The following is a 50343-nucleotide window of genomic DNA, read 5'->3' as shown; positions in this document are numbered from 1 at the left end:
AATATCGCGATCGACGGCAGCTTCGACGATGCGCAGGCGATGGTGAAGCGGCTGTTCGGCGACGAGGAGGCGCGCAGCCAAGTCACGCTGTCGGCGGTGAACAGCATCAACTGGGCGCGGCTGATGGCGCAGGTCGTCTATTATTTCTACGCTGCGGTCCGCCTTGGCGGTCCCGACCGTCCGGTCGCGTTCAGCGTGCCGACGGGCAATTTCGGCGATGTGTTCGCGGGCTATGTCGCGGCGCGGATGGGATTGCCCGTGGCGAAGCTGGTCGTCGCGACCAACGTCAACGACATCCTCCACCGTGCGCTCACCAGCGGCGATTACAGCGCCGGCACGGTGACGCCGACCGCGACGCCGAGCATGGATATCCAGGTCAGCAGCAATTTCGAGCGGCTGCTCTTCGACCTCGCGGGGCGCGACGGCGCCGCGATCGCCGGCATGATGGGCGAGTTCGACAAGAGCCGCGCGATGACGATCCCTGCCGATATGCTCGCGGGCGCGCGCGACCTGTTTTCGAGCGCGAGCATCGACGGCGACGCGATGGCGCTCGCGCTGCGCTGGGCGCAGGAGCGCGGCGGGCAGGTGATCGACCCGCACAGCGCGGTCGGCCTCGCAGCGGCGCGCCAACTCGAGATCGATGCCGACGTTCCGGTCGTGACGCTGGCGACGGCGCATCCGGCGAAGTTCCGCGAGGCGGTCGAGCGCGCGAGCGGCGTACGCCCCTCGCTGCCCGGGCGGCTGGGCAACCTCTTCGATCGCGAGGAACGCTATACGAAGCTTCCCGGCGACTATGACGCGGTGAAGGCCTTCATTCTGGCGGAAGCGGCGCGTGGCTGATCTGCTTCCCCTCGTCACGCTCGTCGGCGAGGCGTGGGAGGATTACGGGCTGGTCGACAGCGGGAACGGGCGCAAGCTCGAACGCTATGGCCGCTATCGCTTCATCCGCCCCGAACCGCAGGCGATGTGGGCGCCCGCGCTGCCCGCCGCTGAATGGGAAGCCGCCGACGGCGAATTCATCCCCGCGTCGGACGATGATGGCGGCGGCCGCTGGTATTATAACAAACCCGTGCCCGCCGAGGGGTGGCCGCTCGGCTGGCGCGAGACGCGCTTCACCGCGTCGTGCACGCCGTTTCGGCATCTCGGCTTCTTTCCCGACATGGCGCCGGTCTGGGACTGGCTGCGCGAACGCGTTGCCGACAAGCCCGACCCGGCGTTCCTGAACCTGTTCGGTTACACCGGCGTCGGCAGTCAGGCGCTCGCCGCGGCGGGCGCGTCGGTTACGCATGTCGATGCGTCGAAGAAGTCGGTGGGGCAGGCGCGCGAGAATGCGGCGCTCGCGGGCATGGCCGACAGGCCGGTGCGCTGGATCGTCGACGATGCCGGGAAATTCACCGCGCGCGAAGTGCGGCGCGAGCGGCGTTACGATGCGATCCTGCTCGACCCTCCGAAGTTCGGCCGCGGTCCGGGCGGCGAACGCTGGCAGATCGAGGAGGGGCTGGCGCCCTTGCTCGCCGATTGCCGCCAGATCCTCGACGAAGACAGTCGCGCGCTGTTCCTGACCGTCTATGCCGTGCGGATGTCGGCGCTCGCGATCGGCGAACTCCTCGCACAATTGTTCGCCGACCTGCCGGGCAAGATCGAGTGCGGCGAGCTTGCGGTGCGCGAAGAGGCGAGGGGACTCCTGCTCCCCACCGCGATTTTCGCGCGCTGGAGCCGCTGAAGCTTTTCTTCGCCCCGCCGTTTGCTGCATACGTTTGCCGCACAAAAAAGCGCAGCATTGTGACCCAAATGCAACGCTCGACGCGTTGACAATGAGAACGTTCCCATTTAGATAACGTTCACATAACGGATATGCCGCCAATAAAAGAGCGGCTGATTTGGGAGGAATGGGGATGCGGGCGTCTCAAAAACAGTGGCTTGCCAAATTTCTGGCCGGGACTTCGGCGCTGTCGATGATGGGCATGGCGCAGGTTGCGATGGCGCAGGAAGCGCCGGCCGACAGCGAAGTCGGCGGCGACGAGATCGTCGTGACCGGTATCCGCGCATCGCTCGCCGCATCCGCCGATATCAAGCGTGAGGCGCAGGGCGTCGTCGACGCGATTTCGGCCGAGGATATCGGCAAATTCCCCGACACCAACCTCGCCGAATCGTTGCAGCGCATTACCGGCGTCTCGATCGACCGTTCGAACGGCGAGGGCTCGCTCGTCACCGTCCGCGGCTTCGGCCCCGAGTTCAACCTGGTCACCGTCAACGGCCGCCAGATGCCGACCGCGCTGATCGGCGACGGCGGCAGCGCGCCGTCCTCGCGCTCGTTCGACTTCGCCAACCTCGCGTCCGAAGGCATCGCATCGGTCGAAGTGTACAAGAGCGGCCGTGCCACGATCGAATCGGGCGGTATCGGTTCGTCGATCAACATCCGCACGCCGCGCCCGCTCGACAACCCCGGCATGCGCGGCAGTCTGTCGGTCAAGGGCGTGTACGATTCGTCGCGCAACAAGGGCAATCCGATCACCCCCGAGGTGTCGGGCATCTTCAGCACAACCTTTGCCGACGACACGATCGGCATCATGGTCGCGGGTTCGTACCAGAAGCGCAAATCGAGCACGAACACCGCGAACGTCGGCTGGCGCGACGGCTATCTGGGCAGCGAAAACAATTGGGGTTCGCTCGCGCAGCCGACGCGGATCGTCGACGGGGTGGAGGAACCCGATCCCCGCTATCCCAATATTACCAACCGGCCCGAGGGGAATGACGTCTATCAGGTGCCGCAGAACGCGTCCTACGACCTCAACGACGTCAATCGCGAGCGCATCAATGGCCAGGCGGTGCTGCAATTCCGTCCGACCGACGCGTTCACGGCGACGATCGACTATATCTATTCGCGCAACACCGTCGAAACGCGGAACAGCAATGTCGGCGTGTGGTTCAATCATGAAGACACGTCGAGCGCATGGACCGATGGTCCGATCGCCGGCCCGCTCTTCTACACCGAGCGTTTCGGCGCACCGGCCGGTGTTCCGGGTCCGGACGCGCTCTATGGCGGCAAGGATCTGTCGTACAGCGGCGCGCTGACCGAGAACCGGGCCGAGAATAATTCGATCGGCGTCAATCTGGAATGGAAGGGCCCGGACGGCGTCACTTTCGAACTCGACGGGCATCATTCGACCGCCGAGGTCAATCCCGTCAACCGGTTCGGTTCGAGCATGTCGCTGGGGAACGCCGTCTTCGGCGTTCAGAGCCAGACGATCAATTTCGAGAACGACCTGCCGGTCATTTCCTACAACATGCACCCCGGGATCGATCCGCTGGATGCCGGGCTGGTCACGCCGACCGGCAACGCGTTCCGCAATGCCTATTTCCGGAACCGGATCAATCAGTTGCAGTTGCGCGGTCAATATGATCATGACGGCGGCTTCCTCGACAGCATCGATTTCGGCGTGTCGTTCGTCGACAGCAAGGTGCGTTCGGCCTTCGGTACGATCCAGAACGACGACACCTGGGGCGGCGCGGGCCCCGCATCGAGCATCCCCGACGACATTTTCTCGCTCGTGTCGCTGCCCGACAAGTTCCCGGGCCTCGCGCAGGACGGGATGATCCAGAGCTTCTATACGTTCGATTTCGAGCGCATGGCCGATCTGGTCGAGCAGAATTTCCAGTCGTGCAGCAATCCCGCGACGGGGTCGGCGCAGCCGGGCACCTGCCTTGCCAATTTCAACACCGACCGCCGCATTTCGGAAAAGACGCTGGCGCCTTATCTGCAGGTTGCGACGGTGTTCGACCTGTTCCAGAATCCGGCGCACTTCCGGGCGGGCCTCCGTTATGAAACGACCGATATCGCGTCGGCGGCGCTGGTGCCGGTACCGGTCACCACGCGCTGGATCGGCGACAATGAACTCAACGTCGTCTTTTCGAACGATAGCAGCTTCACGCGGTTCAAGGGCTCGTACGACAATTGGCTGCCGGCGTTCGACTTCGACATGTCGCCGATGGAGGATGTCAAGCTGCGCGCATCGTACAGCCACACGATCACGCGCCCCGACTATGCCAGCATGCAGGGCGGGCGCACGATCGATACGCTGTTCCGCGTCGGGGGCGGCACGGGTGCCCAGGGCAATCCGGGGCTGATTCCGTACAAGTCGAAGAATATCGATCTGTCGGCGGAGTGGTATTACGGGCGCGACAGCTATGTGTCGGTCGGATATTTCCACAAGGATGTGAGCAATTTCATATCGACGACGCGGATCGACACCACCGCCTTCGGACTGACGACCCCGATCGGCGGGCCGCGCTGGAACGCCGCGATCGCGGCGCTCGGACCGAACGCGACGGTGGCGGAAATTCGCCAGGAGATCATCAGGCAGTTCCCCGAAACGGTGACGGGGAACATCATCAACGCGGCCCCGGGCGATCCGCTGGTCAATTTCGAAATCACGACGCCGATCAACAGCGACCAGACGGCATCGCTCAACGGCTGGGAGTTCGCGCTCCAGCACAGCTTCTGGGACACGGGTTTCGGCGTGATCCTGAACTATACGATCGTCAATGGCGACGCCGTCTACGACAATACGCAGCCGTCGTCGGTGGCGCAGTTCGCGCTGACCGGGCTCAGCGACAGCGCCAATGCGGTCGCCTACTACGACAAGAACGGCCTCCAGGCGCGCGTCGCGTGGAACTGGCGCGACGAATTCCTCGCCGGGACGGGCCCCAATCCCTTCTATACCGAGGAATATTGGCAGATCGACGCGAGCGCGAGCTACGAGTTCATTCCGGGCTTCACCGCATTCGTCGAGGCGATCAACCTGACCGGCGAGGGGCGCCGCGGGCACCTTCGCCACAAGAACAACGTCACCTTCGTGCAGCCGGGTTTCGCCCGCTATGCGGCAGGGGTCAGGTTCAGCTTCTGAGGCGGGTGGGCAGCTTCTGCCGGTCGCAAGCAAAGGGTCGCGTCTTCCCCGGGGCGCGGCTCTTTTGCGTGACGGGGGCGGTTTCACGGCCTAGGATCGACGGCAATGGATAGCGCGATCGAGAGGGTTGTCATCGTGGGCGGCGGCACCGCCGGCTGGCTGACGGCAGCGCGGCTTGCGAGTTCGCCGCGCGCGGTCGCGGGCCGGCTGTCGGTCACGCTGATCGAAGCGCCCGATATCCCGACGATCGGCGTCGGCGAGGGGACCTGGCCGACGATGCGCGCGACGCTGACGGCGATCGGGATCGGCGAGGGCGAGTTTCTCTCCGCATGCGACGCGTCGTTCAAGCAGGGGTCGCGGTTCGACGGCTGGGTGACGGGTGCGGCCGGGGATCGCTACCTCCATCCTTTCACCTCGCCGCCCGCGGCGCCGGTGGAGGAGTTGCTCGCGGCCTGGCGGGCCGGCGCGGCCGATCAGCCCTTCGCCGCTGCGATGACCGCGCAGGCGCATGTCTGCGACCTCGACCTCGCACCGCGGCAGCGCGCGATGCCCGACTATCAGGGCGCGGTGAATTACGCCTATCATCTCGATGCGGGGAAGTTCGCGGCCTTGCTCGCGTCGCATGCGGTCCGGCGGCTCGGCGTCAGACATGTTTCGGACCATGTCGTCGCCGTCGCGCGCGATGGCGCGGGCGGCATCGCTTCGGTCGCGACGCGGCGAAACGGCGATATCGAGGGCGATCTCTTCATCGACTGCAGCGGCCATGCGTCGCTGCTGATGGGGGGGCATCTGGGCGTCGAATGGATCGACCGCGGCGACACGCTGTTCAACGATCGCGCGCTCGCGGCGCAGGTGCCGGTCGCGCCCGGCAGTCCGGTCGCGTCGCAGACGGTATCGACCGCGCATGAAGCGGGCTGGATCTGGGATATCGGGCTGCCCGGCCGCCGCGGCATCGGCTGCGTCTATGCGAGCCGTTTCATGGATGACGATGCGGCGGAGGCGACGCTGCGCGCCCATATCGCGCGCGTGCTGCCCGATGCGCCCGAGGTCCCGGCGCGCCGCCTGAGTTTCCCGACGGGGCACCGCGCGCGCTTCTGGGAAGGCAATTGCATCGCGATCGGCCTCTCGGCGGGCTTTATCGAGCCGCTCGAAGCGTCGGCGATCGTGATGATCGAATTGTCGCTGGGCGCCCTGATCGACAATTTTCCGGCGAGCCGCGCGGCGATGGAAATCCACGCGGGCCGCTTCAACGAGCTGTTCCGCTATCGCTGGGACCGCATCGTCGAATTTCTGAAGCTCCATTATGTGCTGAGCCGCCGCGACGAGCCCTATTGGCGCGCGCAGCGCGATGCGGCGCATGTCCCGCCCCGGCTGGCCGAAATGCTCCGCCTGTGGCGCGACCAGCCGCCGTCGGCGTGGGATTTCCCGCGCGTCGACGAAATATTTTCGGCCGCGAGCCACCAGTATATCCTGTACGGCATGGGGTATCCGGTCCCCCCGGGCCTTGTGCCGGGCGAGCGGGCGGCCGCGCTGCTCGCCGAGAACCGCCGCCGCGCGCGGTCGCTTGCCGCCGCGCTGCCCGGCAATCGCGATTATCTCGACGCGCCGCGACCCGGCATCGATGCCGTCGCGGCGCGATAGGAAAGGAATTTGATGACCCGCCACGCCGTCCTCGACAACAAGACCCACCGCGATTTGCGCATCCGGACCGATGCGGGGGCGGAACTGGGCGACGACATCATGGCGGCGCTGACGGTGCCGAGCGAGTTCCGCCGCGTGCAGGCGCATTTCCCGATCCTGTTTCGCCGCGAAACCGGGCGCGAGGAGTTTGCGGCGCTGGCGATGTTCGGGTTTCAGAGCGGCGAGAACCTGTTCCTCGACGGCGACAGGTGGGACGCGCGTTATCGCCCGCTGTCGGTTGCGATCCAGCCCTTCCTGATCGGCCGTCCGGCGAGCGGCGAGGGGCCGGGGCAGGTCCACGTCGACATGGACCATCCGCGCATCGCGGCGAGCGGCGAAGGCATCCGGCTGTTCGACGCCGACGGCATGGCGACGCCGTTTCTCGACGAGATCGCCGGGCGGCTGGGCGACCTCGACCAAGGCTATCGCGAGAGCGCGGCCTTTTACGACGCGCTGCTCGCCCACGACCTGCTCGAGCCGTTCAGCCTCGAGGTGACGCTCGACGACGGGTCGATCCACTCGCTCGTCGGATTCCACATCATCGACGAGGCGAAGCTCCGCGCGCTCGATGCCGAAGCACTCGGTGCGCTCCACGCGGCGGGGCACCTGATGCCGATGTTCATGGCGCTGGCATCGCTGTCGCAGCTCTCGGTGCTCGTCGCGCGCAAGAACATGAGGCTGGCCGGTGGCTGAGCGCGACCGCGCCATCTACGATCACTTCGCGCCGGTGCCCGAGCGCGAATGGGGCAAGGGGGCGGGGCCCGACGCGGTGCTGGAAGGCGCGCGCGAGCCCTTTGTCCTGCGCGGGCTCGTCGCCGACTGGCCGCTCGTCGAGGCGGGCAGGCGGTCGGCGCGCGACGCGCGGCGCTATCTTCTGGGCCATGCGCGCGACCGTCCGTTCAAGGTGTCGATCGGGGCGCCGGGCCATGACGGACGGCTATTCTACGACGCCGAAATGGAAATGAATTTCCGGATCGGGACGGGCAAGCTGGCCGACATTTTCGGCGGCATCGACCAGGCCGAGGAACAGGGCGAGCGCCGCACCGTCTATCTGGCGTCGATCGACATCCCGTCGCATTTCGACAGGCTCGACGAAGCCAATCCGATCGATCTCGGGACACGCGATCCGCTGAAAAGCATCTGGATCGGCACGCGGACGAAGATCGCGGCGCACAACGACTTTCCCGACAATCTCGCCTGCTGCGCGGTCGGGCGGCGCCGCTTCACGCTGTTCCCGCCGCACCAGTTCCGCAATCTGTATCTGGGTCCGATCGATCACACCCCGGCGGGCCGCGCGGTGAGCATGGTCGATTTCGATGCTCCCGACCTCGCGGCCTTCCCGCGCTTCGTCGATGCGATGGCCGAGGCGCAGACGGTCGAACTCGAACCCGGCGACGCGATCTTCATCCCGTCGATGTGGTGGCATCATGTCGAAGGGCTCGCCGACTTCAACGTGCTGGTCAATTACTGGTGGCGCCGCACGCCCGGCTGGCTGGGACAGCCGCAGGTCGCGCTCAACCACGCGATCCTCGCGATCCGCGACCTGCCGCCCGAGGACAAGGCGATCTGGCGCGACCTGTTCGACCATTATGTGTTCGAAAATGACGAGCAGGTCATCGCCCATATTCCCGAAAAGGCGCGCAGCATCCTCGCGCGGCTTACCCCCGAAAGCGCCGGACGCCTCCGCGCCTTCCTGTTGAGGACCCTCAGCCGATGAACGAGAACAAACGCGTCCAGCGCATCGTGATAGCGGGCGGCGGTACCGCGGGCTGGATGGCCGCCGCCGCGATCGCGCGCACGCTGGGCGCCGCCGTCGACCTGACGCTGGTCGAATCCGAAGCCATCGGGACGATCGGCGTCGGCGAGTCCACCATTCCGCCGCTGGTCAATTTCAACCGCGTGCTGCGCATCAACGAAGCCGATTTCATGCGCGCGACGCAGGCGACCTTCAAGCTTGGCATCCTGTTCGACGACTGGAAGGATGTGGGGACCCAATATTTCCACAGCTTCGGCCTGACCGGCAAGGATCACTGGTCGGCGGGCTTCCAGCATTTCTGGCTCTATGGCCGCGCCAAGGGGCATCAGCAGCCCTATGACGATTATTGCATGGAGCTGAAGGCGGCGATCGAGGGCAGGTTCGCGCACCTGCCCGAAGACCGCATGAACTATGCCTATCAGCTCGATTCCGGCCTTTATGCGCGCTTCCTGCGCGAAATGGCGGAGGCCGACGGGGCGAAGCGGATCGAGGGCAAGATCGCGCGCGTCGAGCTCGACGGCGAAAGCGGCGATATCGCCGCGCTGGTTCTCGACGGCGACCGGCGGATCGAGGGCGATCTGTTCATCGACTGCACGGGCTTTCGCGCGCTGCTGATGGAGGGGGCGCTCCACGCCGGGTTCGACGACTGGAGCAACTGGCTGCCGTGCGACAGCGCGATCGCGCTCCAGACGCCCAACGTCCATCCGCCGATGCCCTATACGCGCGTGATGGCGCATGACGCGGGGTGGCAATGGCGCATTCCGCTGCAGCACCGCACCGGCAACGGCATCGTCTATTGCAGCCGCTATCTCGATCGCGACGCGGCGCTCGACCGTCTGCTCGGCAATATCGAGGGCGAGGCGCTGACCCAACCCAATTTCCTGCGTTTCACGGCGGGTACGCGCCGCAGACAATGGTATCGCAACTGCGTTGCCGTCGGCCTGTCGGCGGGTTTCATGGAGCCGCTGGAATCGACCGCGATCCACCTGATCCAGCGGTCGGTGCTGCGCTTCATCCGCATGCTGCCGGCGGGACGGGTGAGTGAGCGCGATATCGCCGAGTTCAACGACCAGCAGATGCAGGACATGCTGCAGATCCGCGACTTCCTCGTGCTGCACTACAAGGTCACCAACCGCCGCGACAGCCCGTTCTGGCGTCACTGCGCGGCGATGCCGATCCCCGATTCACTGGCGCAGAAGATCGAGCTGTTCCGCGAAACCGGCCGCGTCTTCCGCAAGAATGAGGAATTGTTCGCCGAGAACAGCTGGGTGCAGGTGATGATGGGGCAGGGGATCGAGCCGCAAAGCTGGCACCCGATCGCCGAAAAGCTGCGCGACGACGAACTCGAGCGCCTGCTCGAAACGATCCGCAGCGACGTGCGGCAGACCGTCGCCAGCCTGCCCGTGCACCAGGATTATGTCGCCCGCTACTGCGGCGCGGCGGTCCCGCAGGCGGCTTGATGCGTCCACTCCTTTTCCATTTGACGGCGCTTGCCCTTGCGGGTGTCGCCGGCGCGCACGAGCCGGCAGAGGCCGGCTGGCGGCTCGTCTGGTCCGACGAGTTCGAGGGCAGCGCGATCGACCGCAGCAAATGGGATTTCGACGTCGATTGCTGGGGCGGCGGCAACAGCGAGCGCCAATGCTATACCGACCGCGCCGCCAATGCCGCGGTCGCGGACGGCAAGCTGGTCATCACCGCGCGCAAGGAAGCGATGACCGGGCCCGCCTTCCCGCTGTCGCAGCGCGGCGATCCGGAAAAGGCGAAGGCTGAGGCGAACAAGGCTTTCACCTCGGCGCGGCTCGTCACGCGCGGGAAGGCGGCGTGGACCTTTGGCCGGATCGAGGTGCGCGCGAAGCTGCCGCAGGGGCAGGGGACATGGCCCGCGATCTGGATGCTTCCCGAGACCAACGATTACGGCACCTGGGCGGCATCGGGCGAGATCGACATTCTGGAAGCGGTGAACCTCGGCGTGCGGTGCGATGAATGCGCGGGCGGGATCGAGAACCGGATCCTCGGCACACTGCATTTCGGCGGGCAATGGCCCGACAACAGGCACAAGGGCGACGAAACCGCGCTTCCGGCGCCGCTCGATGGTTTTCATGTCTTCGGCATCGTGTGGAAAAAGGGTCGGATCGTGTGGACGGTCGACGGGGAGCCCTATGCGACGCGCGTCGCGAGCGAGTGGACGACGAGCGGATCGAGCGATCCCGCGGCACCGTTCGACCGGCCCTTTCACCTGATCCTGAACCTCGCGGTCGGCGGCGGGCTCGCTGAAGGGCGCGGGATCAAGGGCGTCGATGAAGGCGGATATCCGAAAAATATGGAAATAGATTGGGTTCGCGTCTGGCAATGTGACAACGATGCCGTTAGCGCATGCGGCGAGGCAGGGGACCAAGAACAATAATGGGGCGTCGGCGGCAATCGGTAACGATCAAGCATGTGGCAGCCGACGCGGGAGTGTCGCTGCAGACGGTGAGCCGCGTCATCAACGACGAACCCAACGTCCGTCCCGAAATGAAGGAACGCGTCCAGGCGTCGATCGACAAGCTGGGCTATGTCCCGTCGATCGCGGCGCAGCGAATGAGTGGGTCACGCTCCTATCTGATCCTCGCGATCAACGACCGCGAACGCACGATCGCCGACTGGCAGGGGCGGCAGGGCGTCGACTGGGTCGACCAGATGCTGCTCGGCGGGATGCTGAAATGCGCCGAATATGGCTATCGCATGATCTTCGAGCTGGTCGACACGCATAACGACCATGTCGAGCGCGAGCTGCGCGCGGCGATCGCCGCGCTTCAGCCCGACGGCGTGATCCTGACCCCGCCGCACTCGGACAATCCGCTGATCGTCGGGCTGCTCGACCAGCAGAAAATCCCGTTCGCGCGCATCGGTTCGCGCGACGGCGCGGCGGGCATCGCACTCACGATGGACGACGAGGGGTCGGCGCGGCGCGCGACGCGGCATCTGGTCGACCTCGGGCACAAACGGATCGGCTTCATCGCCGGCTCGCCCGAATATAGCCTCAGCCGCTGGCGCATCGACGGATGGGAAGGCGAGATGGCGGTCGAGGGGCTACCGACCGCCGGGCTGCTCGTCGAGGGCGATTTCACCTATGCGTCGGGCGCGGTGGCGGCACGGCAACTTCTCGACGGTGCGAACCCGCCGACCGCGATCATCGCGAGCAGCGACCAGATGGCGCTCGCGACGCTCGAGGTCGCGCGCGAAAAGGGACTCGACGTGCCGGGGCAATTGTCGATCGTCAGTTTCGACAATACCCCCGTGGTGCGCTTCACCCAGCCGGCGCTGACCGCGGTCGACCAGCCGGTGGCCGAGACCGCATCGCGGGCGGTCGAACTGATCATCGCGGCGCAGCGCGGGGGACAGCGCCCGACCGAGCCGACGCGCGTGCAGGGCGGACTGGTGCCGCGCGGATCGACCGCCGCGCCGGCCGTCGTTCATGGCTGACACCGCCGCGGCGCGGCGCCAGTCGCCGGGTTTCCTGCTTCTCTACGCGCTCGCCTCGGCGGGCGGCGCGATCGCCTATGTTCCCTTCCTGACGATCTGGTTGCCCGGCCGGATGACCGAACTGGTCGGAACGGCCGACGTTCAGGCCCTCGGCTATACCACCTTTTTCGGGGCGATCGGCGCGAGCGCCGGCGGGATATTTTTCGGCTGGCTCAGCGATCGGACGCATAACCGCCGCGGCTGGGTGCTCGCCGGACTGGGACTGAGCCTGTTGCTCCTCCTCCTCGTGCCGCTCGCGCGCGATGTGTGGACGCTGGTCGGGGTCATCATCGCGTGGCAGCTCGCGCTCAACATGATGCTCGGGCCGCTTGCGGCCTGGGCGGGGGACCTCGTGCCCGACGAGCAGAAGGGACTGCTCGGCGGGCTGCTCGCCTTCTCGCCCGCGCTCGGCGCCTGGTCGGGGGCGCTCGTGACCTGGCCGGGGCTGGTATCGGGCGAAGGCCGGCTGGCGGTCATCGCGCTGCTCGTCGCGGGCGCGGTGCTGCCCGTCCTGCTGTTCGGCCGGCCGCGCACCTTTCCCGAACTCACCGCGCCGCCCGCGCACTTTCAGGACGCTTCGCCGCGGCGTCCGACGGGCCCCGCGATCCGGATGTGGCTGGCGCGCCTGCTGGTCCAGATCGCCGAGGCGGCGTTGTTCGCCTATCTCTATTTCTGGTTTCGATCGATCGATCCCGCGATGAACGACAATGAAAAAGCGCGTATTTTCGGGATTGCGCTTTCGCTCGCCATCCCGATCGCGCTGATCGGCGGTCGCTGGGCCGATCGCAACGACCGGCCGTTTCTGCCGCTCGTCGTCAGCGCCGCGGTTTCGGCGGCGGGGATGATCGGCATGGCCTTTTCGGCCGAAATCGACATGGCGAAGGCGAGCTATCTGGCCTTCGGCACCGCGACGACGGTGTTCCTCTCGCTCCACACCAGCCAGACGTTGCGCATCCTGCCGCGGTCGGACCGGCGCGGGCGCGACCTCGGCATCTTCAACCTCACCAATACCGTGCCGTCGCTGATCATGCCGTGGCTCACCATCTCGCTCGTGCCGGGCTTTGGATATGACGCGCTTTTCCTGTTGCTTGCGGGGCTGACCGCGATCGCGGTGCTGCTGCTCGCGACGATGCCGCGCCCGCGCTGAGCTCTCCCCGAACAGAGCGCTTGATTTCGTCCGCACCCTATGCGACATCAATTTTGATAACGTTCACATAAAAGGGATGGGAGAGACAATGCGCCGACAGGCAACGGGTATCGCGATCGCACTGCTCATGGCGGGAACCGCAATGGCCGCGCCGCAGGACGCGACCGTCCACCCCGAATTATGGCCGGCGGCAAAGAGCCCCGCCGCGATCTCCGATCCCGGAACCGAAGCGCGCATCGACGCGCTGATGAAGAAGATGACGATCGAGCAGAAGGTCGGCCAGCTGATCCAGGGCGACATCAGCACGATCACACCGAAGGACCTTGAAACCTATCCGCTGGGATCGATCCTCGCGGGCGGCAACAGCGGTCCCAACGGCAACGAACGGTCGAGCGCGGCCGACTGGGCCAGGCTTGTCGGCGAGTTCCGCGCCGTGTCGCTGCGTCCGCAGGCCAATGGCGTCGCGATCCCGATCATCTTCGGTGTCGACGCGGTCCACGGGCATAACAATATCCCCGGTGCGACGCTGTTCCCGCACAATATCGGCCTTGGCGCCGCGCGCGATCCCGAGCTGATCCAGCGCATCGGCGCGGTCACCGCCGCCGAAATCGCCGGGAGCGGGATCGAATGGACCTTCGCGCCGACGCTCGCGGTGCCGCAGGACCTGCGCTGGGGGCGCAGCTACGAAGGCTATGCATCCGATCCGGAGCTCGTCGCCGATTATGCGAAGGCGATGGTCATCGGGCTGCAGGGGCCGCTTGTCGCGGGCAAGACCGTGGGCGCCAGCCATGTCGCCGCGACCGCGAAGCATTTCCTCGCCGACGGCGGGACGTTCGAGGGCAAGGATCAGGGCGACGCGAAGATCGGCGAGAAGGAACTGATCGCGAAGCACGCCATGGGCTATCCCGCCGCGATCGACGCGGGCGCGCTGACCGTGATGGCCAGCTTCTCGAGCTGGAACGGCGTCAAGCATCACGGCAACAAGGGGCTGCTCACCGACGCGCTCAAGAAGAAGATGGGCTTCGAGGGTTTCGTGGTCGGCGACTGGAACGGCCACGGACAGGTCGCGGGGTGCAGCGTCACCGACTGCGCGCAGTCGATCAACGCCGGGCTCGACATGTTCATGGCGCCCGACAGCTGGAAGGGCCTCTATGAAACGACGCTGAGGCAGGCGAAGGACGGCACGATCCCCGCCGCCCGTCTCGACGATGCGGTGCGGCGTATCCTGCGCGTGAAATACAAGCTGGGTCTCTTTGCCGAGGGGCATGTGGATCGGGGCGATTTTGCCGCGGTCGGCGCCGCCGATCACCTCGCCGTGGCAAGAGAGGCGGTTGCCAAGTCGCTGGTCCTCCTGAAGAATAACGGCGGCGTCCTGCCGATCAGACCCGGCGCGCGCGTGCTCGTCACCGGCCCCGCAGCCGACAATATGGCGATCCAGTCGGGCGGCTGGACGATCAGCTGGCAGGGCACCGACGTCGTCCGCTCGGACTTCCCGAACGGCCAGACGATCTGGGAGGCGCTCGACAGGTCGGTGCGCGAGGCGGGCGGCGTTGCGACGCTGTCCGGGGACGGCGCGTTCAGGGAAAAGCCCGACGTCGCGATCGTGGTGTTCGGCGAGCCGCCGTACGCCGAATTCCAGGGCGATGTCGCCACGCTCGACTATCAGCCGACCGAGGCGACCGATCTCGCGACGCTCAGGAAGCTGAAGGCCGCGGGCATTCCGGTGGTGGCGCTTTTCCTGTCGGGACGGCCGATGTTCACCAATCCCGAGATCAACGCCGCCGACGCCTTCGTCGCGGGCTGGCTGCCGGGCTCGCAGGGCGCGGGCGTCGCCGACGTTCTCGTCGCGGGCAAGGACGGCAAGACGCCGCGCGCCTTTACCGGCACCTTGCCCTTCGCCTGGCCGTCCGACGCGCGATCGCCGGTCGAAAAGCCGCAGTTCGCGGTCGGCTATGGGCTGAAATATGGCGCGACGACGACGGTGCCGCAGCTTTCGGAAGAGCTGGGTGTCGACATTTCGGCGGCGCTCAACGTCGAGAATTTCTTCTCGGGCGGCCGCGCGCGGTCGCCGTGGGTGCTGACGGTGACCGACGCGGGCGGCGCGCGCCCGGTCGAATCCGTGCCGGTGACGAGCCCCGGCGGCCTGCTCGCGGCGCGATCGGTCGACGTGAAGGCGCAGGAGGACGGCAAGAGCCTCGTCTGGACCGGTCCCGCGTCATTCCACCTGTCGGGCCCCTATGCCGACCTGACGCGCCAGCTCAACAACAGCTTCGCGCTCCGCGTCGAATGGCGTATCGACGCGCCCGGCTCCGGCCCGGTGCAGCTCGCGCTCGGCGGGCAGGCGTTCGACATCACGGATATGGTCAGGGCGGCGCCGAAGGGCGAGGTGACGTCGATGCGTATCCCGCTGCGCTGTTTCGCCGACGCCGGCGCGAACCTGCAGAAACTCGATTATGCGCTCAGCGTCACCGCCGACAAGGGCTTCGCCGCGACGCTGCTGAATACGAATGTGCAGGCGGTCGGCGACAATCTTCCTTGTCCGCCGAAGGCAAAATGACCAGACCCGAAGACGGGTTGGCATAGACCGATATTGGGGAGAGGAAGATGGCTTTAGCGCCAGACGTGACGTCGAGCGGCGATCCGCACGCCGGCGAAGGGCAGGGGACGCATATCGACGCGCCCGAACTGCGCCTGTTCGTGATGGGACTGTTCTTCATTTTCGGCGGCATCACGTCGTTGAACGACGTCATCATGCCGAAGCTCAAGGAGCTGTTCACGCTCAGTTTCTTCGAAGTGTCGCTGGTCCAGGTGTGGTTCTTCATCGCCTATGCGATCGTCGGCATTCCCGGATCGCGGCTCGTCAAGCGGATCGGCTATATGCGCGGTGCGGTCGCGGGGCTGGTGACGATGATCGCCGGCTGCCTGCTCTTCATTCCGGCGAGCCAGACCGCGGTCTTCGGAGTCTTCCTCTTCGCCTATTTCATCCTCGCGAGCGGCGTCGTGCTGGTGCAGGTGGTCGCCAATCCGCTGATCAGCCTGCTCGGGCCCGCAGCGACGACGCACAGCCGGCTGACCTTTGCGCAGGCGTTCAATTCGCTCGGAACGACGCTCTTTCCCTATTTCGGGTCGATCCTGATCCTCGGCAGCCTCGCGGCGGTGACCGCCGACCAGTTGTCGGGCGTCGAACTCGATGCCTATCGCACCGCCGAAAGCCAGGCGATCGTCCACGGCTATCTCGGCATCGCCGCGGCGCTGGCAGTGGTCGCCGCGGTGGTCTGGATGTTCCGCAATCGCCTGCAGGGCGAACGGCACGAGGCGTCGAGCCTGTCCGACGGCATCGCGCTGCTGAAACGCCCCCGCTTCGGTTATGGCGCGCTCTGCATCTTCCTCTATGTCGGCGCCGAAGTCGCGATCGGCAGCTTCCTCGTCAATTATCTGGCGCAGGCGCATGTCCTGAACCTCAGCGATGCCGAGGCGGGCAAGCTGCTCGCCTTCTATTGGGGCGGCGCCCTCGTCGGGCGTTTCATCGGATCGGGGTTGTTGCGCGTCGTGAGCCCGGGGCTGCTGCTCGCCACCGTTGCGGCGGGCGCGATCACGCTCATCGCCATTTCGGCGAACAGCACCGGGACGACGGCGGGCTATTCGCTGCTCGCGGTGGGCCTGATGAATTCGATCATGTTTCCGACGATCTTCAGCCTCGCGTGCGAGAAGCTGGGGCCGCGCGCCGCCGACGGATCGGGCATCATCAACGTCGCGATTGCCGGCGGCGCGGTGATTCCCGCGCTTTACGGCCTGCTCGCCGACAATGTCGGTCTGGGGATGGCGCTCGTCCTTCCCGCGCTTTGCTATGCGGTCATCGCCGGTTTCGGCTATTATGCGCGGCGCCCGGCCGTCTGACGGGGTTCGCTGCGGGCGGCCGGTCTGGTGCCGGCCGCCCGCAACTCCCGCCCCCTCGCGGGAATTCGGTGATCAGGCCGGATCGGCGATCCGGATGCAGTTCCGTCCGTCGTCCTTGGCCCGGTACAGCGCTTCGTCGGCGGCCTTGAGCGCGGCGCGCGTGTCGCCATAGCCGAACACGTCGGCGACCCCGCCCGAGAAGGTGATCTGGCCGAAGGGCTCGTCGGTCTTGCGGTTGATAAGTCGCCGGTCGGCGAGCGCCTCGCGCGCGTCGTCGAGCTTTTCGGCCGCCTGCGTCGGGGTCAGGCCGCGGAACAGCATGACGAATTCCTCGCCGCCGTGACGTGCGACATGGCAATGATCGTTCGAGATGCGCGCCAGCGTGTCGGCGATCGCCTTGATCACGCGGTCGCCCGCCTCGTGGCCGTGGAGATCGTTGATCTTCTTGAACTCGTCGATGTCGCAGAAGGCGACGCTCAGCGGTTCGACCGCGGCGCGCGCTTCCTTGTAATGCCGGTCGAGCAACGCCTCGAAGGCGCGGCGGTTCGGCAGGCCGGTCAGATAATCGAGTTCGGCATCGCGCTTGGCGCGGTCGAGGCTGCGGCGAAGCGCCTTCGCCTCGTCCTCGCTCTTGCGCATATCGTCCTCGGCCTTGCGCGTGCGCTCGAGCATGACCTTGGCGAGGTCGGCGAGGCTCGAGACGATACGGCCCGTTTTCTGGAGCTGTTCGAGGTCGTCGACATGCTGTTCGAGTTCGGTCCCGTAATCGGTGGTGGCGGTTCGCGCTTCCTTCGTATTCGCCTGGAATGCCTCGATATTGGTTTCGAGGCGCGTCATCAGCCGGTCGAGTTCGACGCGGTCGGGCTGGTTGCTGTCCTGCTCGTCGAGATCGCTCAGCCATTTCTGGCTGATCCCTTCAGGCCTTTGCGCCTGCGCGATGATTTGCCGCGCCAGCCGCGGATTGCGGCCCGAAAAGGCGCTATGCGCGAGCAGCAGGTTGGCCGGCGAGACGTCGAGGTCGTTGTCGACGAGAAACGACGTGATCGAAGCGGCAAGCTCGTAGCGCGCCTCGCGAGCCAGATTGCGCAAGCCGTCGCTGCCCGGTGGCGCATGGCCCGCGTCGGGGCCGTCGCCACGCGTCTGGCGAAACCCCAGCCAACCCAGGAGCCGCCCTACCGGCTCGTTCGATGCTGTTGCTTTGGTGGTCATGCCAGCTTTAACGAGCGGAGGAATGCAGGTTTAAGGCCGATTCACCCCGTAACGGCGCGATTTTCCGTCCGGATCGGACCGGTCCGGTGGCAGCTGGCGCAATCGACGCGTCAAAACAGCGGCTTAGCGTGTCGATGCGCGGGAACGATTGCGCGAGCGGCCCATTTTCTGGCACTGAGCAGGGCCATTATCGAAGGAGCGACCTTTGCTCGGCTGGATTTTCTTCGCACGCGATCTCGACCCCGCCTTGCCGGAAGTCCCCGAAATCCTGCGCTTTCAGGAAGCCGCCGCCGCGCGCGGGCTCGAACTCCACGTCCTGAAGCCGCATAATTTCGACATCGTCGCGGCGCCGGTCGATGGCTGGTCGGTGCATTATGAAGGCCATTCGCTCGAACGGCCCGATTTCATCCTGTGCCGGACGGGGGCGGAGACCGATTATTTCACGCTCGCGGTACTCCGCCATTTCGAACGCCGCGGTGTGCGGCTGATCAACGGGCCGGAAGCGATCGACCTCGTCGCCGACAAGCTTCACACGATGCAGCGGCTCGCGCGTGCCGGCCTGCCGATCCCCGCCACGATCCTCGGCAAATTCCCGATCGGGGTGGACGTCGTCGAAGAGGAACTGGGCTTCCCCCTGATCGTCAAGACGCTGCGCGGGACGCGCGGCACCGGCGTCCTGAAGTGCGAGGATCGCAGCCAGTTCGAGGATCTCGCCGGACTGCTCGAAAGCGCCGATGCCAAGGCCGATTTCCTGTTCCAGCACTATGTGCGGTCGAGCCACGGCCGGGACGTGCGCGTGCTCGTGATCGGCGGGCGCGTGATCGCGGCGATGGAGCGGCGCTCGCCGGCGGGTCATTTCAAGTCGAACGTGTCGCTGGGCGGCGTGGGGATCGCCTATACGCCGACCGGCGAGATGGCCGACCTCGCCGCGCGCGCCGCCGATACGCTGGGGCTCGAGGTCGCGGGAATCGACATATTGTTCGACGAGGAAGGATACCGGATCTGCGAAGCGAACAGCGCGCCGGGATTCCAGGGGCTCGAACGCGCGTGCGGCATCGATGTGCCGGACGCGATCTTCGACTGGATCGAGGCGAGCCATGCGGTCGAGGGACGGCCGATCAAGGCGGTGACCGGCGATGCGCTGATCGACCTCGTCTTCGGCGGCCGGCTCAGCCTGCGCTCGATCGGTGACCGGCTCGAGGAGCCGCGCGCCTTCGCCCGTGCGGTCGGCGTCCGGCTGGTCGGCGCGGGGCTGGGGTCGATGGCCTCGTCGCTCGCGCCCGGCCGGCGCGCGGCGCCGCACAGCCCGGTGGCGCGCCGGCTCGAAGCGTTGCGCGCCGACGCGCGCGGTGTGCCGCTCGGCGTCGATACCGATATCGATCAGGAACAGACGTTGCTCACCGTACTCGGCGTGTCGATCTGGGCCGCGGTGCTGCCCTGGCTTGCGGGCGGCGAGCCGGTATTCGCGGGCGCGCTGTCGCTGATCGCGCTCGGCTTTCCGGCCGCCTTCCTCTTCACGCGCCGGACGGGCAGGGCGGTGCGCCGGAAAGCCGCGCAATGACGATCTTCGACGGGCTGACGCTCTGGGCGCTGCTGCCCTTCATCCTCGTCGGCTTTGCCGCGCAGCTGATCGACAGTGCGCTCGGCATGGCGTTCGGCGTCATCGGCACCGCACTGCTGCTCGTGCTGGGCCTGCCGCCGGTGTCGGCATCGGCGGCGGTGCATGTGGCGGAAAGTTTTACCGGCGGCGTATCGGGGCTCAGCCATGCGCTGCAGCGCAATGTCGACTGGCGGCTCTTCCGCCGTCTCGTCGTCCCGGGCATCGTCGGCGGGCTGATCGGCGTGTGGCTGCTCACCAACATCGACAACAGCATCGCGCGGCCGGTCGTGCTCGCCTATCTCGGCGCGGTCGGCATCTACCTGCTCTGGCGCGGCGCGCGGCGCCCGCAAACCTATCGCAGCCTCAAGCTCGTCGGGCCGCTCGGATTGGTCGGCGGAATCGCCGACGGATCGGGCGGCGGCGGCTGGGGCCCGATCGTCAGCGCGAACCTGCTCGCACAGGGTGCCGAGCCGCGCATGGTGATCGGCACGGTGAACGCGTCCGAATTCTTCGTGAGCGTGACGATCGCGGCGGGGTTCATCGGCGCGCTGGGCTGGCAAAGCTTCAGCACCGCGGCGATCGGCCTGCTCATCGGCGGCGTGATCGCGGCGCCGATCGGAGCATATCTCGTGCGCCGTCTGCGCGCCGACTGGCTGGTCGCGGCAGCGGGCGTGCTTCTCCTCATGGCAAGCGCCTATGGCTTTCTTTCGCTGATGTTCGAACCGGTTCCCGCGTTCCGGGGCTTCTGAGGATTCAGCCCGCGCAGCGCATCGCAAAGGCCCAGAACAGCGCCTTCTGCCGATATTCGCTCGTCAGGTCGGCGCTGCCCTGATGGCCGCTGTCCATGTCGGTCATCAGCATCGCGGGATTGCCGCTGGTCGAACGGCGGCGCACCTCGGCAACAAGCTTTGCCGGCTCCCAGTAGGCGACGCGGTCATCCTTGAGACCCGCCGTGCACAGCAACGGCGGATAGGCGGCCGCCTGCACATTCTCATAGGGCGAGATCGAGGCGATATAGTCATAGGCCTCGGGGTCGGCGAGCGGGTCGCCCCAGTCGGGCCGGAACAGCGGCACCAGCGGGTGCGCAGCGTCGCTCATCGTGTTGAGCATGTCGACGAACGGCACCTGCGCGATCACCCCGGCCCATGTTGCCGGAGAGATATTCATGCTCGCGCCGACGAGCAGACCGCCCGCCGAGAGACCATAGGCGACGACCTTGTCCTTCGCGGTATAGCCTTCGGCGGCGAGATGCCCGGCGCAGGCGATGAAATCAGTGAAGCTGTTGCGCTTGGTGAACTTGCGCCCGCCGAGGAACCATTGGCGCCCTTTCTCCGACCCGCCGCGAACATGCGCGATGGCATAACGCCAGCCGCGGTCGACGAGCGCGAGCGCGGGGATCGAAAATTCGGGATCGCTCGGTACGCCGTAGGAGCCATAGCCATATTGGAGGAGAGGCGCCTTGCCGTCCTTTGGCATGCCGCGGCGCGAGAGCAATGTGACCGGTACCATCTCGCCGTCGGATGCCGGCGCGAACAGCCGTTCGACCTCATAATCGTCGGGATCGAAATTCGCGACCTGCTGCTGCCGGACGACGGTCTGCTTGCCCGACGCCAGGTCCACGCTGATCCAGCGGCGCGGCGATTTGGGCGACTGGTGGACGATCATCACCGATGAGGCGTCATAGGCCTGCTCGCCCGGCAGTTCGATCGCATAGGCGGGCTCGTCGAAAGCGATCGCCTGCCCCGAACCGTCGGCGCGCAGGATCATCAGGCGATGCAGCCCCTCGGCGCGTTCGAGCCGTACCAGCGCCGTCCTGAAGGGCTGGATTTGCAGGATCGGCGTCCCCGCGCGATGCGGGACGAGCGTGGCGAGCGTGCGGAAATCCCCTGGATCGAGGCGCAGGAGCTGCATGTCGAACGCATCCCCGGCATCGGTCAGCGCGACGAGGCTGCCGTCCCACTCGTCGATTTCGTAGCGGACGCCGACCTTGCGTGGCCAGACAGTGGCCGGCGCGGCCGTTTCGTCGCGCGCGGGCACCAGCCGCACCTCGGCGGTTTCGGGTCCGGCGAGCGTGAGCGCGACGAAGCCGTCGGCCGCGGTGCGCTTGACCGACATGAAGATCGCCGGATCCCTTTCCTCATAGACGAGGTCGGTGACCTTGCCGTCGACCGAGGTGCGATAGAGCCGCGTCGGGCGATTGCGCGCGTCGCGCCAGATCCAGAACAGCCACCGCGACGAGGGGCCGAAGACCAGCCCGCCATAGCCGTAGGCATCCTTGTCGACCACGGTGCGGACCTCGCCGCTGGCGTTGTCGCGGATGCAGATGCGGTGGCGGTCGTTGCCGCTGACATCCTCGGCCCAGGCGAACCAGCGGTGGTCGGGGCTCGGCTGGTGGCCCGTGCTGCGGAAATAGGGCTGGCCCTTTGCGCGCAGGCCTTCGTCGACGAGCAGTTCGGCCTTGCCGCCGTCTCTGCGGCGGCTGTAGCGCGCATGCGCTTCGCCGTCGGGGATCGCCCACGAATAGGTCCAGCCGTCCCTTTCGAGCGCGGGCGCCGCGACCGCGCCGGCGCTGCGCGCGAGCATCGCGCGGACGAGTTCGGCCTGCACCGCTTCGGTCGGCTGCAGCATCGCATCGGCATAGGCATTTTCGTCGGCGAGCATCTTCGCGACCGGAGCGGGGAGGTTGGTCCGGTCGCGCTCGCCATCGGCCGGGATGAACTTCATCCAGCTGTAGGCGTCGTCGCGCTTGCGGCCCAGTTGCCCGATCACATGTGAAATGCGCGGCGATTGCGGCGGTGCGATTTTCGGCCAGCGGGTACCGCTCGCGGCCGGGGCGAACGCCATCGCTCCGCGGCTTCCCGCCATCACGGCCGCGATCGCGACACCGCTCAAAAACGCTCTCCGCCCCCTGTTTTCGATGCTCTGCATGCGCCCCTCTTTCGGCCGACCGGGATGTCGCGTCCAGTCTATGGCGGTGCCTTTGGCTTACTGCGCCGATCAGGCCGCCCAATCCATCGATCGGGCAAAATGAGCGCAAGCCCCCGCGAAATAACGGTTTCCTGCGCAAGGGTGGCGGCCCGATCCGGCTGGATTATGGCCCGACCATCGCCGTCACGCCAGTTTCGCATGATAGCTTGAGCATCGGATTTTCCTACCAATAGGCATTATCAAAAAGGGAGGCGAAAATGGGGTTTGCATCGATCAGGCGGGTCGCCGCGTGCGGCATCTCGATCCTGGCGCTGGGGTCCGCCTCGGGCGCGCTGGCACAGGCGACCGATGACAGCGAGATCGTCGTCACCGCCGCGAAGCGCGAGCAGTCGGTACGCGATGTCAGCGGATCGGTCAGCGCAGTCAGCGAAGCGACGCTGCAAAAGCTCAACGCCCAGAGCCTCTCCGACTATATCACGCGCGTCCCCGGCGTCGTGTTCAACGACTATCAGCCCGGCGTCTCCGAAGTCGTGATCCGCGGCGTCGCCTCGTCGACCTATCATGAGGCGAACCAGGCGACGACGGGCTATTATCTCAACGAGGTGCCGCTGATCGAACCCGGCTTCCCGCTCGTCATTCCCGATGTCGACAGCTTCGACGTGAGCCGCGTCGAGGTGCTGCGCGGACCGCAGGGCACGCTCTTCGGCTCCTCATCGCTCGGCGGTGCGATCAACTATGTGGTGAACGAGGCCGACCCCGCCCGGTTCGACGCGGGCTTCGAAGGGAATATCGCGACCACCAGGCGCGCCGGAGAGGCGAGCTATGCCGTGAAGGGCATGATCAACCTTCCGATCGCGACCGACAAGCTCGCCGTCCGCCTCGTCGCGCTCCAGCGTTACGACGCCGGCTATCTCGACAACACGCTGCTGGGCGAAAAGGGCAGCAACGACCTGCGCGTGCGCGGTCTGCGCGGCTCGATCGTCTTCACGCCGACCGGGACGACGCGCATCTCGGCGCTCAGCATGTATCAGGAATATGATCTCGACGATCAGACCTATGTGATTTTCGGCCCGCCGAAGACCTTCGAGCGCGCGACCAATGTGGCCGAATTTCAGGACACCAGCTTCATGATGCACAGCCTGCGGATCGAGCAGGACCTGGGGTTCGCGACCCTCACGGCGGTCGGCAGCTATACCGAGAAGAAGGCCGATCTGGCGTTCGACAATTCGATCTTCAACGGCAATGATCCGCGCACCGACACCCCCGAACTCGCGAGCAGCGTCGGCAAGTCGAGGACCGAATATGGCGAACTCAGGCTCGCCTCGCCCGACGGCGGGCGGTTCCGCTGGCTGCTCGGCGCCAATTACACGCGGCTGCGCTCGAACAACACCGACGGCACCTTTATCGAGGGTATCGCCGATTATATCGACGCGAACCCGGGTGAATTCGACGGCCGGCCGGGCAGCGAGCTTGCACCCGGCGACCTTGCGACGCGGACGATCAGCAGCAATCGGGTCACCGAAAAGGCGATCTTCGGCGAGGCGTCGTTCGACATCGTCGACGCGCTGACGCTGACCGTCGGCGGCCGCCTGTTCGAATATCGCTCGCGCCCGCGCCTGCAATATCTGCCCAACGCCAATCTGGTCGACCCGTTCGATTTCGCGCCGGCGGCGGACAAGGATTCGGATTTCATCCCGAAGGTCTCGCTGACGTACAAGCCGTCGAACGACTTCATGGTCTATGCGCTCTATTCGGAGGGGTTCCGCATCGGCGGCGTCAACGTCTATTCGGCCGCGGTGCCCGGCCTGCCGCTGACCTTTGAAAGCGACACGACGAAGAATTACGAGATCGGGACGCGCTTCGACCTGATCGACCGGACGCTGAGCGTCGATGTCACCGCCTATCATATCGACTGGGGCAATGTGCAGGCGCGCCTGTTCACGCCGGTCGACTTCGACGCCTATACGGTGAACGGCGGCGGCGCCGACATCGACGGGGTCGAGATCAGCCTGAACCTGCGGCCGACGCGCAACCTCAGCTTCTCGTCGAATATCGCCTATAATGATGCGCGGCTGTCGACCCTGCTTCCCGACAGCTTCGCGCCGGGCGGCGGTTATGCGAAGGGAACGCGGCTGCCGGGCGCGTCGGAGTGGACGCTGTCGAACTCGCTCGACCTGAGTTTCGCCGACGCGCCGCTGAAGCCGCGCTTCGGTATCGCGCACCGCTATCTGTCGAGCGCACCGGTCGATTTCGCGGGTACGCTGGAGAAAGGCGATTTCCACCTCGTCGATCTCAACGCGTCGGTGACGGTGAACGAGCGGATCGAACTCGGGCTGTTCGCAAAGAATCTGTTCAACCAATATGGCATATTGAACGCGCCTTTCGCCTTCGCAGGCTCGGTCGCGCGGCCGCGGACCCTTGGTGCGACGGTGCGTTTCAGCCTGAACTGAGGTCGGGAAAGGGCCGCCCCGCCGGAAAGGCGGGGCGGTCTTGTCTCTCTTGCGATCCGGTTATCGAATGACGGGTGCCGACCGCAACCAGCCGACCCTATTCCCCGAAACCCGAAAGAAAAGCCGCGACATTCCTGCCGAGGTCGCCGACGGCATAGCCGCCCTCCATGACGATCAGCGTCGGGACGCCGAGCGCCGAGATCCGGCCCGCGAGGTCGACATAATCCTCGCGTTCGAGCGCGAAGCTCGAAATCGGGTCGCTGCTGTGCGTGTCGGCGCCGAACGACAGGACGAGGAATTTCGTCCCCCGGTCCGAAATCGCGGCGAGCGCAGTGTCGAGCGCGGGGGCATAGGCCCGGCCGCCGGTGCCGCGGGGCAGGGGCAGGTTGAGCGTCGCACCTTCGCCCACACCCTCGCCGCGTTCGTCGGCGTGGCCCCAGTAGAAGGGATAGTCGGTGCGCGGGTCGGCGTGGATCGAGGCAAAGAAGACCGCCGGATCCTCGTAGAAGATATCCTGCGTGCCGTTGCCGTGATGGTAGTCGATATCGAGCACGGCCACCGGTCCGAGCCTGCGATTATGCGCCTCGCGCGCCCCGATCGCTGCATTGTTGAGGTAGCAATAGCCGCCCATATAGTCGCGCCCGGCATGATGTCCCGGCGGGCGGCAGAGCGCGAAGGCATGCTTCTCGCCGCTCGTCGCGAGATGGTCGAGCGCGGTCAGCGCGCCCTGCGCCGACCAATAGGCCGACTTCCATGTGCCCGCCGCAACCGGCGTCCCGGCGTCATAGCTGTAGGCGCCGAGATCGGCATCGATACGCCCGAAACTCAGCGGCCGCCGCCGCCTGATGGGGAAGGTGTAGCCGATCGCATCGCCATTGCGCCCGGCCGCGATCCAGTCGCGATGCGCGCGTTCGAGGAAGGCGAGATAATCCGCGTCATGGACGGCAAGCAGCGGCGCCATGCCGAAATCGCGCACCGGGCGCCAGTCGGTGAATTGTTCGACGATCGAACGCGGACGCTCGATATTCTCGGCATAGGGCACCCAGTCGCCATTGTGCAGTTCGCGCGAGGGGGCGTGGGCCATCTGGCGATCGTCGAAGAAAAGCTTCACCTTCGGGCCTGTCCTTCCATCCATGATGCGAGCGTCCGGTCGCCATGCCCGGCGACGATTTCGGCAAAATCCACGGCGCTTTCGTCCTGCCCGAGCTTGAAGCTGTGCTCGGCCGAACGGACATGCGCGCGAAAGGCGACGATCTGCCCGAGCATTTTTTCATAGCGTGCGCCGAGGCTGGCTGTCGACCAGGCGCCGTCTTCCATCTTCGCGACGAGCCGCTCGATGGCGTCCTTCGTTTCGCCTTCGACGAACTCGATTTCGACCCTGAAGCGCAGCACGGCATAATTCCACGTCGGTGCCCAGTCGGGCTTCGACAGCAAGGCCGTCGGCACATAGGCTTCGGGGCCGGTGAAGAGGATCAGCCCGCGCGGGTCGGCGCGGAAATCGCCGACGAGCGGATTGCGTCGCGCGCAATGGCCGAACAGCGCCGTCACGGCTCCGTGGGCGTCGGTTTCGGCGATCAGCGGCAGCGGGCTCGCGTGGAAGTTGCGCGAGACGAGCCAGGCGAGCGGATAGTCGGCGATGAGCCGGCCGACGTCGGCGGCATCGCGCGGATCGTAGAGCGAGGTCATGCTTTCAGCGTATCACGGATCCACGCCGCCTGCTCGTCGAGCGCGCGGCTCGCGAGCGGCGCGATCGACATGGCTTCAAGGAAGCTGTGCGTCGCGCCCTTGTAGGTGACCGCGCGCGTCGGGACGCCGGCCGCTTCGAGCTTGCGGGCGAATTCATCGTTGCAGTCGGCCAAAATGTCACACTCGGCGATGGCGAGGAAGGCGGGGGGCATACTGGCGAGGTCGGCGCGGAGGGGCGCGACGAGCGGATCGGCAAGCTGTTCGGGGCCATCGACATAGGCGGCCCAGAAAGCATCCATCTCGTCGGCCTCGAGCGAATAGTCGCCCGCGCCGAAGCGCGCGTAGCTCGGTGTGCGCTCGGGCGCGAAAGCCCCGTAGTTGAGCAGCATCGCGGCGGGCAGCGGCCGCCGGCGCTGACGCTGCAACAGGCAGGTCGCGACCGACAGATTGGCGCCCGCGGAATCGCCGCCGATCAGCACGCGGCAGGCGTCGAGGTTCAGCGCGTCGGCTTGCGCTCCGATCCAGTCGAGCGCCGCGGCGCACTCCTCGAGCGCGACCGGGAACTTGCTTTCGGGCGACAGGCTGTAGTCGATGCCGAGCACCGCGATACCGGCGCGCGCGGCATATTCGCGCATCAACCGGTCGTGCGTGTCGATGCTGAACAGCATCCAGCCGCCGCCGTGGATGTAGAGCATCACGGGCAGCTTCGTATCGGCGACCGGCCGGTGCAGCCGCAGCCGCACGCCGCCCATATCCATTTCGCGGCTCTCCGCCATTATCGGGCCACCTTCGCGCCACGACTGCCGCACGCGCTCGGCGACCTGCCGGCGCGCCGCCATGCTTGCCCCGGCCGGTGCGGCATGCTCGACATAGGCGGCATTGATGGCGTCGACGAAACGGCGGATATCGGGGTCGGCCATATCGTCCCGTATGGCGCCCAAGCCCTTTGACATATCTGGAATATCCTTCGCGAAACGATCCCTGATCGTCTGATAGCTTCTGTACGGTCGCCTCTATCGCCCGAACGGGCCAATCACCGCACCGGACAGGCCAGCCAGCGCATCGCCGCTGGCCAGCGACGTATATGGCCTATATTCATTAGTTGTCCTAAACTCGCGAGGATCGGGCCATGAAGCACAGTGTCGATGTTCTGACGAACGACCGTCCGGTGATGGCACTGCAGGATGAATATCCTGCGGGCTTCATCGATCCGATGCACAGTCACGATCATATCCAGATTCTCTACGCCTCGTCGGGGGTGATGTCGGTGCGCACGCCCGAGACGAGCTTCGTGATCCCGCCGCAGCGCGCGGTGTGGCTCCCTGCGGGGACGCGGCACGAGGTCGCGTGCCGCGGTCCGGTGTCGCTTCGCACGCTCTACCTGCCGTGCGCGGGACACGAGCATGAGAAGGAATGCCGGGTTTTCGAGGTGTCGAACCTCGTCAAATCGCTGATCCTCGAGGTCGTCGATTTCCCCGCGCTCTACGACGTCGACGGGCGCGAGGGGCGGATCATCGCGCTGCTGCTCGACGAGATCGGGCGGATGCCCAACGCGCCCTATCAGGTGTCGATGCCGTCGAACCCGCGGCTGCTGCGCGTCTGCAACGCGATCATCGCCGACCCGTCGGACCCGCGCGACATCGACGAATGGGCGGCGCTCGCGGCGATGGGCCGGCGCACCTTCACGCGCAGCTTCAAGCAGGAAACGGGGATGGGGCTTGCCGTCTGGCGCCAGCAGGTCCGCCTGATGGAAGCGCTGTCGCTGCTCGCTGCCGGCGCGTCGATCACGCAGGTCACCTATGACGTCGGCTACGACAGCTCGAGCGGTTTCGCGGCGATGTTTCGCCGCGCCTTCGGCGTCCCGCCGAGCCAGTATCTGAAACAGTGACCCGGCGGACAGATCGCGTCAGCCGGCGCGGGTCCAGATCTTCGTGCGGCAGAAGAAGGCGACGCAGCCCTTGAGCTCGAGCTTGCCGTTGGATAGCAGCTTCAGCTGTCCCCTCGCCGCGCCATCGCCCGTTTCGGGGTCATAGACGGGACCGCCCTTCCATTCGGTCGGACCGCCGGTGAAGCCGTTGAGCACGACGAGCCCCTTGAGCTTGCGCTGCCGCAGTTTGGGGTCCGAATTGCGCTCGTCGCGCAGGTCGGGATTGGCGCGCAGCCGTTTGGCATCGACGACCTTGCCGCACAGCGCCTTGCCGCACCGGTAGATTTCGACGCGTCCGCCTTCGCTGCCTGTCGCCCAGATGCCGGTGATGTCGGCCGCGGCGGCGGGCGTCGCGATCATTGCCGCGGCGAGAAACAACAGCGCCTGCTTCATGCCGCGAGTTCCCTGGCCCCGCCACCTTCGAGCAGACGGAGCGCCTCTTCGAGCAACGGCCGGTCGTCGAGTTCCCACGGATGGAAGCCCGGCTTCATATAGGTGAAGACGCCGCGCAACAGCGCGCGCATCAGTCCGTCGCGGCCATAGAGCCATGCCAAAAGGCCTTTCCATGTCGCCCAGTCGTTGCGACCATCCTGCGCGAGGAGGTCGGCAGTGTTGCGGAAGATAACATAATGGAAGCGCATCGTCGTCACGCACATCACCGTGCTGCGCTTCAGCCAGCGGCGCAGCGGGGTCATCGTCCGCGCGGCGTGCAGATAGGTGTCGAAGGCCACCGCCTTGTGCTCGATTTCCTCGATCGCGTGCCAGCGCCACAGCTGGCGCGCCTCCTCGGCCGCGCCGCCCAGATGCGCGGGGTTGGCGAGGGCGTCGTGCGCGAGCGTCGCGGTGAAATGTTCGAGCGCGCAGGTCGCGGCGAGCTGCTGCATCGGCGAGCGGCGCTTGGCCCAGGCGATCGTCCGCCGCGCGCGATCCTCGGCCGACGCGATGTCGAAGCCGGCGTCCTCGGCCTGGCGGTTGAACACGACATGTTCGCGGCTGTGCATCGATTCCTGATAGAGGAAATCGTCGATCTGCCCGCGCAGCGGCTGCGGCGTGCCCTCGCGATAATGGCGCACCGACGTCATGAAGAATTTCTCGCCGACGGGGAAGGTCGACGACAGCGCGTTGAAAAAGGCGGTGCGGCCGGGGTCGCCGCTGTGCCACCAGCGCGGCGGCGGGTTTTCGCGACCGAATTTGAGGTCGCGCTTTTCGATCCGGATATCGGCGGGAGTGTGGAGGGGAGCGGGCATCGTGCAACCTTTCTGCGATCAAAGTTACATTAACATCAATGTATATATCACGTCATCCTGAATGCCGCAAGCAGGACGGGAAGGGTGACAATCGGCGTCTTTCGGGTAAGGCTTTCGTATGGAGGCATCGCGGGGCGCGAGGGCCGCAAGGATGAATGCATGTACAAGCAAGCGCGGCCGCACCAGAAACGGCGCAAGCGTTCGGGCGCCGAGGTGCGCGGGGAAGGGCTGGCGGCGGCGCGCGGATTGCTCCTCGCCCGCGGGCCCGCCGCGGTGACGCTTGCGAATGTCGGGCAGGAGATCGGCATGTCGCATGCCAATGTCCTTCACCACTTCGGATCGGCGGCGGGGCTGCAATCGGCGCTGATGGAATCGATGATACGCGACCTGACCGACGCGCTCGGCAATGTCGTCGAACTGATGAAGACCGACAGCGCCGCGCCGCGCGCCGTTGCCGACCGCGTGTTCGACGCGTTCGACAGGGGCGGCGCCGGGCCGCTCGCGGCGTGGATCATCCTGTCGGGCGATGTCGAGCACCTCGAACCCGTGCGCGCGGCGGTGCGCGCGCTTGTCGACGCGATCGTCGGGCAGTCGACCGACGAGGCCGCGCCCGATCGCGTCCGGTCCGCGGTGCTGATGATGGCGGTCAGCGCGTTCGGCGACGCGGTGATCGGACCGCATGTGCGCTCGATGCTCGACCAGCCCGACGACGCGATGCGCGACCTCGTCGCGCGCATCCTGCCACTGTTCCTGATCCCGACCGGTATCCCGCCCTCGGCGCCCTGAGCGCCGCCGCTACTCGCCGCCCGACAGCAATATCTCCTCGTCGGTCGCGGACACGCGGCGGGCGATGCCGTTGAGTTCCATCGCCTTGACGAATCCCTCGATGTCACCCGCCTCGAACACGCCGACGACCTCTTTTTGCGGGATCTGGCCGTCCTTGAAGACGAGCTTGCGTGGCGAATAGCGGTTCATCTCGGCAACGGCTTCGGACAGCGGGTCGTTCATGAAGATCAGCCGCCCCTCGGTCCAGCTCGTTTCCTTCGCGACATCGACGCGGCGGAGCGTCCAGTTGTGGTCGGCGCCGATGACGAGCTGGCCGCCGGGAACCATGTCGGTTCCGCTGCCCGATCCCGACCCGGTCTCCTCGACCCGGACCTTCCCTTCGGCCAGCGTCACGACCATGTTGCCATGTTCGAAACTCACTTCGAAGGCGGTGCCGATCGCGCGCACGCTCTTGCCGCCCGCGCTCACGATAAAGGGGCGCGACGGGTCCGCCGCGACGCGGAAGAAGGCGCGGCCGCCGACAAGATCGACGCGGCGTTCGCGCGGCGTCTCGTGCAGCCGCATCTCGGTTTCGGCGTCGAGCGTGACGACCGAGCCCTCGGGCAGGGTCACGGTCGTCGTCTGGCCCGCGCCGGTGCGGAAGCGCTGATCCTGCGTCGTGCCGCCGGGCATCCCGTCCTGATAGGCGGTCCAGCTGACCGTGAGGACGAGAAGCAGCGACGCCGCCAGCGCCAGGTAGCGGCGCCAGTGCGGGCTGCGGCGATTTTCCTCGGCCGCTTCCTGTTCGGGCGCGGTCAGCATTTCGGGTTCCTGCGCGATCGTCCCGGCGATCGTCCATGCCCGTTCGACCAGCCGATAGGCGTCGCGGTGCGCGTCGGATTGATCGAGCCAGTCGTGAAAGCGATGTTCGTCGTCGAGCGTCATGTCGCCCGAGCGCTCGAGGTTGAACCACTGCGCCGCCTCGGAGCGGAGGGCGGCGCGCTTCAGCGCCTCTTCGCCGCTCATATGTCCGTCTCCATTTCCTGGACGATCCGCACGAGCGCGCGGTGCATCAGTTCCTTGACCGCCTCCTTCGAAATGCCCATCCGCTGGGCGATGGCCTGATAGGTCAGATTTTCGAACCGGTGATACTGAAAGGCCTCGCGCGCGCGGGGCGGCAGATTCTGGATCGCATCGAGAACCCGGCGATATTCCTGCTGCCCGATGACGATGCGTTCGGGCGAGCGCTGCTCGGCGATCTCGATCCCGTCTTCCAGCTCGTCGTGCAGCATCGCGCCGCGCGCCTGCCGGCGGCGGTGGCGGCTGATCAGCGCGTTGCGCGCCGCTGTGAACAGATAGCGTTCGACATTGTCGATCGGGGCGCTGAGCTGCGCCGATTGCAGGCGCAGGAATACTTCCTGCACGAGGTCATCGACGTCGGCGTCGTCGGCGCGGCGCCGGAAATAGCGCCGGAGCCCGGGCCCATAGGCCGTCATCCATGCGGCGAGATCGCGATCCGGGTGCGGGACCGCCATCGTCAGGAAAGGCCCTGCAAAGACAGGTCCCGGTGAAACAGACATTGCGAGATGCTCCCAACCCTATGCGTCATCCCGGCATCATTCCCAAATCGGTCATTGCGGCCCCATTCTGCGCTGGAGTTAACAGCATAGACGCAAGCCGGGCGCAAAGGGGGGGATCGAATTCGCAGTGGCCTGCAATTTTTCCTAACGACCCGTTCACTGGCCTAGCTATTAACATTGTTGAAAATTTTGTTCGAGCATCCCCCCGGTTCGGGAAAGGCTGCGTCTATTCCTGTGTGGCGTCGCATCGAACGCCAGGAACAGCGGGACATCAATTCCGCATGGCAGGGACAAGGGAGAGGGGACATGCGCTTGGGTGCGTGCAATTTGCGTAATATTCTTTTGAGCGGCGCAGCGGTGGGGTGTCTCGCGCTTTCGGCCGCTCCCGCGCTCGCGCGCGATCAGGTGACGAGCTACCGCATCCCCGCACAGTCGCTCGACCGCGCATTGCGCGATTTCGGCATTCAGAGCGGCGCGACGATCCTTGTCGATGCGTCGATCGTCAACGGCAAGCGGACCGCGGGGCACAGCAAGCGCTCCGACCCCGAAACGGCGCTGCGCACGCTGCTGCTGGGCACGGGCCTCAGCTATCGCCGCGACGGCAATGTCTTTGTGGTGACACGGGAGGGAAACGGAAGTCCCGCCGCCGCCGTTGACGCGATCGAGGATAATTCCGAGATCGTCGTGACGGCGCAGAAGCGCGAGGAAAAGATCGGCGATGTTCCGATCGCGATGAGCGCGTTCACGCCGAAGGCGCTCGACGATCACAAGATCGAGGGCGGTGCCGAACTGGTGCGCGCCGTGCCGAACGTCAATTTCTCGAAAAGCAATTTCAGCGGCTATGACTTCACCATCCGCGGCATCGGGACCAAGGCGATTTCCGCCTCGAACGATCCTGCCGTCGCGGTCAGCTTCAACAATACCCCGCTCATCCGCAATCGCCTTTTCGAGGCCGAGTTCTTCGACCTCGAACGCGTCGAGGTGCTGCGCGGCCCGCAGGGGACGCTCTATGGCCGCAATGCGACGGCGGGCGTGGTCAATGTCATACCGGCCCTTCCCGACGACAGCTTCGGGGGCGAGGTGAAGGGCGAGGTCGGGAGCTTCGAAACGCGGCGCCTGTCGGGGATGCTCAACGTGCCGATCACCGATACGCTGGGCGTCCGCGTCGCCGGCGCGATGACGAAGCGCGAAGGATTCGACTACAACAGCTTCACGCAGCAGCGGGTCAACGGCCGCGATCTCTGGTCGACGCGCGCGTCGATCCAGTGGGAGCCGAGCGACCGGTTCAAGGCGAACGCGATCTGGCAGCATTTCGAGGAGGACGACAACCGCTCGCGTACCGGCAAGCAGCTTTGCACCCGCGACCCGGGGGTCGCCCAGATCGGCAATATCGCGGTGCCCGAATTCCTGCAGGGGCGATTCAGCCAGGGATGCCAGTCGGCATCGCTCTATGACGACGCCGCCTTCGGCGCGCCCAATGCGAAGGCGCTCGCCTATGTCATGTTCCCGCAGATCAACATCGTGATCGGGCGGGATCCGACGGCCACCGGGTCGCGCCCCACGGTCTTTCCGATCGACCGGAATTTCGACCCTTATGGCGACGTCGTCCAGTCGCGCGACCTGCGAGAGGTGGCGACGAGCTATGATCCCGTCTTCCGGGCCAAGAACGATGTTTTCCAGTTCAACGCCGAACTCGGCCTCGGCGATAATCTGAAACTCATCTCGCAGACCGCCTATGCCCGCGATCGCTATTATTCGTCGCAGGACTATAATCGCTTCGTCTCGGCGCCGGTTTTCAACGATTCCGCCAGTCTGGTCCGCAACGCCGTCGGTGCGCCCCTGCCGATGACCGTTCCCGGACCGACCCCCGGCGGCATTTTCACCGATCCGCAACTGGGTCCATCGGACCGGATCGTATCCGCCGACCTCAGCCGGTCGCGCAATCGCCAGTGGATGCAGGAGTTGCGGCTGCAATCTTCCTGGGACGGCCCCCTGAACTTCAACGCCGGCGCCAACTTTCTCGATTTCAAGTCGCAGGATGACTATTTCGTCTACAACAACCTGTTCACCCTGATCGCCGAGTATAATTTCAACGGCGCGACGGATAACGGCGGGCGCATCACACGCAACTGCGGCGAAGGGACGCTCACGGGCCGCGAATGCGTCTATGTCGACCCCAATCCGATCGGTGAGGGGCCCGAGGACGGCCATAATTATTTCCGCAGCAAGAATCCGGTACGGACCAAATCGACGTCCGTATTCGGAGAGCTTTACTGGCAGGCGGCCGACGACCTGAAGGTCACGCTCGGGCTGCGCTATACGCGCGACAAGAAGAACGCGACGCCGGTTCCCAGCCAGTTGATGCTGGGTTCGATCGAAAATGATCCCGCCAAGGGCGGGACGGCAACCGGCGGCACCATCAACCGCGGTTTCCGGGAATTTCCCGAAATCCGGCAGAAATGGAATGCGGTGACCGGACGGCTGGTCGTCGACTGGAAGCCCGAACTGTCCTTCACCGACGACACGCTGGTCTATTTTTCGGGATCGCGGGGTTACAAGGGGGGCGGCGCCAATCCGCCGCGCGCGGATATCGACCAGACGGTGATCCAGTATCAGCCGCTCCCCGAAACCTTCAAACCCGAATATGTGACGGCATTCGAAATCGGCACGAAGAACAGCTTCGACGGCGGCCGGTTCACGCTGAATGCCGCGGCCTTTTTCAACGCCTATCAGGATTACCAGATTTCGCAGATTGTCGACCGCATTTCGCTCAACGAGAATTTCAGTGCCAAGACCTGGGGCCTGGAACTCGAGACGGCGTGGCGGCCCTCGCGCAATTTCCGGCTCGACGCCACGCTGGGTCTGCTCGATACACGGATCGACAAGGGCGCGCGGTCGATCGACGTGATGGACCGGACCCAGGGCAACCCCGACTGGATGCTGCTGCGGCCGTGGATCCAGGTGCCGTCCAACTGTATCGCGCCCAAGGCCCTCGTCGAACGGATATTGACCTATAACCGGGCGAATGACGATCTGAAGCTGCTGATGCTGTCCGCGCTGTGCGCCGGCTCGGCGCGTTACGGCACCTTCAACCCCGCGCTGTCCGGCGTCCAGCCGGCGTTCCGCTTCGATCAGCAATTGGGCTTTACCTATAATCCGCTGACCGACGCCCCGAACGGCGGGAAAGGCTTTTATGCCGATCTGGGCGGTAACGAGTTGCCCAACGCGCCGCACTATACGTTCAACATCGGCGCCCAATACAGCTTCTTCCTCGAAGGCGGCGACTGGGTCCTCACCTTCCGCGGCGATTATTACCGCCAGGGCAAGAGCTATGCGCGGGTGTTCAATACAGAATATGACCGGCTGAGAGCGTGGGACAACGTCAATCTGGCGGTCACGCTCGCCCGCGGCGAGGGGGACTTCGCACTCCAGCTTTACGTCAAGAACCTGCTCGACAAGGCGCCGATCACGGGCACTTTCACCAACAGCGACGACACCGGCCTCAGCACGAACGTCTTTACGCTGGACCCCCGGATCGTCGGCCTCAACGCCACGGTGAAATTCTAGGGGGCGTCATCGATCTGGGCATGCACGGAATCCGAGGGGTGTCGGATCTCGGGTGCAATCGGACCACGCGAGTATCACGAACCTCTCCCCTGGGGCCGCCGCTCGCCACACGACGGCGGCCTCCGTTTTCCCTGATCGCCGACGGCAAGGCGAAAAGGGGTCTCTCATCCCCCTCATCGCCTGGCCCGGGCGTCATGACATTGGAAGGCATGCCGCCTTTCCTTGAAAAATTGACGCCGGAAAGGAAAACCTCATGGGAAAATTCGTAGCTGCGCTGACGGCTTCGGTCGTCGCGCTTGCCATGCCGTTCGCTGCCCGCGCCCAGTCCTTTTCGCCCGTTGGCGCTACTGTTTCGGGCGACGGTCAGATGTGGATATCGCAATCCATGGCCACGACCTGCAATTTCGGTTTCATCGGGTCGGTGTCCTCGTCCACCCTCCACATCAGTTCGCGGAGCATGTCTCCCGGCGGCGACTTCAATTGCGTTTTCATGACGCCGCAGGGCATCTGGTCGGCCGCCACGGTGCCGGGCGATGCGACGAAGATCGACATCACCCTGGGGTTCAACACAATCACCAATGAGCCATGTTATGGCACCGTCCGCGGCGACTGGGACAATGCGGGCAAGATCCTGACGATCAACGGGGCATATCTGTGGCCGATCAATGCGGGCGACCAGCCGTGTCATATTCGTACCATGGATATATTCATTGCCGATCTGAACTTGTCCTGATCGGGCCTTCCGGTAGCGGTCTGCAGGAGTAGCTGGTGCGCTCTTTAAAATCTTTCTTCCGATCCCCCCTCTTTCGTCTTTCTCGCGTCTTTACAATTGGGAGGCTTCCCGCCTTTCCAAACCAATATTGAAAAGGAAGAGGAGATATCATGAAGAAATTCTCGGCCATGATAGCAACCGCCGCAGCGCTGGCCATGCCCTTCGCTGCCAACGCCCAGTCGTTCAGCGGCAATGCCAACGGCAGCAGCGGCGAGGCCAATCTGGAACAGTCGCTCAATGTGACCTGCGACGTCACCTTCGACGGCACGGTCACTTCGAGCACGACGGTTGCGATCTCGTCGCCTGGCATCGCTCCGGGCGACTTCAGCTGCCTGTTCGTCGTCCCGCAGGGCACCTGGTCGGCGGCCACGGTGCCGGGCGATGCGACGAAGGTCGACATCACCATGGGTGCCAACACGATCGCCAACGATCCCTGCTACGGAACCGTCCGGGGCGACTGGGACAATATCGGCAAGGTGCTGACGATCACCAACAAGACGCTGCCGCCGATCGATCCGGCCGGCGCCACCTGCACGATCCACAGTGCGACGATCTCGATCCCCAACCTGAACCTCTCCTAAGTCCGGTTGGATTGTGGCCGGGCCGGCCCCTCCCGTGCCCGGCCACGTCAATGACTGTGCGGCCTTGTTCTCCTGCGGCCGGCGATCGTAGCGCACTCGGATAATCGGCTATGAGCGATTGAACAGGGTCAGGGAATCGCGAAACCGGATGCGGGAAAGGGAAACAGGGCGCCGGAACGAGGCGATCGATCCGGCGGGTCATCCCGGCGGGCGCAAGGTTTCCAGCGATCCGAAATCACGCCGTGCGGCGCTGCTCGCTTCGATATGCCTGTGGCCGTTCGTAACGGCAGGTGCGCAGGACCGCCCCGATGCCGGGCTGTCGTCGCATGCACCCGAGGGAGAGACCATTGCGGTCGGCGATGATCGGGAGATTGTCGTCACCGCGCGATATGGCGAGGCGCTCGTCGACCCCGAAACCGAACTCGACGAGCAGCAGATCGAAGCCTATGGCGCCTATTCGATCGGTGAGCTGGTACGCCGTATCACGCCGCTGACGGGACGCCCGGACGAACGGCCCATCATCCTGGTCAATGGCGAGCGCGTCGATTCGATCCAGGATCTCACCAGTTTTCCGCCTGCCGCGCTCAGGCGCCTGGCCATCCTGCCCCCCGAAGCGGCCGGGCGATATGGCTATGCGGGCAACCAGCGGGTCGTGAACCTCGTTCTGAAAAGGCATTTCGTGTCGTGGGAGACGCAGGCCGGCGTCAAATTGCCGACCGCGGGCGGCCGAATTGGCGGCACCGGATCGGCCGGGCGTTTCGTGATCGACGGCAAGGCGCGGTGGAATGCGCAGGTCCAGCTTTCGGGCGAGAGCGCGCTGTTTCGAAGCTCGCGCGTGCGATCGGCCCCGCGCGCCGATGATCCCGTCGATCCGGACCACCATCTGTCGCTGCTTCCCGCGACGAACCAGTTGTCGACTTCGATGGGACTCACGCGGCCGGTCGGGCGCTTTACCGCGTCCTTGAGCCTCAACGCCGCGACCAGCGGCAGCCGGCAATGGCTGGGTCTCGTACCGGCGGGTCCCGGTTCCTCCGACCAGCCTGTCCTGCTCGGCCGGCAAAATGCGCAGAGCCTGACCCTGTCGGGGACGCTCTCGGGGCCGTTCGCGGGCGGGCGAGCCATCTTCAGCACCAACTATGCGCGGGGGTGGGCGGACGGACGTATCGACCAGCCCGATGATATGTTTCCCGATGGATTTCGGACCAGCCGCAACCGGTCGGTCAGCGAAAGCCTGAACACGCGGCTGACCTTCAACAGATCGATCGCCAAGCTGCCGGCCGGACCGCTGACAGCGACCCTGACCGCGGGAATGAGCCGCAACCGCACCATCAACCGTTTCGACGACGGCCTGACCGACGAGGATGGCATCGGCCGGGCGGGACGAGACCGGTTCGATGGCCGGCTGTCGTTCGCGGTCCCGATCGCCAGCCGAAGCGCGAACCCGGGCTCGCTGCTCGGCGACCTTTCGCTCGACCTCGCCGGCGGCCTGACCTTCGGCTCGCGCGAGGCGTCGCGTCCGCGGTTCGATCTGGGAGCCAACTGGAGCCCCATTCCCGCGCTCCGGCTCAACGGGTCGTTCGGCGTCGCCAAACTCTCGCCATCGATCGAGCAATTGACCGCGCCCTATCGGGAGGAGGTGCGACGCGTCTATGATTTCGCACGGCAGGAAATCGCCGAACCGGTCTGGGTCACCGGCGGCAATCCCGATCTGGGATCGGGCCGGCGCCGGACCTTGTCGCTCGGCGCCACATTGCGCCCGTTCGACCCCCGACTGCTCTCGCTCGCCGTCGAATATCGAAGGCAGCAATCGACCGGCGGTGCGGGTGGCTTCCCCGGGTTCACATTCGCGGTCGAAGAGGCCTTTCCCGACCGGTTCGTCCGCGACGCGTCGGGGCGGCTGATTCGCGTCGACGCGCGGCCGATCCGGATCGTGCGCGACACGAGCGAGCGGCTCGACAACAGCCTGACCCTGATGCTTGCACCGGGCGGAAAGGGGAAAGGCGGCCGTGCCACGCCGGCGACCGATCCCTGGCAGTTCACCCTGACCGTCAACCACAGTTGGCTGCTGCGCAGCGAGCTGCTGACGCACCCCGGCGCCCCGGCAATCGACCGGCTCGCCGGCGATACCGCGCAATCGCGGCACAATATCGGCATTCAGCTGGTTGCCGGCAGGGCGGGGATGGGCATGACGCTCGACGGCAACTGGCAGAGCGGTTTCCGGCTTCGCGATCCCGATGCGCCGGGGGGCGGGCGCGATTATCGCCACCGCCCGCTGACGATCGTCAACCTTCGCCTGTTCGCAGAGCCCGGGCGCCTGCTGCGATCGGCCGAAAAGCCGGGATGGCTTTCGAACCTCAACATCTCGGTCGATATCCAGAATCTCTTCAACGCCTATCGGCATGTCGTGCTGGGCGACGGCAGCGTCCCGGCGGGATATGAACGCCATGAAGTCGATCCGCTCGGCCGCACCGTCCAGCTGTCGGTGCGAAAGCGTTTCTAGCGCGGCGCGCGCGTCTCGGTTGTCCGCGCCCATTCGGCGAGCCGGCCGTGCCGCTTGATCGTCTTGAGGCACACGACGGTTTTCAGCCGCTGGACGCCCGGCAGCTTCGACAGATTGTGACGCAGCAGTTCGTCGAGATGGTCGGCCGAGCGCGCGAATATCTTGAGCAGATAATCGCTCTCGCCCGCCGTCGTGTGGCATTCGACGACGGCCGGATGCGCGAGCACCGCAGCTTCGAACTCGGTGTGCGCGTCGAAGCGAATCTGCACCTCGACGAAGCTTTGCACCGCGAGGCCGATCGCGATCGGATCGACCCGCGCGGCATAGCCGTCGATCACGCCGCTTTCCTCCAGATTCTTGACCCGCGACCAGCAGGGCGATTTCGAGAGGCCGACCTGCTCGCCGAGATCGGCATAGGATTGCCGTCCGTCGCGTTCGAGTTCGGCGACGATCTTCCAGTCGAACTTGTCCATGCGTTTCGTCCTGAATTGCTTTGCGCAAAAATAGGGCCGCATGCTCCAGGTTGAAAGAACAAATTCCTTCAGTTGGAAGAAATAGCAGAACGATTGGGTGATTTTGGTGCCCATTGAAAATGAAATCCGCACAATGTTCGCTGGCGCGCGGGCTAATCTCTTGGCGAAGGTTTGGAGAGAGACCGATGGCCGCGACACATATTTTCGACGCACCGCCGGAGGGTGTCGCGGCCGATTGGACGATGCCGCAAAACTGGGCGGCCTTCACCCCCGAACAGCATGAGACCTGGCGGACCCTGTTCGATCGGCAGGCAGTGGCGCTCGATCGCTATGCGTGCCGGTCGTTTCTCGAGGGTCTCGAAATCCTTCGCCGGTTGAAGCCCGGCGTTCCCGATTTCGCCGAACTCAATGCGCTGCTGAAACCCGCGTCGGGATGGGAGGTCGTCGCGGTGCCCGGCTGGATCCCCAACGAGCCCTTCTTCGAGCATCTCGCCAACCGGCGCTTTCCCGCCGCCAATTTCCTCCGCCCGCCCGAGCAGATCGCGTACAGCGAAGAGCCCGACATGTTTCACGACATCTTCGGGCACGTCCCGATGCTCACCGATCCCGCCTTTTCGGACTTTCTGGTCGCTTATGGCCAAGCGGGGCTGCGTGCCGAACAACTCGGCGCATCGGACTTTCTCGGGCGGCTCTGGCTCTACACCGTCGAATTCGGCCTCGTCGTCGAGGATGGCGAGCTTCGCGCCTTTGGCGGCGGGCTGATGTCGAGCCTTGCCGAGACGGTCTCGGCGCTGACCGCGCCCGAACCGAAGCGCATCTGGCTCGATATCGAGCGGGTGATGCGGACCGGATATCATTTCGACCGGCTGCAACAGACCTATTTCGTGGTCGCCGGATTCGGCGAGTTGCTGCGCGCGACCGAAGAGACCGATTTCGCGAGTGTCTATCGCAAGATTGCCGATGCACCGGCGCTCGAACCGGGGGATGCCTGTCCGGGCGATGTCGCCTATGAAGGGCGTCTGCCGGCGGGTCCGGCGGATGGAGAGGCGGCACGATGATCAGGCAGACGCGCGACGGCGGCACCGACATTTTCGAGACAGAGATCGACGGCGAGACGATCCAGTGGGACAATGGCCTGACCTACGCACGGCATCTGCAGACCGCGCAATTGCTTTCGGCGCAGGTGCCGGTGTCGGACAAGCCCGACGAGATGCTGTTCATCATCATGCACCAGACGATGGAGCTGTGGCTGAAGCTCGTCCTGCACGAGGGACGGCTGGTTTACGATGCGATCCGCTCCGACAATCTGGCGGTCGCGGGCAAGGGGCTCGACCGGATCGCGACGATCCAGCGGCACATGATCCATAGCTGGGAAGTGCTCGCGACGCTGACCCCGCACGACTTCCTGACCTTTCGCGGCTTCCTGCGTCGCGCCTCGGGTTTCCAGTCGCAGCAATATCGCGAGCTCGAATATCTGCTCGGCAACAAGCGCGGGGATATGATGATCGTCCACAAGGACGATGTGGAGGGCACAGCGCGGCTGCGGGCAACGTTCGAGGCGCCGTCGCTGTATGACGAGCTGCTGCGGCTGCTGGCGCGGCGCGGCTTCGCCATTCCCGCCGACCATCTGGAACGCGACTGGACCCAGCCCTATGAAGCATCCGAAGCGGTCGAGAAGGCGTGGCTCGCGATCTATTCCGACCCCAAGCATCATTGGGACCTCTACACGCTCGCCGAGAAGATCACCGCGCTCGAATATTATTTCCAGGAATGGCGCTTCAAGCACATGAAGACCGTCGCGCGCGTGATCGGGCACAAGCCGGGGACGGGCGGCTCGTCGGGGGTCAATTATCTCGTCAAGGCGCTGAGTCTCAGCTTCTTCCCCGAACTCTGGTCGATGCGCACCGAAATGGTCGCACCGCGCGAGGGCGGGGATTATTCCGAAGGGAAGGGCGCATGAGCCGGATCCGGGACATTTCGCAGCCGCTGCACGCCGCGGTGCCGGTGTGGCCGGGCGAGCCGGCCTTCGCGCTGCACAGCCATGCGGTGATCGGCGACGGCTGCCCGGTCAATGTCGGGGGCATGTTCACGCCTTTGCACGCGGGCACGCACGGCGATGCGCCGCTGCACTATGCCAATGACGGCGCCTCGTCGGCCGATTGCGATCTTGAAGCCTATATCGGGCCGTGCGTGCTGCTCGATGTCCGCCGTGCGCGCGGGCGGGTGGAGATTGCCGATATCGACTGGGACGCGCTCGCTGGCGCAACGCGCGTGCTGCTGCGCACCTATGAGCAATTCCCGCACGACCGGTGGGACTCGGATTTCACCGCGATCGCCAGCGACGTTATCGCGCGGCTCGGTTCGATGGGCGTGCGCCTGATCGGCACCGACGCCGCCTCGCTCGATCCCGAACAGTCGAAGACGCTCGACGCGCATCAGGCGGTGAAGGCAGCCGACATGCGGATATTGGAGGGGCTGGTGCTCGATGACGTGCCGCCCGGTCGATACGAGCTGGTGGCGCTGCCGCTCCGCATCGTCGGCGCCGACGCGAGCCCGGTGCGCGCCATTCTGAGGGAAATCGCATGACCGGAACGCTGCTTGCTACCGATGTGGCGGCGCTCGACGCCGCCGATCCGCTCGCGCCTTTTCGCGACCGCTTTCATCTCCGCGAGGGCCTCATCTACCTCGACGGCAATTCGCTCGGCGCGCTGCCCAAGGCGACGGGCAACCGGCTCGCGGAGGTCATCGGCAGCGAATGGGGCGAAGGATTGATCACCTCGTGGCTCGGCGCCGAATGGTCGACCGCGCCGCGGCGCATCGGCGACAAGATCGGGCGGCTGATCGGCGCCAACCCCGGCGAGATTGTCGCGACCGATTCGACTTCCGTGAATATCTTCAAGGCATTGACGGCTGCACTTTCGTTGCGGCGTGAACGGACGGTGATCCTGTCCGAAGCCACCAACTTCCCGACCGACGTCTATATGATGCAGGGCATCGAGGCCTTTTCGGGCGGGCGCGTGAAGGCGGTCACCGTTGCGCCCGACGCGATCGTCGATGCGCTGAACGACGATGTCGCGGTGCTGCTGCTGACGCAGGTACATTACAAGTCGGGCCGCGTGCGCGACATGGCCGCGATCACGCGCGCTGCGCACGAAGCCGGCGCGCTCGTCGTCTGGGATTTGAGCCACAGCGCGGGGGCGATCCCGGTCGACCTCAATGGCGCAAACGCCGATTTCGCGATCGGCTGCGGATACAAATTCCTCAACGGCGGCCCCGGCGCGCCCGCCTATCTGTTCGCGGCGGCGCGACACCATGCCGCCACGCCGGTGCTGTCGGGCTGGTTCGGCCATGCGCGTCCGTTCGCCTTCGAGGAGGATTATGATCCCGCGGCCGGAATCGGGCGCTTCCAGTGCGGCACGCCGCCGGTGCTCGGCCTGTCGGCGCTCGAGGTCGGCGTCGACCTGATCCTCGAAGCCGATATGGCCGAAATCCGCCGAAAGTCTCTGGCGCTTGGCAATCTGTTCATCGAGCATATGCAGCCGCTGTGCGACGCCTATGGCTTCGAGTTGGTGAGCACCCAAGGCCATGCGGAGCGGGGCAGCCAGGTCGCCTATGCGCACCCGCAGGGGTATCAGATCGTGCAGGCGCTCAAGGAGTTCGACGTCATCGCCGACTTCCGCGCGCCCGACATCTTGCGGTTCGGGCTGACGCCGCTGTATCTGCGCTATCAGGACATCGTCGAAACGGCTCGCCGGCTCGAAAAGGTCTGCGCCACCCGCGCATGGGACAAGCCGCAATATCACCAGCGGGCGGCGGTGACATGAGCGACGTGTCGGCGCCCTTCCTGCCCAGATCGCGCGTCGCCGCGGTGCAGGCCGCGCCGGTTTTCCTCGATACCGCGCGCACGGTCGACAAGGCGTGCGCGCTGATCGCCGAGGCTGCGGACAATGGCGCTGAGCTTGTCGCCTTCCCCGAGGTGTTCGTTTCGGCCTATCCCTATTGGAACTGGCTGATGACCCCGATCGAGGGCGCCGAGTGGCATGAACGGCTGTATCGGGCGTCGATGAGCCTAGACGGGCCTGAGGTTGCCGCACTTTGCGAGGCGGCCCGCGCGCACGGCTGTACTGTCGTGATCGGCATCAACGAGCGCGATCCGGTGAGCGTCGGGACACTCTACAACACCAACCTGATCATCGGCGCGGATGGTGCGCTGCTCGGGCGGCATCGCAAGCTGGTGCCGACCTGGGCCGAGAGGCTGACATGGGCGGGCGGCGACGGCAGCTCGATCCGTGTATATGACACACCGGTCGGGCCGCTCGGCACGCTCGCGTGCGGCGAGAACACCAACACGCTCGCGCGTTTCGCGCTGCTGTCGCAGGGCGAACTCGTCCATGTCGCCAACTATATCGCGCTGCCCGTCGCGCCCGCCTCCTACAATATGGCGGAGGCGATCCGTATTCGCGCGACCGCGCACAGTTTCGAGGGCAAGGTCTTCACGATCGTCGCCTGCTCGGCGGTGAGCCCCGAAATTATCGACGCAATGAGCGCCGACCGCCCGCAGAATCGCGACCTGCTGTCGAGGCCGAACAGCGCCTTTTCGGGCGTGATCGATCCGCACGGCAATCCGGTCGGAGAGGCACTGATCGACGAAGAGGGCATCGTCTATGCCGACATCGACCTTGGCGAATGTATCCGCCCCAAGCTGATGCACGACATTGTCGGCGGCTATAACCGCTTCGACATCTTCAACCTGACGGTCGACCGGACCCCCCGCGCGTCGGCCCTGTTCGTCGACGAGGCACAGCCCGTCGATCCAGACGAGGAGGCACCCTGATGGCAGGCAACAGCACGATCATCGATCCGCGTGACGATGTGCTCGGGCGCGCCCGCGTGACCGATACGCCCGAACTTGAAGCCTTTTATCAGGAACTTGCAGCGCGCAATGCAGGTGCCTTCTGGAAGCGCGCGAATGCGATCGAGCCGTGGGAGCCCGAGACGCGGTACCGCCCGACGCTTTGGCGCTACGCCGATATGCGCGACATGTGCCTGCGCGCGCTCGATCTGGTGAAGCCCGAAGAAGCCGGACGCCGCGTCGTCACCCTGCTCAACGACAGCGACGCGGGGCGCGAGAATGTCGCGGTGTGCGGCTGGCTGTTCAGCGGGATGCAGGCGATGCGCCCCGGCGAGATCACCCCCGCGCACAAGCATACCGCATCGGCGCACCGTTTCATCATGGAGGGGAAGGGCGCCTATACCGTCGTCGACGGACATCATATCACGCTCGGCGCCAACGATTATGTGCTGACCCCGAACGGCGCATGGCACGACCATGGCGTCGTTGCCGGCGGCGAGGTGTCGATCTGGCAGGACGGGCTCGACATTCCGCTGATGAACAGCCTCGAGACCAATTTCTACGCGGTCTACGACCAGCCCGCACAGACCGCGGCGTTTCCCGCCGACGACCTGCCGCTGAGCTACGGTGGCGCCGGGCTGCGGCCGGAAGGCGTACCGGCGTGGGAGAAACCCTGGTCGCCGGTGATGGTCTATCGCTGGGAAGCGACGCGCGATGCGCTCCGGAACCTTGCCAAGGTGTCGGAGGGCACGCCGTTCGACGGGCATATGGTGCGCTATTCGAACCCGCTGACCGGCGGCTGGGCGCTCCAGACGATGGGGGCGCATATGCAGATGCTGAAACCCGGCTTTCGCGGCAAGGCGCACCGCCACACCGGCAACGTCGTCTATAATGTCGCAGGCGGATGCGGCTATTCGATCATCGGCGGCGAGCGCTTCGATTGGGGTACGCACGACATTTTCTGCGTGCCTTCGTGGACCTGGCACGAGCATGTCAATCTCGACGTTTCCGAGGAAGCCTTCCTCTTCTCGTTCAACGACTTCCCCGTGATGGAGGCGCTCGGCGTCCGGATCGAGGAGCCCTATTCCGAAAATGGCGGCCACCAGCCCGCCTGACTTGCAGACAGGACAGATTATGCGCTTCGTGACTTATCGTACGGTGGAGACCGAACCGAGGCTCGGCCTCCTCCACGACGGGCTCGTGATCGACCTCGAATATTTCGGCGATGCGATCGGCAATGACCTGCCGTCGACAATGCTCGATTTCATCGACTTGGGACCGATTGCCGTGCGCTTTCTGCAGGAAGCCGTCGCAGCCGCGACCACCGCCGACCTGATCGGCACGTCGCTGCCCGCGGGCAATATTACCTTGCTCGCGCCAATCCCGCGCCCGCGCAAGAATATCTTTGGAATCGGTCTCAACTATACCGAACATGTTGCTGAATCGGCGCGGTCGCTCGATACGTCGAACGAGCTACCGCAGCAGCCGGTGATCTTCTCGAAACCGCCGACCGCGGTCGTCGCGTGGAACGATCCGATCCGCCACAATGCGAAGGTGACGCAGCAACTCGACTGGGAAACTGAACTGGCGGTGGTGATCGGGAGCAGCGCGCGCCATGTCGCGGAGGCTGACGCGCTCAATCATGTGTTCGGCTACACCGTGATCAACGACGTCTCGGCGCGCGATTGTCGCCGCGCGGGGCAGTGGATCGTGTCGAAGGGGCAGGACAGCTTCGCGCCGATGGGCCCGTGTATCGTCACGCCCGACGAGATTGGCGATCCGCACAACCTCAATATCCTGACGCATGTGAACGGGGTCGAAAAGCAGAACAGCAACACGCGCTTCATGCTGTTCAATATCAATCAGTTGATCGCCGACATTTCGAGCGTGATGACGCTCGAGCCCGGCGACATCATCGCCACCGGAACCCCCGCTGGCGTTGGAGCGGGGCGCGACCCGCAGGAATTCATGTGGCCGGGCGATGTCGTCGAATGCACCGTCGAGGGCATCGGCACGCTCCGCAATCCGATCGTTGCGGTCTGAGGGCGGCACCATGATCAGACCCATCCGCATCGGGCAGATCGTGCCCAGTTCGAACGTCACGATGGAAACCGAGATTCCGGCGCTGCTCCGTGCGCGCGAGGCGATCGCGCCCGAACGCTTCACCTTCCACTCGTCGCGGATGCGGATGAAGACGGTGACGAAAGAGGAACTGGCGGCGATGGACGCGGACTCCGACCGCTGCGCGCTCGAACTCTCCGACGCCGCGGTCGACGTGCTCGGCTACGCCTGCCTCGTCGCGATCATGAGCATGGGCGAGGGCTATCACCGCGAGTCGGAGACGCGACTCCACCGGCGCACTGTGGAGAACGGCCACGCCGCGCCGGTCGTCACCAGCGCCGGCGCGCTCGTCGAGGGGCTGAAGACGCTGCAGGCGAAGCGGATCGCGCTCGTCGCGCCCTATATGAAGCCGCTGACCGAGATGGTCGTCGGTTATATCGCGCAGGAGGGCGTCGAAGTGACCGACTGGCTCGCGCTCGAGATCCCGGACAATCTGGAGGTTGCGGCGCAGGATCCCGCCAATCTGCTGGACCATTGCAAGCGGCTCGATCTGACCGGTGTCGACGCGCTCGTGCTGTCGGCGTGTGTCCAGATGCCGTCGCTTCCCTCGGTACAGAAGATCGAGGATGCGATCGGCAAGCCGGTGATATCGGCGGCGATTTGCACGGCACACCAGATGCTCACGCGGCTTGGTCTTTCGACGCGTGTTCCGGATGCCGGGGCGCTGCTTTCGGGACGCTATTGAAGCATCGGTCCCGCCCTTCGGGCGGGAATCGCCATTCCCGCCAATCTGGCACTTAATCCCTGCATTCGTGCACCGTAAATTATGCAAAATGCGACATTTATCCTGGTGTGGCGTCCGCGCTTCGGGAGGCTGTGGCGGATGCTATGTTAACTATGATCTGCAATATGATTGAATTATATGACTAATTCTAGTATTCCGGAGACGTGGGGATTGTGTATTTCGCAGTATAGACAAGGATTTATGCTTTGTCCGGCGCTGCCTCGATAAGGTTGACGACATGAACCAACATCGCTTCTCCGATCCGGTAGAGGAGCAGGATCCATCGGCTGGCGGCGATCGCCGCGAAGGCGACCGCTATCGCACCGTCTGGCGGATCGCCAAGGTCGTGCGCAATGGCGACGCCGGTTTGTGGCGTGTCCGCAACATGTCCGATCGGGGCATGATGCTGGCGGCCGATGTTCCCATTGCCGTGGACGAGAAGCTGGAGATCGCACTTTCCGATACGGTGGTGATCCGCGGGACGGTGGTCTGGTCCGACGCGGGCCGGTGCGGCGTGTCGTTCGATGAAGAAGTCGACGTTGCCGACGTGCTGAAGCAATTGGCGGCCGAGCAGCGGGCCACCGGCTATCGCCAGCCCCGCCTGCCGGTGAGCACCAGGGCGCAGGCGGTGACCGACGAGAGCACGACGGATATCGAGCTGGTCGACCTGTCGCAAAATGGCGCCGGCTTCGTCCACGACGGGCATCTCGAGGTCGGCAAGGAATTCGACCTCGTGCTCGCCGGCGGGGTCAAGCGCCGTGCGATCGTGCGCTGGTCGCGCGCGGGCCGGGGCGGCCTGTGGCTGACGCAGCCGCTCGACCGCGCCGACCTCGAAAGCATCCGCCGCTTCGAAAGCTGAGGCTCAGGCCGCGCCGCGCACGATCCTTGCCCAAGGGTTGAGATCGGGCTCGGCGATCTTGACCAGCCTGTTGCGGTCGCGATGGAGGAAGGGTTCGTCGCGGCCTTTGACCATGAGCGTGGTGTCGGACACATAGCTCCACGAACCGTCGTCGTGGAAGTCGATCGTCAGCTGATAGGAATCGGTGCGGAAGGCGAGGTCGAGGAAGCTCGTCGAGCAGATGCCATATTCGGTCTCGCCGCGGGTCGCTTTCACGACGAGCCGACTGGCGTCGGGTTCGGCATGTCCCGAGGCGATGGCGATCTGCCCGCGCGGGATGGCCAGCGTCTGCAGGATCAGCCCCGTCGCCGCTTCATACAGCCAGTAACCGACCTGATCGTGGAAGGCGATGTCCTCTTCGCGCGTGTTGACGTGCAGATGATAGCGCAGGCCATAGAACAGCTGCGGGCCGTTCGCCTGCGGATCGATCGGTTGCAGTTCGATCCGCTCATAATATTGGCGCGTTTCGGGGCCATCGGCCTTGGGGTTGATATCGACCCCGCGCTGGCCTTCCCATATCCCGGCGAGCCGGCGGAGCGGACCGAGGTTGGCGAGCGTTTCGGGATCGACGTCCTCGGGCTCGGTGAAGATATCGTCGGGTAATTCCATCGTTTGCCCCAGTTTTCCTGTCAGATGTCCTCGACCAGCCGCCCGTAAAGCTGCGGCCTGCGGTCGCGAAAAAAGCCCATGCCGGCGCGATGCTTCGCCGCGCGGTCGAGATCGACTGTCTCGACGAGAACGCCCGTTTCGCCCGCGCCGAACGCCTGCGTCATGTCGCCCCATTCGTCGGTGATGAAGCTGTGGCCATAGAAACTGGCGTCGCCCTCGGCGCCGATGCGGTTCGCGGCGATCACCGGCATGCAGTTCGACACGCTATGCCCCTGCATCGCGCGGCGCCACATGCGGCTGGTGTCGAGGTCGGCGTCATAGGGCTCGGACCCGATCGCGGTCGGGTAGAAGAGCAGCTCGGCGCCCATCAGCGCCATCGCGCGCGCGCATTCGGGATACCATTGGTCCCAGCAGACGCCGACGCCGATGCGCGTCCCGGAGACGTCCCACACCTTGAAGCCCGTGTTGCCGGGGCGGAAATAATATTTCTCTTCATAGCCGGGGCCGTCGGGAATGTGGCTCTTGCGGTATGTCCCCATGATGTCGCCATCGGCGCCGATCATCGCGAGCGTGTTGTAATAATGCGGTCCGTCCTTCTCGAAATAGCTCGTCGGGATCGCGACCTTCAGCTTCGCGGCGAGCCTCTGCATCGCGACGACGCTGGGATGATCGGTCGTCGGGCGCGCGGTGGCGAACAGCTCTTCCTCTTCAACCTGGCAAAAATACGGGCCTTCGAACAGTTCGGGGGGCAGGATGACCTGCGCACCCTTGGCGGCCGCTTCCTCGACGAGCGCGGAGACGGCGTCGATATTCGGTTCGACGGGGCCGGGCAGGGGAAGCTGCAACGCGGCGACGGTGATGGTGCGGGTCATGGCCTGTCCGGTAAGCGGGAGTCGGGGCGGAATATAGGCGGCTTCGCGTCCGATGCTAGGCCGGAAGCTGCTGGCTCGAGCAGTGGAAGCT

At 65.5% G+C, this 50343-nt stretch carries 42 protein-coding genes; 30 read left to right on the top strand and 12 right to left on the bottom strand.

Annotated features, from left to right (window positions below; all coding sequences use genetic code 11):
- The 12 genes from JHC57_RS06085 to JHC57_RS06030 form a co-directional block, all read left to right on the top strand.
- The coding region (locus JHC57_RS06085; RefSeq protein WP_294029114.1) for a pyridoxal-phosphate dependent enzyme at window positions 1-840 on the top strand (840 nt) is incomplete at its 5' end.
- A complete protein-coding gene (locus JHC57_RS06080; RefSeq protein ID WP_294029113.1) occupies window positions 833-1723 on the top strand; it encodes a class I SAM-dependent methyltransferase in 891 nt (296 codons plus the stop codon). The genes JHC57_RS06085 and JHC57_RS06080, both read left to right, overlap by 8 nt.
- Before the next feature lie 172 nt (window positions 1724-1895).
- Window positions 1896-4907 carry a TonB-dependent receptor gene (locus JHC57_RS06075; protein WP_294029112.1) on the top strand — a complete coding sequence of 1004 codons (3012 nt, stop codon included), beginning with the start codon at window positions 1896-1898 and terminating at the stop codon, window positions 4905-4907.
- Window positions 4908-5012: 105 nt separating this feature from the next.
- Complete coding sequence (locus JHC57_RS06070) at window positions 5013-6548, top strand: tryptophan halogenase family protein (protein ID WP_294029111.1); 1536 nt, start codon at window positions 5013-5015, stop codon at window positions 6546-6548.
- A 12-nt stretch (window positions 6549-6560) separates the two neighbouring features.
- Window positions 6561-7280 carry a SapC family protein gene (locus JHC57_RS06065; RefSeq protein WP_294029110.1) on the top strand — a complete coding sequence of 240 codons (720 nt, stop codon included), beginning with the start codon at window positions 6561-6563 and terminating at the stop codon, window positions 7278-7280.
- Window positions 7273-8304: a cupin-like domain-containing protein gene (locus tag JHC57_RS06060; RefSeq protein WP_294029109.1), complete on the top strand. Its 1032-nt coding sequence runs from the start codon at window positions 7273-7275 to the stop codon at window positions 8302-8304. Before JHC57_RS06065 ends, JHC57_RS06060 begins: the two co-directional genes overlap by 8 nt.
- Complete coding sequence (locus JHC57_RS06055; RefSeq protein ID WP_294029108.1) at window positions 8301-9803, top strand: tryptophan halogenase family protein; 1503 nt, start codon at window positions 8301-8303, stop codon at window positions 9801-9803. Before JHC57_RS06060 ends, JHC57_RS06055 begins: the two co-directional genes overlap by 4 nt.
- Window positions 9803-10747: a glycoside hydrolase family 16 protein gene (locus JHC57_RS06050; protein ID WP_294029107.1), complete on the top strand. Its 945-nt coding sequence runs from the start codon at window positions 9803-9805 to the stop codon at window positions 10745-10747. The genes JHC57_RS06055 and JHC57_RS06050 overlap by 1 nt, the downstream gene beginning before the upstream one ends.
- Window positions 10747-11808: a LacI family DNA-binding transcriptional regulator gene (locus tag JHC57_RS06045; RefSeq protein ID WP_294029106.1), complete on the top strand. Its 1062-nt coding sequence runs from the start codon at window positions 10747-10749 to the stop codon at window positions 11806-11808. Before JHC57_RS06050 ends, JHC57_RS06045 begins: the two co-directional genes overlap by 1 nt.
- Window positions 11801-12994, top strand: a complete 1194-nt coding sequence (locus JHC57_RS06040) for an MFS transporter (protein ID WP_294029105.1) — start codon at window positions 11801-11803, stop codon at window positions 12992-12994. The genes JHC57_RS06045 and JHC57_RS06040 overlap by 8 nt, the downstream gene beginning before the upstream one ends.
- Before the next feature lie 88 nt (window positions 12995-13082).
- Window positions 13083-15551, top strand: a complete 2469-nt coding sequence (locus tag JHC57_RS06035; protein WP_294029104.1) for a glycoside hydrolase family 3 protein — start codon at window positions 13083-13085, stop codon at window positions 15549-15551.
- A 47-nt stretch (window positions 15552-15598) separates the two neighbouring features.
- Window positions 15599-16891 carry a sugar MFS transporter gene (locus tag JHC57_RS06030; protein WP_294029103.1) on the top strand — a complete coding sequence of 431 codons (1293 nt, stop codon included), beginning with the start codon at window positions 15599-15601 and terminating at the stop codon, window positions 16889-16891.
- Window positions 16892-16963: 72 nt separating this feature from the next.
- On the opposite strand, the gene JHC57_RS06025 is transcribed toward JHC57_RS06030, so the two are convergent.
- Window positions 16964-18100, bottom strand: a complete 1137-nt coding sequence (locus JHC57_RS06025; RefSeq protein WP_294029102.1) for a diguanylate cyclase — start codon at window positions 18098-18100, stop codon at window positions 16964-16966.
- Between the two features lie 205 nt (window positions 18101-18305).
- On the opposite strand from JHC57_RS06025, the gene JHC57_RS06020 reads away from it, so the two are divergent.
- Window positions 18306-19661, top strand: a complete 1356-nt coding sequence (locus JHC57_RS06020) for a RimK family alpha-L-glutamate ligase (RefSeq protein ID WP_294029101.1) — start codon at window positions 18306-18308, stop codon at window positions 19659-19661.
- Window positions 19658-20449, top strand: coding sequence for a sulfite exporter TauE/SafE family protein (locus JHC57_RS06015; RefSeq protein ID WP_294029100.1), 792 nt, complete (start codon window positions 19658-19660; stop codon window positions 20447-20449). The genes JHC57_RS06020 and JHC57_RS06015 overlap by 4 nt, the downstream gene beginning before the upstream one ends.
- Window positions 20450-20453: 4 nt before the next feature.
- Here JHC57_RS06015 and JHC57_RS06010 read toward each other — a convergent pair whose 3' ends face one another.
- Window positions 20454-22628 carry a prolyl oligopeptidase family serine peptidase gene (locus tag JHC57_RS06010; RefSeq protein WP_294029099.1) on the bottom strand — a complete coding sequence of 725 codons (2175 nt, stop codon included), beginning with the start codon at window positions 22626-22628 and terminating at the stop codon, window positions 20454-20456.
- A gap of 257 nt (window positions 22629-22885) precedes the next feature.
- On the opposite strand from JHC57_RS06010, the gene JHC57_RS06005 reads away from it, so the two are divergent.
- A complete protein-coding gene (locus JHC57_RS06005; protein ID WP_294029098.1) occupies window positions 22886-25078 on the top strand; it encodes a TonB-dependent receptor in 2193 nt (730 codons plus the stop codon).
- Between the two features lie 97 nt (window positions 25079-25175).
- Here the strand turns inward: JHC57_RS06005 and JHC57_RS06000 are convergent, their stop codons facing one another.
- From JHC57_RS06000 to JHC57_RS05990, 3 genes are read right to left on the bottom strand one after another with little or no spacing between them, the layout of a single operon-like run.
- A complete protein-coding gene (locus JHC57_RS06000; RefSeq protein ID WP_294029097.1) occupies window positions 25176-26189 on the bottom strand; it encodes a histone deacetylase family protein in 1014 nt (337 codons plus the stop codon).
- Window positions 26186-26764 carry an FMN-binding negative transcriptional regulator gene (locus JHC57_RS05995; protein ID WP_294029096.1) on the bottom strand — a complete coding sequence of 193 codons (579 nt, stop codon included), beginning with the start codon at window positions 26762-26764 and terminating at the stop codon, window positions 26186-26188. The genes JHC57_RS06000 and JHC57_RS05995 overlap by 4 nt, the downstream gene beginning before the upstream one ends.
- Complete coding sequence (locus tag JHC57_RS05990) at window positions 26761-27717, bottom strand: alpha/beta hydrolase (protein WP_294029095.1); 957 nt, start codon at window positions 27715-27717, stop codon at window positions 26761-26763. Before JHC57_RS05990 ends, JHC57_RS05995 begins: the two co-directional genes overlap by 4 nt.
- Before the next feature lie 176 nt (window positions 27718-27893).
- Here JHC57_RS05990 and JHC57_RS05985 point away from each other — a divergent pair, with 176 nt between their 5' ends.
- Window positions 27894-28652 carry a helix-turn-helix transcriptional regulator gene (locus JHC57_RS05985; protein ID WP_294029094.1) on the top strand — a complete coding sequence of 253 codons (759 nt, stop codon included), beginning with the start codon at window positions 27894-27896 and terminating at the stop codon, window positions 28650-28652.
- 18 nt (window positions 28653-28670) lie between these two features.
- On the opposite strand, the gene JHC57_RS05980 is transcribed toward JHC57_RS05985, so the two are convergent.
- Together JHC57_RS05980 and JHC57_RS05975 are read right to left on the bottom strand one after the other, a co-directional pair.
- Window positions 28671-29084, bottom strand: a complete 414-nt coding sequence (locus tag JHC57_RS05980) for a DUF2147 domain-containing protein (RefSeq protein WP_294029093.1) — start codon at window positions 29082-29084, stop codon at window positions 28671-28673.
- Entirely contained in the window at window positions 29081-29938 is an 858-nt protein-coding gene (locus JHC57_RS05975) for a metal-dependent hydrolase (RefSeq protein WP_294029092.1), read from the bottom strand. Before JHC57_RS05975 ends, JHC57_RS05980 begins: the two co-directional genes overlap by 4 nt.
- Window positions 29939-30097: 159 nt before the next feature.
- On the opposite strand from JHC57_RS05975, the gene JHC57_RS05970 reads away from it, so the two are divergent.
- Window positions 30098-30724 (top strand): TetR/AcrR family transcriptional regulator, encoded by a 627-nt coding sequence (locus JHC57_RS05970; protein WP_294029091.1) that lies wholly within the window; start codon window positions 30098-30100, stop codon window positions 30722-30724.
- Window positions 30725-30733: 9 nt separating this feature from the next.
- Here the strand turns inward: JHC57_RS05970 and JHC57_RS05965 are convergent, their stop codons facing one another.
- Together JHC57_RS05965 and JHC57_RS05960 are read right to left on the bottom strand one after the other, a co-directional pair.
- Window positions 30734-31729 carry a FecR domain-containing protein gene (locus tag JHC57_RS05965; RefSeq protein ID WP_294029090.1) on the bottom strand — a complete coding sequence of 332 codons (996 nt, stop codon included), beginning with the start codon at window positions 31727-31729 and terminating at the stop codon, window positions 30734-30736.
- Window positions 31726-32238 (bottom strand): RNA polymerase sigma factor, encoded by a 513-nt coding sequence (locus JHC57_RS05960; RefSeq protein WP_294029089.1) that lies wholly within the window; start codon window positions 32236-32238, stop codon window positions 31726-31728. The genes JHC57_RS05965 and JHC57_RS05960 overlap by 4 nt, the downstream gene beginning before the upstream one ends.
- 351 nt (window positions 32239-32589) lie before the next feature.
- Between JHC57_RS05960 and JHC57_RS05955 the strand changes: the two genes are divergently transcribed.
- The 4 genes from JHC57_RS05955 to JHC57_RS05940 all read left to right on the top strand — a co-directional run bounded on the left by JHC57_RS05955 (window position 32590) and on the right by JHC57_RS05940 (window position 39703).
- Complete coding sequence (locus JHC57_RS05955) at window positions 32590-35850, top strand: TonB-dependent receptor (protein ID WP_294029088.1); 3261 nt, start codon at window positions 32590-32592, stop codon at window positions 35848-35850.
- Between the two features lie 253 nt (window positions 35851-36103).
- Window positions 36104-36583, top strand: a complete 480-nt coding sequence (locus tag JHC57_RS05950) for a hypothetical protein (RefSeq protein ID WP_294029087.1) — start codon at window positions 36104-36106, stop codon at window positions 36581-36583.
- Between the two features lie 149 nt (window positions 36584-36732).
- A complete protein-coding gene (locus JHC57_RS05945; protein ID WP_294029086.1) occupies window positions 36733-37203 on the top strand; it encodes a hypothetical protein in 471 nt (156 codons plus the stop codon).
- Between the two features lie 148 nt (window positions 37204-37351).
- Window positions 37352-39703 (top strand): hypothetical protein, encoded by a 2352-nt coding sequence (locus tag JHC57_RS05940; RefSeq protein ID WP_294029085.1) that lies wholly within the window; start codon window positions 37352-37354, stop codon window positions 39701-39703.
- Here the strand turns inward: JHC57_RS05940 and JHC57_RS05935 are convergent.
- Window positions 39700-40176, bottom strand: a complete 477-nt coding sequence (locus JHC57_RS05935; RefSeq protein ID WP_294029084.1) for an Lrp/AsnC family transcriptional regulator — start codon at window positions 40174-40176, stop codon at window positions 39700-39702. The two genes, JHC57_RS05940 and JHC57_RS05935, sit on opposite strands and share 4 nt — an antisense overlap.
- A gap of 185 nt (window positions 40177-40361) precedes the next feature.
- Here JHC57_RS05935 and phhA point away from each other — a divergent pair, with 185 nt between their 5' ends.
- The 9 genes from phhA (at window position 40362) to JHC57_RS05890 (ending at window position 48732) form a co-directional block, all read left to right on the top strand.
- Entirely contained in the window at window positions 40362-41234 is an 873-nt protein-coding gene (gene phhA / locus JHC57_RS05930; protein WP_294029083.1) for a phenylalanine 4-monooxygenase, read from the top strand.
- Window positions 41231-42136, top strand: a complete 906-nt coding sequence (locus JHC57_RS05925; RefSeq protein ID WP_294029082.1) for a tryptophan 2,3-dioxygenase family protein — start codon at window positions 41231-41233, stop codon at window positions 42134-42136. Before phhA ends, JHC57_RS05925 begins: the two co-directional genes overlap by 4 nt.
- Window positions 42133-42762: an arylformamidase gene (kynB, locus tag JHC57_RS05920; protein WP_294029081.1), complete on the top strand. Its 630-nt coding sequence runs from the start codon at window positions 42133-42135 to the stop codon at window positions 42760-42762. The genes JHC57_RS05925 and kynB overlap by 4 nt, the downstream gene beginning before the upstream one ends.
- On the top strand, window positions 42759-44000 hold the full coding sequence (gene kynU / locus JHC57_RS05915; protein ID WP_294029080.1) for a kynureninase: 1242 nt from the start codon (window positions 42759-42761) through the stop codon (window positions 43998-44000). The genes kynB and kynU overlap by 4 nt, the downstream gene beginning before the upstream one ends.
- On the top strand, window positions 43997-45010 hold the full coding sequence (locus JHC57_RS05910) for a carbon-nitrogen hydrolase family protein (protein ID WP_294029079.1): 1014 nt from the start codon (window positions 43997-43999) through the stop codon (window positions 45008-45010). Before kynU ends, JHC57_RS05910 begins: the two co-directional genes overlap by 4 nt.
- On the top strand, window positions 45010-46143 hold the full coding sequence (locus tag JHC57_RS05905) for a cupin domain-containing protein (protein WP_294029078.1): 1134 nt from the start codon (window positions 45010-45012) through the stop codon (window positions 46141-46143). Before JHC57_RS05910 ends, JHC57_RS05905 begins: the two co-directional genes overlap by 1 nt.
- Window positions 46144-46162: 19 nt before the next feature.
- Complete coding sequence (locus JHC57_RS05900) at window positions 46163-47071, top strand: fumarylacetoacetate hydrolase family protein (protein ID WP_294029077.1); 909 nt, start codon at window positions 46163-46165, stop codon at window positions 47069-47071.
- Between the two features lie 10 nt (window positions 47072-47081).
- A complete protein-coding gene (locus JHC57_RS05895; protein WP_294029076.1) occupies window positions 47082-47834 on the top strand; it encodes an Asp/Glu racemase in 753 nt (250 codons plus the stop codon).
- Between the two features lie 277 nt (window positions 47835-48111).
- On the top strand, window positions 48112-48732 hold the full coding sequence (locus tag JHC57_RS05890) for a PilZ domain-containing protein (RefSeq protein WP_294029075.1): 621 nt from the start codon (window positions 48112-48114) through the stop codon (window positions 48730-48732).
- Between the two features lie 3 nt (window positions 48733-48735).
- Here the strand turns inward: JHC57_RS05890 and JHC57_RS05885 are convergent, their stop codons facing one another.
- Both JHC57_RS05885 and aguB read right to left on the bottom strand, forming a co-directional pair.
- Window positions 48736-49380 carry a heme-binding beta-barrel domain-containing protein gene (locus JHC57_RS05885; protein ID WP_294029074.1) on the bottom strand — a complete coding sequence of 215 codons (645 nt, stop codon included), beginning with the start codon at window positions 49378-49380 and terminating at the stop codon, window positions 48736-48738.
- 20 nt (window positions 49381-49400) lie between these two features.
- Window positions 49401-50252: an N-carbamoylputrescine amidase gene (gene aguB / locus JHC57_RS05880; RefSeq protein WP_294029073.1), complete on the bottom strand. Its 852-nt coding sequence runs from the start codon at window positions 50250-50252 to the stop codon at window positions 49401-49403.
- Window positions 50253-50343 lie beyond the last annotated feature (91 nt).

It is taken from the genome of Sphingopyxis sp., assembly GCF_016463645.1.
In the GTDB taxonomy this organism is placed as follows: Bacteria; Pseudomonadota; Alphaproteobacteria; order Sphingomonadales; family Sphingomonadaceae; genus Sphingopyxis.
The sequence above is the reverse complement of the archived record's forward strand: the minus strand, read 5'-3'. Positions and strand labels throughout refer to the sequence as shown.

What these genes read in the sequence shown, in the direction of transcription:
- JHC57_RS06075 (WP_294029112.1), top strand. Translation starts at nt 1,896, where the DNA reads ATGCGGGCGTCTCAAAAACAGTGGCTTGCCAAATTTCTGGCCGGGACT.
- JHC57_RS06070 (WP_294029111.1), top strand. Translation starts at nt 5,013, where the DNA reads ATGGATAGCGCGATCGAGAGGGTTGTCATCGTGGGCGGCGGCACCGCC.
- JHC57_RS06065 (WP_294029110.1), top strand. Translation starts at nt 6,561, where the DNA reads ATGACCCGCCACGCCGTCCTCGACAACAAGACCCACCGCGATTTGCGC.
- JHC57_RS06055 (WP_294029108.1), top strand. Translation starts at nt 8,301, where the DNA reads ATGAACGAGAACAAACGCGTCCAGCGCATCGTGATAGCGGGCGGCGGT.
- JHC57_RS06050 (WP_294029107.1), top strand. Translation starts at nt 9,803, where the DNA reads ATGCGTCCACTCCTTTTCCATTTGACGGCGCTTGCCCTTGCGGGTGTC.
- JHC57_RS06045 (WP_294029106.1), top strand. Translation starts at nt 10,747, where the DNA reads ATGGGGCGTCGGCGGCAATCGGTAACGATCAAGCATGTGGCAGCCGAC.
- JHC57_RS06040 (WP_294029105.1), top strand. Translation starts at nt 11,801, where the DNA reads ATGGCTGACACCGCCGCGGCGCGGCGCCAGTCGCCGGGTTTCCTGCTT.
- JHC57_RS06035 (WP_294029104.1), top strand. Translation starts at nt 13,083, where the DNA reads ATGCGCCGACAGGCAACGGGTATCGCGATCGCACTGCTCATGGCGGGA.
- JHC57_RS06030 (WP_294029103.1), top strand. Translation starts at nt 15,599, where the DNA reads ATGGCTTTAGCGCCAGACGTGACGTCGAGCGGCGATCCGCACGCCGGC.
- JHC57_RS06025 (WP_294029102.1), bottom strand. Translation starts at nt 18,100, where the DNA reads ATGACCACCAAAGCAACAGCATCGAACGAGCCGGTAGGGCGGCTCCTG.
- JHC57_RS06015 (WP_294029100.1), top strand. Translation starts at nt 19,658, where the DNA reads ATGACGATCTTCGACGGGCTGACGCTCTGGGCGCTGCTGCCCTTCATC.
- JHC57_RS06010 (WP_294029099.1), bottom strand. Translation starts at nt 22,628, where the DNA reads ATGCAGAGCATCGAAAACAGGGGGCGGAGAGCGTTTTTGAGCGGTGTC.
- JHC57_RS06005 (WP_294029098.1), top strand. Translation starts at nt 22,886, where the DNA reads ATGGGGTTTGCATCGATCAGGCGGGTCGCCGCGTGCGGCATCTCGATC.
- JHC57_RS05995 (WP_294029096.1), bottom strand. Translation starts at nt 26,764, where the DNA reads ATGACCTCGCTCTACGATCCGCGCGATGCCGCCGACGTCGGCCGGCTC.
- JHC57_RS05990 (WP_294029095.1), bottom strand. Translation starts at nt 27,717, where the DNA reads ATGTCAAAGGGCTTGGGCGCCATACGGGACGATATGGCCGACCCCGAT.
- JHC57_RS05985 (WP_294029094.1), top strand. Translation starts at nt 27,894, where the DNA reads ATGAAGCACAGTGTCGATGTTCTGACGAACGACCGTCCGGTGATGGCA.
- JHC57_RS05980 (WP_294029093.1), bottom strand. Translation starts at nt 29,084, where the DNA reads ATGAAGCAGGCGCTGTTGTTTCTCGCCGCGGCAATGATCGCGACGCCC.
- JHC57_RS05975 (WP_294029092.1), bottom strand. Translation starts at nt 29,938, where the DNA reads ATGCCCGCTCCCCTCCACACTCCCGCCGATATCCGGATCGAAAAGCGC.
- JHC57_RS05970 (WP_294029091.1), top strand. Translation starts at nt 30,098, where the DNA reads ATGTACAAGCAAGCGCGGCCGCACCAGAAACGGCGCAAGCGTTCGGGC.
- JHC57_RS05965 (WP_294029090.1), bottom strand. Translation starts at nt 31,729, where the DNA reads ATGAGCGGCGAAGAGGCGCTGAAGCGCGCCGCCCTCCGCTCCGAGGCG.
- JHC57_RS05960 (WP_294029089.1), bottom strand. Translation starts at nt 32,238, where the DNA reads ATGGCGGTCCCGCACCCGGATCGCGATCTCGCCGCATGGATGACGGCC.
- JHC57_RS05955 (WP_294029088.1), top strand. Translation starts at nt 32,590, where the DNA reads ATGCGCTTGGGTGCGTGCAATTTGCGTAATATTCTTTTGAGCGGCGCA.
- JHC57_RS05950 (WP_294029087.1), top strand. Translation starts at nt 36,104, where the DNA reads ATGGGAAAATTCGTAGCTGCGCTGACGGCTTCGGTCGTCGCGCTTGCC.
- JHC57_RS05945 (WP_294029086.1), top strand. Translation starts at nt 36,733, where the DNA reads ATGAAGAAATTCTCGGCCATGATAGCAACCGCCGCAGCGCTGGCCATG.
- JHC57_RS05940 (WP_294029085.1), top strand. Translation starts at nt 37,352, where the DNA reads ATGCGGGAAAGGGAAACAGGGCGCCGGAACGAGGCGATCGATCCGGCG.
- JHC57_RS05935 (WP_294029084.1), bottom strand. Translation starts at nt 40,176, where the DNA reads ATGGACAAGTTCGACTGGAAGATCGTCGCCGAACTCGAACGCGACGGA.
- phhA (WP_294029083.1), top strand. Translation starts at nt 40,362, where the DNA reads ATGGCCGCGACACATATTTTCGACGCACCGCCGGAGGGTGTCGCGGCC.
- JHC57_RS05925 (WP_294029082.1), top strand. Translation starts at nt 41,231, where the DNA reads ATGATCAGGCAGACGCGCGACGGCGGCACCGACATTTTCGAGACAGAG.
- kynB (WP_294029081.1), top strand. Translation starts at nt 42,133, where the DNA reads ATGAGCCGGATCCGGGACATTTCGCAGCCGCTGCACGCCGCGGTGCCG.
- kynU (WP_294029080.1), top strand. Translation starts at nt 42,759, where the DNA reads ATGACCGGAACGCTGCTTGCTACCGATGTGGCGGCGCTCGACGCCGCC.
- JHC57_RS05910 (WP_294029079.1), top strand. Translation starts at nt 43,997, where the DNA reads ATGAGCGACGTGTCGGCGCCCTTCCTGCCCAGATCGCGCGTCGCCGCG.
- JHC57_RS05905 (WP_294029078.1), top strand. Translation starts at nt 45,010, where the DNA reads ATGGCAGGCAACAGCACGATCATCGATCCGCGTGACGATGTGCTCGGG.
- JHC57_RS05900 (WP_294029077.1), top strand. Translation starts at nt 46,163, where the DNA reads ATGCGCTTCGTGACTTATCGTACGGTGGAGACCGAACCGAGGCTCGGC.
- JHC57_RS05895 (WP_294029076.1), top strand. Translation starts at nt 47,082, where the DNA reads ATGATCAGACCCATCCGCATCGGGCAGATCGTGCCCAGTTCGAACGTC.
- JHC57_RS05890 (WP_294029075.1), top strand. Translation starts at nt 48,112, where the DNA reads ATGAACCAACATCGCTTCTCCGATCCGGTAGAGGAGCAGGATCCATCG.
- JHC57_RS05885 (WP_294029074.1), bottom strand. Translation starts at nt 49,380, where the DNA reads ATGGAATTACCCGACGATATCTTCACCGAGCCCGAGGACGTCGATCCC.
- aguB (WP_294029073.1), bottom strand. Translation starts at nt 50,252, where the DNA reads ATGACCCGCACCATCACCGTCGCCGCGTTGCAGCTTCCCCTGCCCGGC.